Source organism: Lawsonella sp., from assembly GCF_011525565.1.
GTDB lineage: Bacteria > Actinomycetota > Actinomycetes > Mycobacteriales > Mycobacteriaceae > Lawsonella > Lawsonella clevelandensis_A.
In genome coordinates this window covers 137,867-195,189 of the sequence record NZ_WVRS01000003.1, presented here as the reverse complement: position 1 = coordinate 195,189, position 57,323 = coordinate 137,867, and the positions used below count along the sequence as shown (strand labels likewise).

49 protein-coding genes and 1 pseudogene are annotated in these 57,323 nt (G+C 50.9%); 6 read left to right on the top strand and 44 right to left on the bottom strand.

From position 1 onward, the window contains the following. Positions 1-145: 145 nt before the first annotated feature. The 14 genes from QZV76_RS03750 to nadA all read right to left on the bottom strand — a co-directional run bounded on the left by QZV76_RS03750 (position 146) and on the right by nadA (position 15,127). A complete protein-coding gene (locus tag QZV76_RS03750; protein WP_290598448.1) occupies positions 146-1,522 on the bottom strand; it encodes an ROK family protein in 1,377 nt (458 codons plus the stop codon). A gap of 427 nt (positions 1,523-1,949) precedes the next feature. Further along, complete coding sequence (gene pyk, locus QZV76_RS03745) at positions 1,950-3,368, bottom strand: pyruvate kinase (RefSeq protein WP_290598447.1); 1,419 nt, start codon at positions 3,366-3,368, stop codon at positions 1,950-1,952. Positions 3,369-3,465: 97 nt separating this feature from the next. Continuing rightward, complete coding sequence (lgt, locus tag QZV76_RS03740; protein ID WP_290598446.1) at positions 3,466-4,371, bottom strand: prolipoprotein diacylglyceryl transferase; 906 nt, start codon at positions 4,369-4,371, stop codon at positions 3,466-3,468. Between the two features lie 57 nt (positions 4,372-4,428). Then, positions 4,429-5,238, bottom strand: a complete 810-nt coding sequence (gene trpC / locus QZV76_RS03735) for an indole-3-glycerol phosphate synthase TrpC (RefSeq protein ID WP_290598445.1) — start codon at positions 5,236-5,238, stop codon at positions 4,429-4,431. A 145-nt stretch (positions 5,239-5,383) separates the two neighbouring features. Further along, on the bottom strand, positions 5,384-5,800 hold the full coding sequence (gene hisI, locus QZV76_RS03730; RefSeq protein ID WP_290598444.1) for a phosphoribosyl-AMP cyclohydrolase: 417 nt from the start codon (positions 5,798-5,800) through the stop codon (positions 5,384-5,386). Beyond that, on the bottom strand, positions 5,797-6,570 hold the full coding sequence (gene hisF, locus QZV76_RS03725; RefSeq protein WP_290598443.1) for an imidazole glycerol phosphate synthase subunit HisF: 774 nt from the start codon (positions 6,568-6,570) through the stop codon (positions 5,797-5,799). Before hisF ends, hisI begins: the two co-directional genes overlap by 4 nt. 57 nt (positions 6,571-6,627) lie before the next feature. After that, a complete protein-coding gene (priA, locus tag QZV76_RS03720) occupies positions 6,628-7,368 on the bottom strand; it encodes a bifunctional 1-(5-phosphoribosyl)-5-((5-phosphoribosylamino)methylideneamino)imidazole-4-carboxamide isomerase/phosphoribosylanthranilate isomerase PriA (RefSeq protein ID WP_290598456.1) in 741 nt (246 codons plus the stop codon). A 64-nt stretch (positions 7,369-7,432) separates the two neighbouring features. Beyond that, entirely contained in the window at positions 7,433-8,113 is a 681-nt protein-coding gene (gene hisH / locus QZV76_RS03715; protein ID WP_290598442.1) for an imidazole glycerol phosphate synthase subunit HisH, read from the bottom strand. Beyond that, entirely contained in the window at positions 8,110-8,724 is a 615-nt protein-coding gene (hisB, locus tag QZV76_RS03710; protein ID WP_290598441.1) for an imidazoleglycerol-phosphate dehydratase HisB, read from the bottom strand. Before hisB ends, hisH begins: the two co-directional genes overlap by 4 nt. Before the next feature lie 4 nt (positions 8,725-8,728). Beyond that, complete coding sequence (locus QZV76_RS03705; protein WP_290598440.1) at positions 8,729-9,862, bottom strand: histidinol-phosphate transaminase; 1,134 nt, start codon at positions 9,860-9,862, stop codon at positions 8,729-8,731. Between the two features lie 81 nt (positions 9,863-9,943). After that, positions 9,944-11,284: a histidinol dehydrogenase gene (gene hisD, locus QZV76_RS03700; protein ID WP_290598439.1), complete on the bottom strand. Its 1,341-nt coding sequence runs from the start codon at positions 11,282-11,284 to the stop codon at positions 9,944-9,946. A gap of 131 nt (positions 11,285-11,415) precedes the next feature. Then, the gene (gene nadC, locus QZV76_RS03695) at positions 11,416-12,315 is read right to left on the bottom strand and encodes a carboxylating nicotinate-nucleotide diphosphorylase (protein ID WP_290598438.1); all 900 of its coding nucleotides are present in this window, start codon (positions 12,313-12,315) and stop codon (positions 11,416-11,418) included. A 68-nt stretch (positions 12,316-12,383) separates the two neighbouring features. Continuing rightward, the gene (gene nadB, locus QZV76_RS03690) at positions 12,384-14,048 is read right to left on the bottom strand and encodes an L-aspartate oxidase (RefSeq protein WP_290598437.1); all 1,665 of its coding nucleotides are present in this window, start codon (positions 14,046-14,048) and stop codon (positions 12,384-12,386) included. Positions 14,049-14,068: 20 nt separating this feature from the next. Then, positions 14,069-15,127, bottom strand: a complete 1,059-nt coding sequence (gene nadA, locus QZV76_RS03685) for a quinolinate synthase NadA (protein WP_290598436.1) — start codon at positions 15,125-15,127, stop codon at positions 14,069-14,071. Positions 15,128-15,190: 63 nt separating this feature from the next. Here nadA and QZV76_RS03680 point away from each other — a divergent pair, with 63 nt between their 5' ends. Further along, the gene (locus QZV76_RS03680) at positions 15,191-15,946 is read left to right on the top strand and encodes an NUDIX domain-containing protein (RefSeq protein ID WP_290598435.1); all 756 of its coding nucleotides are present in this window, start codon (positions 15,191-15,193) and stop codon (positions 15,944-15,946) included. 22 nt (positions 15,947-15,968) lie between these two features. Here the strand turns inward: QZV76_RS03680 and QZV76_RS03675 are convergent, their stop codons facing one another. Together QZV76_RS03675 and bioB are read right to left on the bottom strand one after the other, a co-directional pair. Further along, positions 15,969-16,220, bottom strand: a complete 252-nt coding sequence (locus tag QZV76_RS03675) for a hypothetical protein (RefSeq protein ID WP_290598434.1) — start codon at positions 16,218-16,220, stop codon at positions 15,969-15,971. Further along, positions 16,220-17,314 carry a biotin synthase BioB gene (bioB, locus tag QZV76_RS03670; RefSeq protein ID WP_290598433.1) on the bottom strand — a complete coding sequence of 365 codons (1,095 nt, stop codon included), beginning with the start codon at positions 17,312-17,314 and terminating at the stop codon, positions 16,220-16,222. The genes QZV76_RS03675 and bioB overlap by 1 nt, the downstream gene beginning before the upstream one ends. A 53-nt stretch (positions 17,315-17,367) precedes the next feature. On the opposite strand from bioB, the gene QZV76_RS03665 reads away from it, so the two are divergent. Continuing rightward, positions 17,368-17,946, top strand: a complete 579-nt coding sequence (locus tag QZV76_RS03665; protein WP_290598432.1) for a TetR/AcrR family transcriptional regulator — start codon at positions 17,368-17,370, stop codon at positions 17,944-17,946. A gap of 88 nt (positions 17,947-18,034) precedes the next feature. On the opposite strand, the gene bioD is transcribed toward QZV76_RS03665, so the two are convergent. Beyond that, the gene (bioD, locus tag QZV76_RS03660) at positions 18,035-18,847 is read right to left on the bottom strand and encodes an ATP-dependent dethiobiotin synthetase BioD (RefSeq protein WP_290598431.1); all 813 of its coding nucleotides are present in this window, start codon (positions 18,845-18,847) and stop codon (positions 18,035-18,037) included. A 65-nt stretch (positions 18,848-18,912) separates the two neighbouring features. Then, positions 18,913-20,295, bottom strand: coding sequence for an adenosylmethionine--8-amino-7-oxononanoate transaminase (gene bioA, locus QZV76_RS03655; protein ID WP_290598430.1), 1,383 nt, complete (start codon positions 20,293-20,295; stop codon positions 18,913-18,915). A 243-nt stretch (positions 20,296-20,538) separates the two neighbouring features. Here bioA and QZV76_RS03650 point away from each other — a divergent pair, with 243 nt between their 5' ends. Continuing rightward, complete coding sequence (locus QZV76_RS03650) at positions 20,539-22,875, top strand: acyltransferase family protein (RefSeq protein WP_290598429.1); 2,337 nt, start codon at positions 20,539-20,541, stop codon at positions 22,873-22,875. 475 nt (positions 22,876-23,350) lie between these two features. Further along, a complete protein-coding gene (locus QZV76_RS03645) occupies positions 23,351-24,400 on the top strand; it encodes a hypothetical protein (protein WP_290598428.1) in 1,050 nt (349 codons plus the stop codon). Between the two features lie 80 nt (positions 24,401-24,480). Here QZV76_RS03645 and QZV76_RS03640 read toward each other — a convergent pair whose 3' ends face one another. From QZV76_RS03640 to QZV76_RS03615, 6 genes are all read right to left on the bottom strand, one after another. Continuing rightward, positions 24,481-25,272 carry a YigZ family protein gene (locus tag QZV76_RS03640; protein ID WP_290598427.1) on the bottom strand — a complete coding sequence of 264 codons (792 nt, stop codon included), beginning with the start codon at positions 25,270-25,272 and terminating at the stop codon, positions 24,481-24,483. Next, complete coding sequence (gene ilvA, locus QZV76_RS03635) at positions 25,272-26,525, bottom strand: threonine ammonia-lyase IlvA (RefSeq protein WP_290598455.1); 1,254 nt, start codon at positions 26,523-26,525, stop codon at positions 25,272-25,274. Before ilvA ends, QZV76_RS03640 begins: the two co-directional genes overlap by 1 nt. 51 nt (positions 26,526-26,576) lie before the next feature. Continuing rightward, on the bottom strand, positions 26,577-30,125 hold the full coding sequence (gene dnaE, locus QZV76_RS03630) for a DNA polymerase III subunit alpha (protein WP_290598426.1): 3,549 nt from the start codon (positions 30,123-30,125) through the stop codon (positions 26,577-26,579). Between the two features lie 144 nt (positions 30,126-30,269). Continuing rightward, a complete protein-coding gene (locus QZV76_RS03625) occupies positions 30,270-31,196 on the bottom strand; it encodes an RluA family pseudouridine synthase (RefSeq protein WP_290598425.1) in 927 nt (308 codons plus the stop codon). Continuing rightward, entirely contained in the window at positions 31,193-31,774 is a 582-nt protein-coding gene (gene lspA / locus QZV76_RS03620) for a signal peptidase II (protein WP_290598424.1), read from the bottom strand. Before lspA ends, QZV76_RS03625 begins: the two co-directional genes overlap by 4 nt. A gap of 60 nt (positions 31,775-31,834) precedes the next feature. Next, on the bottom strand, positions 31,835-32,332 hold the full coding sequence (locus tag QZV76_RS03615) for a hypothetical protein (protein WP_290598423.1): 498 nt from the start codon (positions 32,330-32,332) through the stop codon (positions 31,835-31,837). Positions 32,333-32,464: 132 nt separating this feature from the next. On the opposite strand from QZV76_RS03615, the gene QZV76_RS03610 reads away from it, so the two are divergent. After that, positions 32,465-33,490 (top strand): asparaginase domain-containing protein, encoded by a 1,026-nt coding sequence (locus tag QZV76_RS03610; protein WP_290598422.1) that lies wholly within the window; start codon positions 32,465-32,467, stop codon positions 33,488-33,490. Positions 33,491-33,525: 35 nt separating this feature from the next. Here QZV76_RS03610 and QZV76_RS03605 read toward each other — a convergent pair whose 3' ends face one another. After that, positions 33,526-34,980 (bottom strand): DNA polymerase IV, encoded by a 1,455-nt coding sequence (locus tag QZV76_RS03605; protein ID WP_290598454.1) that lies wholly within the window; start codon positions 34,978-34,980, stop codon positions 33,526-33,528. A 147-nt stretch (positions 34,981-35,127) separates the two neighbouring features. On the opposite strand from QZV76_RS03605, the gene QZV76_RS03600 reads away from it, so the two are divergent. Continuing rightward, complete coding sequence (locus tag QZV76_RS03600; RefSeq protein ID WP_290598421.1) at positions 35,128-35,700, top strand: DUF308 domain-containing protein; 573 nt, start codon at positions 35,128-35,130, stop codon at positions 35,698-35,700. Positions 35,701-35,829: 129 nt separating this feature from the next. Here QZV76_RS03600 and ileS read toward each other — a convergent pair whose 3' ends face one another. From ileS to QZV76_RS03505, 19 genes and pseudogenes are all read right to left on the bottom strand, one after another. Beyond that, entirely contained in the window at positions 35,830-39,048 is a 3,219-nt protein-coding gene (gene ileS, locus QZV76_RS03595) for an isoleucine--tRNA ligase (RefSeq protein ID WP_290598420.1), read from the bottom strand. Between the two features lie 339 nt (positions 39,049-39,387). Next, a complete protein-coding gene (locus tag QZV76_RS03590; protein ID WP_290598419.1) occupies positions 39,388-39,690 on the bottom strand; it encodes a hypothetical protein in 303 nt (100 codons plus the stop codon). A gap of 188 nt (positions 39,691-39,878) precedes the next feature. Beyond that, positions 39,879-40,586, bottom strand: coding sequence for a DivIVA domain-containing protein (locus tag QZV76_RS03585; protein WP_290598418.1), 708 nt, complete (start codon positions 40,584-40,586; stop codon positions 39,879-39,881). Between the two features lie 180 nt (positions 40,587-40,766). Next, on the bottom strand, positions 40,767-41,087 hold the full coding sequence (locus QZV76_RS03580; RefSeq protein WP_290598417.1) for a YggT family protein: 321 nt from the start codon (positions 41,085-41,087) through the stop codon (positions 40,767-40,769). Positions 41,088-41,198: 111 nt separating this feature from the next. Beyond that, entirely contained in the window at positions 41,199-41,771 is a 573-nt protein-coding gene (locus tag QZV76_RS03575; protein ID WP_290598416.1) for a cell division protein SepF, read from the bottom strand. Between the two features lie 20 nt (positions 41,772-41,791). Continuing rightward, positions 41,792-42,547: a YggS family pyridoxal phosphate-dependent enzyme gene (locus QZV76_RS03570; protein WP_290598415.1), complete on the bottom strand. Its 756-nt coding sequence runs from the start codon at positions 42,545-42,547 to the stop codon at positions 41,792-41,794. Beyond that, positions 42,540-43,325 carry a polyphenol oxidase family protein gene (locus tag QZV76_RS03565; RefSeq protein ID WP_290598414.1) on the bottom strand — a complete coding sequence of 262 codons (786 nt, stop codon included), beginning with the start codon at positions 43,323-43,325 and terminating at the stop codon, positions 42,540-42,542. The genes QZV76_RS03570 and QZV76_RS03565 overlap by 8 nt, the downstream gene beginning before the upstream one ends. Before the next feature lie 29 nt (positions 43,326-43,354). Beyond that, a complete protein-coding gene (gene ftsZ, locus QZV76_RS03560) occupies positions 43,355-44,452 on the bottom strand; it encodes a cell division protein FtsZ (protein WP_306558933.1) in 1,098 nt (365 codons plus the stop codon). Between the two features lie 139 nt (positions 44,453-44,591). Beyond that, positions 44,592-45,284 (bottom strand): FtsQ-type POTRA domain-containing protein, encoded by a 693-nt coding sequence (locus tag QZV76_RS03555; protein ID WP_290598413.1) that lies wholly within the window; start codon positions 45,282-45,284, stop codon positions 44,592-44,594. A gap of 4 nt (positions 45,285-45,288) precedes the next feature. Next, positions 45,289-46,746 (bottom strand): UDP-N-acetylmuramate--L-alanine ligase, encoded by a 1,458-nt coding sequence (gene murC / locus QZV76_RS03550; protein WP_290598412.1) that lies wholly within the window; start codon positions 46,744-46,746, stop codon positions 45,289-45,291. Between the two features lie 21 nt (positions 46,747-46,767). Beyond that, positions 46,768-47,958: a UDP-N-acetylglucosamine--N-acetylmuramyl-(pentapeptide) pyrophosphoryl-undecaprenol N-acetylglucosamine transferase gene (locus QZV76_RS03545; RefSeq protein WP_290598411.1), complete on the bottom strand. Its 1,191-nt coding sequence runs from the start codon at positions 47,956-47,958 to the stop codon at positions 46,768-46,770. A 33-nt stretch (positions 47,959-47,991) separates the two neighbouring features. Then, positions 47,992-49,650 (bottom strand): putative peptidoglycan glycosyltransferase FtsW, encoded by a 1,659-nt coding sequence (locus QZV76_RS03540; protein ID WP_290598410.1) that lies wholly within the window; start codon positions 49,648-49,650, stop codon positions 47,992-47,994. 40 nt (positions 49,651-49,690) lie between these two features. After that, entirely contained in the window at positions 49,691-51,115 is a 1,425-nt protein-coding gene (gene murD / locus QZV76_RS03535) for a UDP-N-acetylmuramoyl-L-alanine--D-glutamate ligase (protein ID WP_290598409.1), read from the bottom strand. Continuing rightward, positions 51,116-52,207, bottom strand: coding sequence for a phospho-N-acetylmuramoyl-pentapeptide-transferase (mraY, locus tag QZV76_RS03530; protein ID WP_290598408.1), 1,092 nt, complete (start codon positions 52,205-52,207; stop codon positions 51,116-51,118). Positions 52,208-52,219: 12 nt separating this feature from the next. Further along, on the bottom strand, positions 52,220-53,710 hold the full coding sequence (gene murF / locus QZV76_RS03525; protein WP_290598407.1) for a UDP-N-acetylmuramoyl-tripeptide--D-alanyl-D-alanine ligase: 1,491 nt from the start codon (positions 53,708-53,710) through the stop codon (positions 52,220-52,222). A 56-nt stretch (positions 53,711-53,766) separates the two neighbouring features. Continuing rightward, positions 53,767-55,287 (bottom strand): UDP-N-acetylmuramoyl-L-alanyl-D-glutamate--2,6-diaminopimelate ligase, encoded by a 1,521-nt coding sequence (locus QZV76_RS03520; RefSeq protein WP_290598406.1) that lies wholly within the window; start codon positions 55,285-55,287, stop codon positions 53,767-53,769. An 87-nt stretch (positions 55,288-55,374) separates the two neighbouring features. Next, positions 55,375-55,908 (bottom strand): annotated as a pseudogene (locus QZV76_RS03515) (penicillin-binding transpeptidase domain-containing protein); the annotation flags it as partial. After that, positions 55,853-56,737: a Mur ligase family protein gene (locus QZV76_RS03510; RefSeq protein ID WP_290598405.1), complete on the bottom strand. Its 885-nt coding sequence runs from the start codon at positions 56,735-56,737 to the stop codon at positions 55,853-55,855. The gene QZV76_RS03510 and the pseudogene QZV76_RS03515, both read right to left, overlap by 56 nt. Before the next feature lie 87 nt (positions 56,738-56,824). Further along, the coding region (locus QZV76_RS03505) for a penicillin-binding transpeptidase domain-containing protein (RefSeq protein ID WP_290598404.1) at positions 56,825-57,323 on the bottom strand (499 nt) is incomplete at its 5' end.

The window sequence follows — 57,323 nt, the reverse complement described above, 5'->3', positions numbered from 1 at the left end:
TGTGGGTTCGACTCCCACCGAGGGCACTTTTTCTTGTTCCTTTTCTTACTCTATCCGCAGATGACCACTGACTACTTGCTACGGGGAGTCACTACGTTCTTTCTGTATTCTTTCCCGTCCCTCACTATGCTCCTCGTTACGCTTCTTAGCGTGCTCCCTCTACCGCATGCAGTGGGTCGTAGGCGACGGCAGTAATTGCTACTGCTGCAGCTGCTTGTTGTTGAACCCGTTCACGTGCAGCTGTTACGCGAATATCCACATCTGTGCTGTTTTGGTGAATAAGTGACGCAATCAGATTAAGGGTGTCTGGATAGTCGGTAAAAGCCTGTCCCCCCAATACCACTCGAGTGGGGTTGAAAAGACCGACAAGGGAGCTAACAGCCTCCCCTAGAACGACAGCTCGTTCCCGCAGAATTGTTTTCGCCTCTGTTTGCGCTTTACTGTTACTATCCCCTGCTATCGCTACCAATTGCGGAACAGTCTCAACAGGAATTCCGGCAGCACGTGCTGCTGCGACTATCGCAGAATCTTTAACTGCACTTCCCACCGTGCCTTCACCTGTAGGATCAAGGAGTGTAGTGGGACCAGCTGTCAGGTGCTCAAACGTACCAGAACCCGTCGCACTGTGATGAACTTGGCTATTGTAAGTCTGGCCAATACCGAGCGTTTCTCGAGCATATATATAAAGGGTGGAGGATGCTACGTCGTCTACTGACGTATTCCATAATTCGGCGGCGCTCATTGCCTCCACATGGGATGCAAGCGAGATAGGTAATCCCAGACCAGCCGCAAAATACTGGCCTACGGCAATATCATGCCATCCAACACTGCTGTCATTTACGATACCGTCGTCGCTTACCACCGCTTCTGCTGCGACTCCCGCCCATATAACGGTACGGTTATCGCGGTATCCCAGTACATAGAGTGCCGCTTCCTCTAGATCCGATAGAAGTGATCCGGGAGCTTCCACAGTAGCGATTCCCTGATGGAGATATTTTCCGCCAAGAATTTTTCCATGCAAATCATGAAGTGTGACGGACGACGTCCACCGACCAATATAAATACCTAATACAGCGTACGTATCTGTCCGTACTGTGACGGGAAGAGCTGGCCGACCAACAGCTCCCAATTCTGTAAGATCTTCTCTCTCTTCTAGTAATTCTGCCTCTAGAAGAGAAATGACACTGCGATTAACAGTTGCTCGGCTTACACCAGTAAGTGCTGCGGCACGGTCACGCTGGAGTGGTTCTTCAGTGTGCGCAAGATGAAAAATACGGGCAGCGGTTCCCTCCCCCAGCTGGAGATGCGGACTGATGATGTAGCCAGCACTAGCAGGTACCCAAGGGCGAGGAGTAATCGAAGTACTCCGCGAAGTGCTCTGTGAAGTGTTCTGTCGGCGCAGGCCAGTAGAAGTTTTCCGTACAGCACTGCCAGATAGCGAACCAGAAGCAATAGTAGGAACAGTTGAAGTAGCCGGGGAACGTCGTGGAGAAATGGTGGAAGAAGATGCAGTATAAGACATTGTTGTGTAGGGCTTTCTTTAATAGGCTGCGCTAAAGCAGTGGTAAGGCAATGCTAAAGCAGTTGCGACAGAGCGATGTTCTTACAGAAAAGAACGGAAAAGAAAAAGAAAATGGCTACCGGTGTAGTGCAGTTACACAAAGAAAAGAATTTATAGCACTACATTCGTGACTGGCAGCCAGCCATACACATACACATGCACATGCTCCGCAACGCGTCATGAGCGGTGCTAGAGAAAATAACGTGTGCATTGATCATGCAGCTAGATTAACAAACATGCTTGTCCTATGCCACATAAATTTTTCTTGTGCACCGTATAGATGTTCCCACTGAGCTAAAAATAAGGAGATAAGCAGGATGTTCTCTGAAAGAAAATAAAGAGAGGACCCCGCTTATACAGGGTCCTCTCTACCAAAGAATAGTGCTAGTTAACGGTCTTCCTCACCGAGACGGTGCACGTGCACCATATTGGTGGCACCAGAATGTCCCGGAGGGGCACCTGCCACGATAACCACTTGGTCACCGTATTCATATCCCGGCATATCGAGCAGCATACGATCAACAGCACGAACCATACTGTCAGTATCAGAAAGACGCTCAACGTAGAAGGAGTCTGTACCCCACGCTAATGCCAATTGGTTCTTTACTGCCTCAGAATGCGTAAAAGCAACAAGGGGAATAGACGGATGTAGCCGCGCTACACGACGGACGGTATCTCCAGACGATGTGAAAGCTACTATCGCCTTGACACTAAGCCGTTCTGCAATGTCAACAGCAGCCTGGCAGATAACACCGCGACGGGTACGCGGACGGTGTTTAAGCGCAGGAACAGCCTCTGGATCTTCCTCGACTGCGCGGACAATACGGCTCATTGTCTTAACCGTATCCAAGGGGTACGCACCAATTGAGGTTTCCCCTGACAACATCACTGCATCTGTACCATCCAGTACAGCATTTGCCACATCGGAGGCTTCTGCACGCGTTGGGCGGGAATTCTCGATCATCGAATCAAGCATTTGTGTAGCAACGATAACCGGGCGAGAATTCTCACGGGCAATCTGAATAGCACGTTTTTGTACTAGTGGAACATCTTCAAGAGCAAGTTCAACACCCAAATCGCCACGTGCAACCATAATGGCATCGAAAGCCAACACAACAGCTTCCAAGTTGTCAATAGCTTCGGGTTTTTCCAACTTAGCAATGACGGGGACACGACGGCCCACTTCATCCATCACTTTATGGACAAGTTCCACATCCGAGGGGGAACGCACGAAGGAAAGGGCGATAAGGTCCACTCCAAGCTCAAGAGCAAAACGGAGATCATCGATATCCTTCTCCGACAGGGCCGGTACAGAAACATCCATACCGGGAAGAGAAACACCCTTGTTGTTGGAGACCGGGCCACCTTCAGTAACCAAGCAGACGACATCTGGTCCATCGATGTGATCGACAACAAGACCTACCTTGCCATCATCAACGAGGAGACGATCCCCAGGCTGGGCATCTGCAGAGAGTTGCTTGTAGGTAGTAGAGACACGGTCATGCGTACCTTCGCAATCCTCAACAGTAATGGTGACGGTTTCACCAGTAGCCCATACTGTGCGGTTATCCTTGAAGCGGCCCAAACGAATCTTTGGACCTTGCAAATCTGCAAGAATACCAACAGATTTACCAGTAGCCTTCGACGCCTCACGCACCCATTGATAATTCTGCGCATGGTCGGCATGCTCACCATGGGACATATTCATCCGCGCCACATTCATGCCGACATCTACAAGTTTGCGGATTGTTTCGGCAGATGCGACAGCGGGACCTAGAGTACATACAATTTTAGTTCGACGCTTCACACTACTAATGATAGTCTGTCCAGCTTAAGAAACTCTATTGTGTACGGTTTCTCTATCGAATTCATACACTATTTGAAATAGTGTGTCCGCCTCGCTCTTAGCTAGCCTTCTTCGACATTTTTTGATGCTGCTCGTCAGCTAGACGTTTCGCTTGGGAAAGAGCCGCAATATCACGCTTAGATATGCGTGGCCGTCTTTCCACAAAGGCGTACACCAAACCGGCAATAAACAAGATTCCGGATACCCACGTGTTAACCCGGAGACCCAAAATATGTGTTGCAGGATCATCACGAATAAGTTCTATCCAGAAACGTCCTAAACAATAAAGCGCCACATAGCTGGCAAAAAGACGCCCATGCCCCAATACCAGTTTTTTATCCAAAACAAGCAAGATAATAACGACAAGAACGTCCCACAGTAACTCATAGAGAAACGTAGGATGATACGTCCCAATAACGCGCCCAGTTGATACCCCTTGAGAACGCTCATAGATCTCTAGCGCCCACGGTACAGTAGTGGGTTTTCCATAGAGTTCCTGGTTGAACCAGTTCCCTACACGTCCGATAGCTTGCGCCATCACAATGCCCGGCGCGGCAGCATCAGCTATCTCGCTAAGCGGTAAACCGTGCTTGTGGCAGTACAAAGCTGCACCAATAACTCCGAAAAGGACGGCTCCCCATATTCCTAATCCGCCTTCCCATATTTTTAAAGCATCAACAGGACGATGTGGTGCGTCCGGTCCAAAGTACAATCGCCAATCAGTGATGACGTGGTAAAGGCGTGCTCCAATAATGCCGAGGGGGATGGCGATGATAAGGGCATCATAGACATCCGTACGAAGTCCTCCGCGTTTTTCCCAACGATATGCGGCTAGGACGCTTCCTGCAATAACCCCGATGATGATGCATAAAGCGTAGAAATGGATGGTTAATGAACCAATATGAAAATAGCCTCGTGAGGGACTGGGAATATATGCCATTAATTGGCTAGAAGGATCATTCATACTTATTCCTGTAACCCCTTGAGGATTGATCTCCCACACGAATTATCTCATCACGATTTAATCACGCCCAGGGCAGGCTGGGTGCATACCGGTAGTGACCAATGTGCTCACAATAGCAGCAGGATCATCTGCTGTGACGACACTTCCCCCTGCCAGAACGGCATCGATTCCAGCCCCTGCATACGCCAGCAGATCCTGTGATCCGCGTACTCCCGCCTCGCCAATGCGGAGAACTTCCGATGGTAAACCTGGCGCAATTTCTCCAAATAATGTGCGGTCAATGTAGTTAGTAGCAAGATTTCGGGCGTTAATAGCAATAACTTTAGCGCCCGCTTGTAAAGCCCGATTGGCTTCTTCTGGTGAATGCACTTCTAGCACAGCGTGCATTCCTAAAGATTCCACTCTGTCGAGAAAAGCGGCTAGTTGGTCTTGGGAAAGCAGTTCAACATTGAGTTGTACGAGATCTGCTCCGTGTGCACGAAGTTCATGGATTTGGTAGGGCGTAACAATGAAATCTTTAACCAGAATGGGAACATCAACGGCGCGGCGTACCTGGTCAAGGTCAAGAAGAGAACCGCGATAGTAGTGTCTTTCCGTCTGCACTGAGATAATACGTGCGCCGGCCTCCACAAAACGTTCCGATAAGGCAGCGGGATCGGGGATATCTGCGAGTGGGCCACGAGCGGGGCACGATCGAATGATTTCTGCAATGACAGATATGCCCGGCTCTAGTAATGCGGCACGGCCATCACGGGGAGGAGGGGCTTCCGCGGCCATGCGCTTGATGGTGGGGTAATCAATGTATTCTTCGCGTTGTGCTAAATCTAGCCGTACAAGCTCAAGCAGATCAGGGGGGTAACCCGGCATTATCCCTCCCTTTATCACTACAGCGTTGTTAGCATCAGCGTAACGATGAAAATACACAAACTGAAAACGCGATTTCCATAAACACTGAATCCTCGTGGCACCAACATAATCTCATCATTAAATAGGTGAGACCAAATAACGCAGGTCAGTGTTCACTGCTTGCTTCAATACTTGTCCCATACCGCAAATCGTTCCGGAGTGGGTGCTGTGAATCTGGGGTAAGAAGAGGACGCGCCGTAAAACATGTTTTTGTGTTGGTGTGGCATGCTGCCCCAGTTTGCTCTACGACATACAAGATAGTGTCGGCGTCGCAATCATGAAAAACAGCAACAACGTGTTGTACGTGCCCAGAGGTAAGACCTTTAGTCCACAATTCGGATCGGGACCGGGACCAGTAAGTGGCTTTCCGCGTTTCCAGTGTGTATTGCAGTGCTTCCTCATTAGCCCATGCCATCATGAGGACTTCACCCGTACTGTTGTCTTGGACAACAACCGGTATAAGGCCTTGCTCATTCCAACGCAGATCAGCCAGAGTAGTCACAGGATCAGTTTCGCTACTCATCGTACAGTGACTCCCTCTGCACGAAGAGCATCCTTCACTTCAGCAATAGTGACTTCACCAAAGTGGAAAATACTGGCAGCCAATAACGCATCAGCTCCAGCTTGTACCGCCGGTGCAAAATCACTAGCTTTACCGGCTCCGCCGGAAGCAATGACGGGAATGGAGACAGCCTTACGTACCGCTGCAATCATTGCCAGATCGAAACCATCCTTTGTCCCATCTGCATCCATGGAATTGAGAAGAATCTCGCCAGCACCCAGTTCTTCTCCTCGTCGAGCCCACTCCACTGCATCAATACCAGTTCCGCGTGAACCACCATGCGTCGTCACTTCCCAACCGGAGGGAGTAGGTTTCTCTCCTTCTGGAACAGTGCGCGCATCTACCGAAAGCACAACACATTGCGACCCGAATGTGCGTGCACCTTCAGTAAGAAGCTGCGGGCGGGTAATAGCCGCAGTATTAATGGAGACTTTATCCGCGCCGGCACGTAACATACGATCGATATCTTCCACAGTGCGGATACCGCCGCCTACTGTGAGGGGAATAAATACCTGTTCCGCAGTAGCCTGTACCACGTCAAACATCGTGGCACGCCCAGCCGTAGAGGCGGTGACGTCCAAAAATGTTAGTTCATCCGCCCCAGACATATTGTAGGTGCGGGCAAGCTCAACCGGATCGCCAGCGTCACACAGGTTATGGAAGTTCACACCCTTCACTACTCGTCCGTTGTCAACATCAAGACACGGAATAACACGGGTTGCGAGAGTCACAGCTTTTTCCTTCCATCCGGCATACTCAGACGATATACCAGGTTGAGCCCACAAAATTTAAGAAAGTTCACGTACTGCAGCAAGTGCCTCCGGGAGGGTAAATTGTCCCGAATAAAGGGCTTTCCCAGTAATGGCAGAATCGACACCGCGATCCTCCAAACCGGCAACAGCAACGACATCAGCAATGCTGGCAATACCACCCGAGGCAACAACTTTAGCGTCAGTCGCATCGGCTACCGCACCAAGCATGTCAAGGTTGGGACCAGACAACATGCCGTCTTTAGAGACATCGGTAACGACGTAGCGTGTACACCCGTCTTTGTTAAGGCGTTCTAGAACATCCCACAAGTTACCGCCATCGGAGACCCATCCCCTGCCGCGCAGGCGTGGTTCCCCATCAACGACACGCACATCGAGACCAATAGCGACGCGGTCACCATTTTCTGCGAGAACTCGTGCACACCATTCCGGATTTTCTAAAGCTGCCGTACCGATATTGATACGTCGACAGCCTGTCGATAATGCTCGCTGAAGTGACTCATCATCACGAATACCGCCAGTAAGCTCAACATTAACATCGAGCTCCCCCACTACCTCACACAGTATCTCATAGTTAGAGCCACGGCCAAAAGCTGCATCAAGGTCAACAAGATGGAGCCACTCAGCCCCCTCCTCCTGCCATTTAAGAGCAGCTTCTCGCGGTGTGCCGTAGACAGTTTCAGAACCGGCTTCGCCTTGCACCAAACGCACTGCCTGGCCGTCAACAACATCAACTGCGGGGAGGAGGGTAAAGCTCATCATCAACCTTCCTGGTATCGGTTCTAAGGTATCGGTCCTAAAGGGAAAAGAATGTTCGCAAATTTTAGCCGAGGCAACTCAACCAGTTTGCGAGAAGTTCGGCACCTGCATCGCCTGATTTCTCCGGATGGAACTGCGTAGCAGACAGCGGCCCGTTTTCAACAGCTGCCACAAAACGACAATTTTCATGCTGCGACCAACTGACGCGAGCTGGCAATATAAGGCCACTCGGATCTGGTTCCATCTCCCACTCCAACGCTGCATAAGAATGCACAAAGTAGAAGCGCGTATCAGCGTCCATCCCACGGAAAAGTACAGACCCCTCCGCTGCCTCAACTGTATTCCATCCCATGTGCGGCAGTACGCTGGCCTGCAGTTTCTTCACGACACCAGGCCACTCCCCCATGCCTTCTGTTCGCTGTATGTCCTCATCAGCTGTAGCAGGGTCCATCGCAGCGGGAAATTCTTCCCCAGCGTCAAACATCAACTGCATACCAATACAGATTCCAAAGACTGGCCGAGAACCAGCTAGCCGCTGGTCAATAATGCGATCGCCGTGCACACGCCGCAGGCCCTCCCAGCATGATCCAAAAGCGCCAACACCGGGAACTACTAAACCATCAGCATTAAGGGCGGTAGTGGGGTCATTGGTAATACATGTATCGGCCCCAACGTGAGCAAACGCTTTTTCAGCAGAGCGAAGATTACCGGATCCGATATCAAGGACAGCGACATGTGGTCTCATAGTGCCCCTTTTGTTGAGGGAATACCGGTTATACGGGGATCACGTTCAGTGGCTTCTCGGAGCGCCCGGGCTAATGCTTTAAATTCTGCCTCCGTAATGTGGTGCGGATCGCGACCGTCCAAAACTCGAATATGCAGGCAGATACCTGCATTCATGGCAAAACTTTCGAAAACATGCCGGTTCATCACCGTGTCATAGCTAGCTCCACCGTGCGAGGAGATAAGCGTATGACGCATAATGGCTGGTTCACCACGGTGCACGCAGTAGGGACGGCCGGAGACATCCACCACTACCCGGGCAAGACTTTCATCCAGGGGAATACAGGCTTCCCCGAAACGGCGAATACCGGCCTTATCCCCTAATGCCTCGCGGAAGGCCTGGCCAAGGCAGATAGCCGTATCTTCCACAGTGTGGTGGCCATCTACTTCTACATCACCATGTGCCTGGACAGTGAGATCAAAGGCACCGTGTTTACCAAGTGCCGTCAGCATGTGGTCATAGAAAGGAACGCCCATAGAAATATCAGTTGTTCCAGTTCCATCTAGATTGATTCCAACGATGATGGAGGACTCGCTGGTAACGCGTTCTACCCGCCCAATACGTGCAGTCATATTTCTACCTTGCCATGTTTATACCGGAAGCGGAATCTGCTATCACTGTTTCTGTAGCGCGCAAGAAATGATCATTTTCTTCACGCAGACCAATTGTGACACGCAAATAATGTGGAATACCCACATCACGAATAAGTACACCTTGCTCCAGGTAGCGCTGCCACACGCTGGCAGCATCAGAAAATTCTCCGAAGAGAAGGAAGTTCGAGGCGCTGGAGACAACAGTAAGCCCCTGTGTAGTCAAGGCGGCAGCAACTCTCTCCCGTTCAGCTACCAGTTTTGCCACGGATCCTAATGTTTCATCAGCGTGTCGTAGGGCCGCCAGTGCAGCAGCCTGACTCAACGTTGATAGATGGTACGGGAGACGCACCAGCATGACGGCGTCAATAAAAGCTGGAGCAGCCACAAAATAGCCGAGTCTTCCACCAGCAAAAGCAAAAGCCTTACTCATCGTCCGGGACACCACTAGCTTTATCGGATACTCGGCAAGTAGCTCACAGGCACTGGGTTCATCAGAGAATTCCCCATAGGCCTCGTCAAGAATGACGAGACTATCGGTTTCCTCAAGAATGCGACGTACATCTGCGTTGGGAAGAATCTGTCCCGTGGGATTATTCGGGCTAGTCAGGAAAACAATATCTGGTTTTTCTTTCCGAATAGCAGCAATAGCTGCGTCAACGTCCAGAGAAAAATCTGCCCGGCGCGGCTGTGGTAGCCATTCGGTGGTGGTTCCGGTTACCAGGATGGGGTGCATGGAGTAGGAGGGTACAAAACCCATTGCTTTTCTTCCTGGGCCACCAAAAGCTTGGAGGAGTTGTTGCAGGATTTCGTTTGATCCGTTGGCTACCCAAATGTTGTCGACGGTGACGTCAACTCCAGTTTGGCGGGTGACGTAGGCTGCGAGTTCTGTGCGGAGTGCGGTAGCGTCACGGTCGGGGTAGCGGTTGAGGGTGCGGGCTGCGGCCGCGATAGAGGCGGTAATGTCTTCTACTAGGGCGTCGCTGGGCGGGTATGGGTTCTCATTGGTGTTGAGTTGTGAAGGAACGGTAAGCTGTGGTGCCCCGTAGGGGGATTTGTTGCGTAGTGCGTTACGCAGTGGAAGATCAGACAGCTGTACATTGGCGCCGATAGGGCTCATCGAGTCTTTCTTTCCTGTGTGGGGATTAGTCAGGGGATTTTAGCGGAGGGTGTAGCAGTCGTAGCACTGTGCCGATATGTGTTAGGAATGGTGGCGTGCGGCGGCTGCTTGTTTCCGGACTTCTAGGCTAGTTCCGTGTGCGGGGAGAACTTCTTCGTTTGCCAGTGTTTGGATGGCATCGGCGATCCCCAGTAGGGCCTCTTCGTTGTAGTCGATGAGGTGTACTGGTTTGAGGAAGGTGTAGGTGGATAAGCCAGCACTGTAGCGGGCTGATCCGCAGGTGGGCAGGACGTGATTGGAGCCTGCTGCGTAGTCTCCTAGTGGTACGGGACTGTAGGGGCCTACGAAGATAGCGCCTGCTGCTGTTACTTTTTCTGCTGTTGCGGCGGCATCGGACGTGTGGATTTCTAGGTGTTCTGCCGCGTAGGCGTTAACAACCTGTAGTCCTTGTTCCATGTCATCAACGAGGATGATGCCGGATTGTGGTCCTGCTAGAGCTGTTTTAATACGTTCTGCAGTAACGTCTTTACTAGCTTGTGTGTCAATGTAGTCATCAACTGCGTCAGCTAATTCCACACTGTCGGTGATGAGGACGGAGGACGCCAGCGGATCGTGTTCCGCTTGGCTTACCATGTCTGCAGCAACAAAGGTGGGGTTGGCGGTGTTATCGGTGAGTACTGCAATTTCTGATGGTCCTGCTTCTGCGTCTATTCCTACTACGCCTCTTACGAGTCGTTTTGCGGCGGTGACGAAGACGTTGCCGGGCCCCGTGATGAGGTCGACTGGGTTAAGTATGGTGTGATTGTCTGTGTCTGTTCCGCCGTAGGCAAGCAGCGCAATGGCTTGGGCTCCGCCCACCGCCCAGACTTCATCGACGCCCAGTAGTGCGCATGCGGCTAGAACTGTGGGGTGTGGCCAGCCGTTATTATCGGCTTGCGGCGGTGAGGCTACGACGAGGCTTCCCACGCCGGCTTCTTGTGCAGGCACAACGTTCATGACGACGGACGATGGGTAGACGGCTTTGCCGCCAGGCACGTAGAGTCCTACTCGTTCAATGGGTATCCATTTTTCGGTGATGGTACCGCCGGGTACTACCGTGACACTGTGCCGGTCGGGGCGTTGTGCGGCATGAACCTTACGGATGCGCCGAATGGCCTCTTTTAACGCCTCTTTGACAGCCTCATCTGTAGCAGCGAGCGCGGCGGCGATAACGTCTGCGGGGACACGAACTGAGGTGGGGCGGATACCGTCGAATTTTTCTCCGTAGGACAGTGCGGCAGAGGCACCATGCTGGTGAATGTCCTCGACGAGGGTAGCTACTGTGTCCGTTACTGCACTGGGGTCGGAGCCGCCGCGTGGCATAGCCTGGCGGAGTTCAGCTGCAGTAAGGGTGCGGCCGCGCAAGTCAGTTCGTACTAGCATGGGCATCCTTCCGTCGAGTTATTTGCTCAAATAGGTTCGCTACCAGTATAGACCGCGTTTTATTGGACGAGCGAATAATATTTACCTCTAGTCCGGTTACTCACTGCCCCAGAGAAAACGCATCATTCTGGCTACATGTCCAACCCGAGATCAAGGACTTTCACGGAATGCGTCAGTCCGCCTACTGCCACATAATCCACTCCAGCATGGGCATAGTGAGATGCGTCGGATAGGGTAAGGCCGCCGGAAGATTCCAGTTTTGTCTGTGGTGCTTTCGTGTCTCGAAGGTGGACGGCTTTGCGGGTGGTTGGCAGATCCATATTGTCGAGGAGGACTAGGCTGACACCTTCTTCTAGCACAGCATCTAACTGTTCCAGTGAATCGACTTCTACTTCAGTGGGAATGTTCGGGAATTGTTGTTTAACAGCGCGGAGGGCTTCTGCTACGCCCCCGGCAGCGACCACGTGATTATCTTTAATAAGGGCAGCATCTCCCAGCGCCATACGATGGTTCACTCCGCCACCTACGCGGACCGCATATTTTTCTAGATCCCGTAGGCCTGGCAGTGTTTTCCGGGTGTCTCGAACGCGGCACTGGGTTCCTTCCATGACGTCAACCCACTGGCGAGTAATTGTGGAGATACCGGATAGGTGGGTGACGATATTGAGAAGGGTACGTTCTGCTGTGAGAAGTTCCCGTGTGGGGGCTTTAATGGTGAGGACAGTATCCCCGGGTTCGATGATGTCACCATCGTTGACAAACGTTTCGATGGTGTATTTTCCTTTTCCTATAACCTTGTCAAGAACAACTCTCACAACGGGAATACCGCAGATGACACCATGTTCACGCGTGCGGACATGCGCAACAGCCTGGGCGTCGGCGGGGACTGTAGCGATTGTAGTGACATCTGGCCCAAGTCGTAGGTCTTCTTCCAGCGCTGTCGTGACAACACGCTCCATATCCTGCGGATTGGGTGGAGTAATGGGGGCATGCTGTGCTGATGTGATCGGGGATTGAGAATTCATTGTCATGACGTGGTCCTTAATCTATATGGTCAGGTCGGAAAAGTTGGTGTCGTGGTGAGCGAGGTGAGATCTGATTAGCGAAGTTGGGGACGTGGATTCACACACGTTTCGTGATGAATCTTTCCGTCATCTCCCAGGGAAAACACTCTGCTGTAGCGCTGCTGTGGGTCCGGCTTGGGATAGTCCAGACGTGTATGGCCACCGCGTGTTTCAGTGCGCAGTAATGCTGCCTCGGTGATAATGCGGCACAGTTGGACAGTGTCATGCATGCGGCGGGATAGTGTCTCATACAGTGTTTCCAACTGTTGTGCGGCTTCTTGCAACAGTGCAGCATCGCGCGTCACTCCCACATTTCCGCTCATGAGTTGCTGCAATGCACGCCGTTCACGCCGCCTCTGTACTGGCGTATCGCCAAGTGGGAAGTCATGCTGGTGGGCTGCTGTGTCATTACGCCAGGCAGACTCAATAGCGTGGCGGCTAATAGTGCCTCTCGTCTGGCATCGTTGCACAGCCAGTGCCGGCACTCGACCACCGACAACTAAACCTTCTAGCAAACTGTTAGAGGCAAGACGATTAGCACCGTGTAGACCGGTACGGGCGCATTCCCCTGCAGCGAAGAGCCCAGGAACATCTGTCCGCCCATAAGCGTCAGTAACAATGCCGCCGCTTTGGTAGTGTGCTGCGGGAGCAATAGGAATGCGTTGTGTTTGCGGATCAATGCCAATTTCTTGGCATCCTTCTGTCACGGTGGGGAATCGTTCGTGGAAGTGGTCAATGTGGGTGGCGTCTAGCCAGGCACAGTTCTCCCCGGTTTCCCGCATGTGCAATGCAATGGAGCGGGCAACAATATCGCGTGGTGCAAGCTCGCAGCGGGGATCTATGCCTACCATGAAGCGGTTTCCAGAAGCATCGTAGAGGAGTGCCCCCTCACCGCGGACAGCCTCAGAAATAAGTGGGCGGCGACCCGTGCGCTGTGTATCAAAGAGAACTGTGGGGTGGAATTGTGTGAATTCCAGGTCGGCCACCCGAGCTCCGGCACGCAGAGCAAGTGAAAGACCCTCACCACGTACCCCCTCTGGGCTAGTGGTGACGTTAAACAGTTGCCCATTTCCGCCAGTAGCGAGGAGAACGCAGGGGGCAGCAATATAGCCGGGGCCGCGCGGATCGCGAACACCGACCCCCACTACCCCATCGTCATCTGTAAAAATACTGGTGACACGTGCATTCTGTAGACACGGTATGCCCGCAGAGGCCACTTCTAACGCTCGTTGTACTTCGGCACCAGTGGCATCTCCGCCTGCGTGAATAATACGGCGAACAGAATGCCCACCCTCCCGGGTTCGTTTTAATGGTCCTTCCGGGGTGGCGTCGAAGTGGGCGCCTGCATCGATGAGTTTCTGTACGGCTTCTGCGCCCCCGCCGATAATGGAGGTGACGGCCTCTTTGTCGCAGAGCCCGGCGCCAGCGTCGAGAGTGTCGGCGACGTGTAGGCCGAGGGCTTCGTCAAGACTGGTGTCGAGTTCAATGTCGGAAAGCCCGGTGACGGCTATTCCGCCTTGCGCGATTTTAGTGGCGGCATTGGGGTAGCGGGGAATAGTGCGGGCGCCTTCCTGCCATCGTCCTTTATCGACGATAACGGTGGTGAGGCCGTGGTCACGGGCGGCGACGGCGGCGGAAAGGCCTGCTACTCCTGCTCCGACGATGACGAGGTCGCAGTGCATAGTCCACGGTGTGTCCATAGGGTGTCTCTTTTCGAGAGTTAGCGTGCTGCGGGGGTGTGTCCAATGGAGATCATGCGTTCCACGGGGCGGTAGGCCGCATCGATGGTGTCTTTATCGAGGTGGATTTCGTCTTCTCCGAGGGTGAGGCAGCGGAGGAGGGCGGCGGGGGTGATCATTTTCATGAATGGGCAGGCCGCATGGGGGTTGATGGGGGTGAAGGTGACGTCGGGTGCGGCTGCTTTGAGTTGATGCAGCATACCGATTTCGGTTGCTACTAGGACGTTTTCTTGGTCTCCGCGTTTTTCTGCTTCTTCGGCTTCTTCCAGCATGCCGCCGGTGGAGAGGATTTTGACGTGTTTTTGCGGTACTACGCCTTCCTGGGCGAGGTAGAGCGCCGAGGTGGTGCAGCCACATTCGGGGTGGATGTAAAGGTCGGAGTCGGGGTGTTGCCGGGCAGTTGCGGCAAGAACGTCTCCGTTGATGCCGGCGTGGATGTGGCATTCTCCCATCCAGATGTGGATGTTGTCCCGCCCGGTTTCGCGTTTGACGTGTGCACCGAGGAATTGGTCGGGGCAGAAAAGTATTTCTTGGTCGGCGGGGATGGATTTCACTACGTCGACTGCGTTGCTGGAGGTGCAGCAGATATCTGTGAGGGCTTTTACTACGGCGGTGGTGTTGACGTAGCTGACGACGATGGCGTCTGGGTAGTCAGCTTTCCAGGCGGCTAGTTCTTCGGCGGTGATGGAGTTTGCTAGCGAGCAGCCGGCGCGCGCGTCGGGGATGAGGACGCGTTTATCTGGTGAGAGGATTTTGGCGGTTTCTGCCATGAAGTGCACACCACAGAACACGATGGTGGAGTGTGGGTCTTTTGCGGCAATGCGGGAAAGCGCGAGGGAGTCCCCTGTGTAGTCGGCTATGTCTTGGATTTCGGGAAGTTCGTAGTTGTGGGCGAGGATGACGGCGTCGCGGGCAGCGGCGAGTCGTCGTATTTCTGTGGCCCATTCTTTGTTTCCGGTGATGCCGTTGTAGAGGCCGGTGGCATCTTTGTGTATGTGGGCAAGTAGTGGGGAATCGAGTTGTGTGAGTTTTTCAGTCATTATGCGCGCTCCTGAGCTGGAAGTAGTATTCCCAAGGAGGTTTTCGACTTATAATCGAAAACTATGTGGAATGTTACCAGCCGGATGGAAGTACGGGTAGCTGTCTTTCAAGTACGGCGACGCAGCAGTGACGATGCCCAGGAACTCTGTGTCCTTCTGTGGCAGCAAGCACGCGCATTCACTGCTCTCCACTCCCCTACAAATCCTCATCCTGTTACTGAAATAGTCTGGTCGCTGCCCGGCGGATGGCTACGCGACGATGAAGACATTACCCAATCCATTACGCGCCAACTGGCCGAAAAAGTTGATGTGCATACCCTTTCCCACCTTGAACAATTAAAAGTCTTTTCCCACCCGGAGCGTCGTCGCGACGGGCGTGTTATTGCCGCAACTTTTCTGGGAATTGTCCCCACTACGGCATGCCCGCAGCTACCATCGGACACTGCATGGATCCCGGTTGCACAGTTGCCTCGTACAACAGCGGATCATGCAGAGATTATTGCTGCTGCGGAACACCGCTTAGTGAGCAAATTGGGATATACCAACTTAGGCTTCGCGCTTTCTCCGGAAGAATTTACTATCTCGGAACTGCGCGCCATCTACGAGGCTGCACTCCACTACCGTGTCGATGCGACAAACCTGCAGCGTACTTTACAGCGTCGACACGTTATTGAACCCACCGGGGAAACGACCACACCAGGTGCAGAGGGTGGACGCCCTGCGCGTCTTTTTCGCTTTGTCCATAATCATTGTGAAATTACAGATGCCAGTGCAATTCTGCGTCCTCCTTCCGCTAAAGACACAGAATTACCCTGCTGACGTTATTTGTTTGTGCGTATATCTAGTGTTCGAAAAGGTAGGACGATATTTCTCCGTGCCGTGAGCAGCGCGCAGTCCACCCACTGGGCATCACTTGTGTCACCATTCGTCTGCCGCAGATGGGACAGTATCGAAACGGCTCTAGCCCTAATTCCGCGGCTTTAAAGGGACGTGGAGAATCTTTCGATAAATCTGTACCACGGTAGGGGTCAAAGCGGAAGGGTTCCCCTCGCAGCATCATGTCCCGTAAGTCAGTGCTAGTGACATTCCGCATTACTGGACGTCTTTCTTCTCACGGATGGGGATATGAAGTTCAGAGAGCATATCAAGATCGTTTTCCGCGCTACACCCCAACGTTGTGAGGTAATTCCCAGCAATAAATCCGTTAATGCCCCCGGTGAGACCATCGCGCATACCTTCATCACCGAGAGTGATTTCTCGGCCGCCAGCGAAACGAATAGTCGATTTGGGAAGCGCGAAACGAAATGCCGCGACGGTGCGTAGTGCGTCCTCCATACTCACCAGTGGGAGGTTTTCAAAAGGTGTCCCGGGGCGCGGGTTGAGGAAGTTAATGGGCACTTCGGTAGGCCCAAGTTCTGCGAGCTGGGTGGCGAACTCAGCACGTTGTTCAATACTTTCTCCCAGCCCAATAATGCCACCGCAGCATAATTTGATGCCGCGGCTGCGAACACGTTCAAGAGTTGCTCGGCGTACTTCCCACGTATGTGAAGTTACGACATTGAGGAAATAGGAGCGCGCTGTTTCCAAGTTATGGTTGTACCGGTGGATTCCCATAGCGGCTAGTTCATCTGCTTGTTCATCAGTGAGCATACCGAGCGAACAGGCAATATGTATATCCACTTCGGCACGGATAGCTTCCACTGCAGCTTTGAGTTGGCTCATCAGTTTCTTATCCGGCCCACGCACTGCAGCGACAAGGCAGAATTCTGCTGCGCCAGTTTTCGCAGTGTGCTTTGCCGATTCAACAACTGCAGGGATATCAATCCAAGCGCTGCGGACGGGAGACTCGAACACCCCAGATTGAGCACAGAAATGACAGTCTTCTGGACATCCGCCAGTTTTAAGACTGACAATTCCTTCTAGCTCGACCTCTTTGCCACACCATTTTTCGCGAATCTCTTGGGCAAGATCGAGGGCTTCCCGAATACGTTCGGGGGGAAGTGTGAAAACCTGGACAAGATCTTCTTCGGGAAGTGCGATACCGAGGTCATACGCATAGACGCGTGCACGTGCCAGAATATCGTCTGGTAGTTCAGACGTTTTCGGCAGAGTGGGTGTGTTTGTTCCATTTGCTGTTGCAACATCGGTGCTTAATCCCGCTGCTGCCGTAGAATTACCATAAGACATAGCTTTATTGAACACTGTTTAAGAGATAATTTCTACTTCCACGAAGGATAACCATGACGCAGCTCTCCCGTGAATGTATCATTCATGCTGCTGCCGACATTTTGCAGACTTATGGCCTACAAGACCTCTCCATCCGAAAAGTAGCTAGCCAACTAGGCGTACAGCCCGGCGCCCTCTACTGGCATTTCCCCAATAAACAGGCACTCCTCGGCGCCGTATGCACCCATATTCTCTCGTGTGACCTCCCCACTCGCGATAATTCACTCCCCCCGCTACACGTAACGACCCCTCACACATGGGCGCAAGAAATAGTGACAGTAGCGGAAGATCTCCGGAATAGGGCCCTCTTCTTTAGAGACGGAAGTGAATTAATGAGCACCTCACTCGCTTCACAAACCTCACCATTCCCCCAGCTCGATGCCCTAACAACTATTCTTCACACAGTAAGCCCCACCCCCGAACTCCATGCCCGCGTATTACTCCTCTTTATTTTGGGTGCGCTCGTTGATGAGCAAAGCCGTCTCCAACTTGCTGAGCTCACAGAAACACAGACCCCTACTTCTCCTTCCTTCGAGACGCTTGAAGGAGGACTTAACACCCTCATTAAGGGACTCACCGTAAGTTCCTTATAGCGTTCTATAACAGCCTCACAGTGACCCATGTCAGCCCTGTAGCACATACTTTTATGAATTTACGCCGAGAGTAGTGCTGACTGTTGAGCTACTTACACCAGGGCAATACTGTCCACCACTGTTCACTTGTGCACGCCACACTGCCACACTGCATAGTTTTATTCTGCTCACTATCAATCTGCCCCACCCCACTCGGTATTTTCCCAATGACGGGAACACCTGTTATCCGTTCTACTTCTGCAGCATTTAACCGCATGGGCAGATCAGGATCCGTAGGCCATGTCCCAAACACTATCCCACACATGGTGAGGCCTGCTCGGTTTAATTCTCGCCACGTCAGTGCACACTGGTTCAGCATTCCCAGATCAGGCTGCGACACAAGTAGAAAACTCACGCTCATACCGGCGTATGCGCGAACTTCTTGAGCAATTTCTATAAGAGTGGTCGGTGAACCATCCGCTTCTTCTCCTAAACCAACAAGGAGTCCCCCCGCACCTTCTACGAAAAGCACATCTACTTCCCGCGCTGCAGACACGATAATTTCGGCAAACTGAGCTGCGGTAAGAAGGCTTTGCTGTGCCCGACGCGCCGCCATATCGGGGGCAAGCGGCTCAGGATAGCGAACCCCCTCCCACACCCGTAGGGGTTGCACATCATGTTGTGCAGAATCATGATGCGGGGCTCCCAGAAGTTGACGCACCACTGCCACATCACCATGGTCACCATGGTGATACGAGCCGAGATCGCTGGCCGGAATGGGTGGTTCACCAGTTTGTGCTGGCTTTATGAGTCCTATTCGTAGGTGCGGAGCCTGGTGGTGGGTTGCTGCAATTGCGCTTGCTGTTGTAACGGTTTTTCCAACATCAGTGTTGGTTCCAGTAACGAAAATAATGGTGGTCATAGAAGCGTCCTTTAACACTCAGAAACCTGGTCTGTAGAGAAACAAATGGAATGGTGAAACGGTTTTTAGCGGACCGCTGTTTGTGCGGCTGCAACCATGCCGCGGCCTATTGTGGCGATCTGCGTGTCTGTACAGATGAAGGGCGGCATGCAGTAGATGAGGTCGCGGAAGGGACGCAGCCAGACTCCTTCCCGCAGTGCGGCTGCAGTTGCTGCGTCCACATTGAGCATCGCTGGATCCGTCAGTTGGATAACCCCAATAGCTCCTTTTACTCTTACGTCAGCAACGCCGGGAAGTCCCACGGCCGGGGACAGTCCGCGACGTAACTTACGCTCAATACGTAGGACTTCTCCCTGTTCATGAGCATGTTGCGCCAGCTGGCAGGCAGTCGTGGCGATAGCACATGCCAGCGGATTGGCCATGAATGTAGGGCCATGCATGAAAGCCCCTGTTCCCTTCGAGATCACAGTAGCTATTTCAGGCTGTGCTAGTACCGCCGCAGAGGTTAGATAGCCTCCTGTTAATGCTTTACCGACGCACATAATATCGGGCGTGCAATGGCATGCGTCCGCTGCAAATAGTGTGCCTGTTCTACCAAAACCGGTAGCGATCTCATCAAAAATGACGAGTACGTTGTAGCGTTGGCATAGTTCAACTAGCCCACGTACCAGAGCTGGTTTGTGGAACTTCATTCCGCCTGCGCCCTGTACAACCGGCTCAATGATGCAGGCGGCTACTGTATCCGCATTCTCGTGTAGGACATGTTCTGCGTGTTCTAAATACTCTTCCACGCTTGTGTCTTCTACTGCTGGGCGCAGACTTGTCTCTGTATCTGGTGGCGGAGTGGGAAGAAATATTTGTGGCTGCACAATTCCTTGCCAGAGAGTATGCATGCCATTATCGGGATCGCACACACTCATTGGTGTGAAAGTGTCTCCGTGGTATCCACCTCGCCACGTCAGCAGTTTTGTTTTGCGATGAAGTGCGGTATCTGTATGGGAACGCCAGTACTGCAATGCCATTTTGACGGCGACTTCCACAGACACTGACCCAGAATCGCAGAAGAAAACGGTATCTAGGCCCTCTGGCACCATTGCTAAGAGTGTATCGGTGAGCAGTGCCGCAGGTGCATGTGTCAATCCACCGAACATGACGTGGCTGAACTCGTCGATTTGTTGGTGTGCAGCAGCGTCCAGATCGGGGTGACGGTATCCATAGGCAGCCGCCCACCAGGAACTCATGCCGTCGAGAACTTTGCACGTTACCCTTTTGCCTGAATCATCGTTGTTTGCTGCGCTTTTTTCAGAGAGAAAATTAGCAGCAACATCGAGCGTCAGATATGGACCCTTGGCGGCTTTCACAACATGTTGTGGCGGCCCAGGTAGAGGACTGTAGGGGTGCCAGATGTGATGGCGATCCGTTTGTAGTATGTCGTTAATACAAGGCATAAATAGTAGGTCCTTCACCAATAATTGAACACTGTTCTATTATGCCTTTTTACTGTATCTGCTTGTAAAAGCTCCATGTCAACCGCGTAGAGAACGCTCCCAATGCAGGCTTTAGAGGTGAGGAACGGTAGGATGTGAATGACGGTCGCGTTTATACAACGTCATTCCCTATAGCATATTGAGCAGGCGTACTTCCTTTCTGGGGAGTACGCACATGACACTAAAGACCTGATTAAGACAGATATGGCACGAAAAGACAACACTTCTTCTGCACAAACAGCGAGTCCCGCAACGCGCCCCCCTATCCCCCAACATCGTCATACCTATCGCTATGACCTTGATGGGTTACGCGGTCTTTCTATCGCACTGGTGGTTATCTTCCACATCTGGTTTGGTCGCGTGTCCGGTGGCGTAGACGTGTTTCTCACTCTCTCTGGTTTCTTCTTCATCGGTTCCCAGATGCGCAATGTTGACCGCTACGGCAGCCTCAACCCGCTCCGGTCCATTTGGAAAACCATCCGTCGCTTGCTCCCCACTATGGTGGTTGTTCTCGCTACCGTTGGAATTGGCGTTATTCTCGTATTCCCCCGTACACGCTGGGCCAACGTTAATGATCAGATGTTGGCTTCACTGCTCTACTACCAGAACTGGAAACTGGCAGCACAGTCCGAAGACTATGCTCAAGCAGGCACTGCGGTAAGCCCGCTACAGCACCTCTGGTCGATGTCTGTACAGGGTCAGTTCTACCTCATGATCATTCTGCTCTGCTGCGGTCTGGGGTGGCTACTACACCGTTTCTGGCCAGGTAAATCCATCTTTACCCCCATGGCGGTTATTCTCGGCATTGGGACTGTCCTCAGCTTTGTGTACGCAATCTATCTCCACCGCGAAAACCAGATGCTCAACTACTATGACACCTGGTCTCGTCTTTGGGAACTTTTCCTCGGTGGTCTCCTTGCCACAGTGATACACAAAATTGAAGTCCGTAATCACTGGGTACGCTGGTTCCTCACAGTCATTGGTCTTTTCGCCATATTTACATGTGGCCTTATCTTTAACGGCGTTGATGAGTTCCCCGGACCGTGGACTCTTTATGTCCTTATTGCCACAGTGTTCCTTATCATTGCGGGCCAAGCTCCCGAAGGTGAAGAACTGACGTGGCGGAATGCCCCCTTCACCGCATTTCTTGCGTCTAAACCACTGCGCGAATTAGGCCGTCTTGCCTATGCCCTTTATATGTGGCACTGGCCGTTGCTCATTCTTGCCTGTACACATCTCAAACGTCCACAACCTTCCAATAAGATCGGTATCTTCGTCCTCGTTGTCAGTTTGGTCTTAGCATGGTTCACACACCACTACATTGAAGAACCACTGCGGCTAAAAAAGAAGCAACCTACTGCTGCCCAGGATGGCGTAGTAGAAAAGCCTGCGTTCAAAGAACGCCTTCTTGCTGCATTACGCCCCAAACGAAGCTGGCTCACATGGAAGAGCATTGCCGGTACTCTCGTTGTTGTCTTAACATTCTGCCTAGTAGGCTTCCATATTTCTTGGAAACGCTATATCAACAGCCTTGATGGACAAATGACGCTCGTCCTCACTGCCGATTATCCGGGTGCCCGTGCCATTACGGAAAACATGCCCATCCCGAATAACGTTGACTACCAGCCACGCCCTATTGACGCTAGCCGTACTCTCCCGCGATCATCTTTTGATGGGTGTATTTCTAACTTCGATGATGCTGATATCCACGAGAAGAAGATATGGCGCGAAGAAAAAGGACACCCCTGTATTTATGGAGATGTCCACGCCAAACGTGCCATTGCTCTAGTGGGTGGATCACACGCCGAACACTGGCTGACAGCCCTCGATATCCTGGGACGTCGCCAAAACTTCCGTGTTGATGTTTATCTCAAGATGGGTTGCCCGTTCATGATCAGCGGCATGATCAACAATCCTCTTACTAATAAGCCTTACTACAACTGCCTAGAGTGGAATAAGAAAGTCTATAACCGCGTTCTCCAGAAGAAATATGATTATGTCTTCACTACTGCCACTCGTCCCGCACAACTTACTGGTGTAGGACCCGACGTCGTCCCAGATTACTATGCTGACTTGTGGCGATCCTTCAATAAAGAGAACGTTCAGATGATTCTCGTCCGTGACACTCCCTGGTCTACGCGGGAAGATAGACCCGCCAAAGTTCCCGACTGCCTAGAAGAAGGTGGAGATGCCACGAGCTGTGGCATACCACGTGATCTTGCAATGTCCCCCGTGAATCCTGCTATTGAAGCGTCGCGAGGACTTTCCAATGTCCATCTTATGGATTTCACGGATGCACTGTGCCCTGGCACTGTTTGCCCCGCTGTAATTGGCAATGTCATGGTGTACCGGGATATGCACCACATGACACATTCCTTCGTACAGTCTCTTATTCCGGAATTTGCCCGCCAATTCAATGCCATTACTCATTGGGGTCCGGTGACCAAGCGCGGACAGGATCTCAACACTACGTCCTACCCAGGAACGGAAATCCTTCCCCCCGCAACCACGACATCAAAAGGTGATCGTCGCTCTCGATAATGGCTTCAGTAATAACGGAATAGTGTAGACAAATTCAGTATCAGTAACGTCAATAGTTGTGTGGGGCTCTCATGTATCGAGAGCCCCACACAACTATAAAACGACTATACGATGGACACGGTGCATGAACACCGATACTTTTCTACACATCACGCGCTCTATAGACATAAGCCTTAAAAGACCACTGTCAGCTAATAGTTGAGCAATCATTTTTATCAAGGGTGTATTTACTCCCATAAATTTTGACAACTACGACAACTGGTCAATTGTTCACATAATTTCAAAAACAATGCCCTATCAGCAAAAAAGAGAAATCTAACAAAAATGCATACAAAAAGTATCTGCAAGATGAAGGCAACTACCTTGCAGCTCTGTTTTTAGCGTCATAGATTAACTCTCAGAGCCGGATTGACCCGCTTGAACGTGAGCCAATCCCCTCCTATCTCCCCATATATACTGTCAATAGGAGCTTTCCATGACCACTCTCAGTCGCCGCTTCACTGCTGCACTTTGCGCCTCCGCAATGGCGCTCAGTGCCACTCCCGCTTTGGCGAACGCTAGCACGGACGTCCCCGGTTACCCTCGCGATGAATTCGGCGGTATTCGTAACAAGACTTCTGATGAGTGGGGTATGCCGAACCAGGGTGTCGGCCCCATTCAAAACAACTTCCCTGCTGCTTCTAAGTACTCCAAGGAGCACAACGGAACTGCTCCCACGGGCGTGAACGATTTCTCTTGCAAGCCCAAGTACAAGCACGCTCTACCGATCATTCTGATCCCCGGTACCAGTGAAGATGCTTACGCAACGTGGGCATACTACGGTCCTATGCTGGCCAAGGCCGGACTGTGCGCCTACACCTTCAACTACAACCCGGGCCCGGATGTCATGAAGGCACTCATTCATCCTAATGACATCAACGAAGCTATGCCGTTCAACGGTGATATCAAGGCTTCCGCTCAGTTCCTCGGCGTTTTCGTGAAGTACGTCATGAAGCGCACTGGCGCCAAGAAAGTCGACTTCGTTGGTCACTCCCAGGGTGGCGGCGCTCTCCCGAACGCCTACATCAAGTGGTACGGCGGCGATAAGACTGTTCGCCACACCATCGGCCTAGTTGCTTCTAACCACGGCTCCACCCTCTACGGTGTTGGTTCTCTCATCAAGGCTGCTGGCCTCAACGACAAGTGGCAGAAGATGTGGGATTACGCCAACGTCACCGCTGATGGTCAGCAGACTGTTGGTTCTGACTTCGTGAAGGAACTCGAAGCCGGCGGCATCACCAAGCCTGGCGTTAAGTACACCGTTATCACCACCCGGTACGACGATGTTGTTACCCCCTACACCCACGATATGATCGAGGAACCGGGCGTCAACAACGTCATCATCCAGGACCTCTGCAAGAAGGACTTCACTGACCACTTCGGCATGACCTACGACCCGGTTACCTACCAGGTTGTTGAGAACATGCTCACTGGCCGTGACTACAAGCAGGTCGACTGCAAGTTCGTACCTCCTTACTACCAGTAAGACTCAAGAGATAGACGATAATTCCTTAATTGTTGTTTGTCTCTATCCACAAAAACACTGATGTAAAACATTAAGATGTTTTACATCAGTTGAGATTCATACATCATCCGCCCTGTTCGGTAAGGTTTTTGAGAACCCGCCGACAGGGCGGATGTGTGTTCACAGAACACTGCAGCATCAGCAGGTTTCATTACAGCCACCACTATTACGGAAGCCATAGGATCAGGATGCCGTGCCGCTTCCACGTCATCAGCGATCGCTGAACTAGTTTGTGCAGACTCTCCAGAGCGTGCAGTGTCTACTGCGTCTACGGGGAGTAAACCTTCACCATAAAAGACATCAACTACTTCAAGACCTCTCCCCCGTAAATCGGCTTCCCACCGTCCCACATCAATAATGGGGGCCTGTACCGACCACAGATCTACTAGTCGGCAAACGGCAAGACGTTTCGACTGGCGTGCCGCAGTAATCCCCTTATTTACAGCATCGGTGTAGGCACGCACCAATCCCCCCGTGCCCAACAAAATACCGCCGAAATAGCGCACCACAACAGCACACACATTAACAAGATCTGCACCACGCAAAGCGGCAAGCATCGGTTTACCAGCAGTCCCGGAGGGCTCTCTATCATCACTCGAACGCTCTTGTACGTCACCACTTCCACCACCTAACCGAAAAGCCGTGCAATGGTGGCGGGCTGTCGGGTGCAGACGCCGAATCTCCTCGATAAAAGCACGGGCATCCTGCTCATTTTCTACACGTTGCAGATAACAAATAAACTGCGACCGCTTAATCTCAATTTCTGCGGTAACCGAAGATCCAGTACTTAGACTACAAAACTGAGGGATGTCTACAGACAACTTTTCAACCACTACGTCAGGTATTCATACGCTGGAGTACCTGGGAGTAATCGCTCACACTCGATACCGCTTTCTTCCATACGATGGAGCAGAGCATGCAACCCAGTAGCGGTTCCTAATTGGATACCAACCAATGCGGCACCAGTTTCACGATTGTTCCGCTTCACATACTCGAACAGGGTGATATCGTCATCCGGGCCAAGCACGCGGTCGAGAAACTCACGTAGTTGACCTGGTTTCTGCGTAAAGTTGACTAAGAAATAATGCTTAAGACCTCGGTCAACTAAAGAACGTTCAATAATCTCGCTATAGCGAGAAACATCATTGTTACCGCCGGAGATAATACACACAACTGAGCTTCCTGGAGCAAAACGCAACTGTTGCAGGGCCGTCACAGAAAGAGCACCAGCTGGTTCGGCGATAATCCCCTCATTTTGGTAAAGATCCAACATCTCTGTGCAGACAGAGCCTTCGGAGACAGTGAGAAGATCAATCATCTTACGATGGGCATCAAGTATTGCATAGGTAACATCGCCACAACGCTTGACGGCTGCCCCATCCACAAACGGGTCAGTATCCCCCAGAGTAACAGGACCTCCCATATCCAGAGCTGCCGCTACAGATGCCGCTCCCGCCGGCTCCACTCCAATGACTTCTGTCTCGGGACTCGTCTCGGCAAGATAGGTGACAACGCCAGAAAGGAGACCACCACCCCCCACTGGAACAATAACCATACTGGGTTGCTCCCCAATATCAGCAAGTTGCTCAACGATTTCTCGGGCAACAGTCCCCTGTCCTGCAATAGTGCTGGGATTATCAAACGGTGCCACCCATGTAGCCCCCGAGTCCTGCGCATTCTGCATAGCGGCGGCAGCGGCGTCGTCAAAAGAATTACCTGTTACTACCAGCTCTATTGCATCTCCACCGTGATACATAATGCGATCACGCTTTTGTTTAGGAGTATTAGAGGGAACATAAATACGTCCCTGTACTCCCAAGGTGCGACACGCGTACGCTACCCCCTGCGCATGGTTACCAGCAGATGCCGCTACAACGCCGGCCCTACGCTGTTCGTCGTTAAGCTGCGCAATAACGTTATAGGCACCACGAATCTTGTATGAGCGGACACCTTGCAAATCCTCTCGCTTCAGGTAAATCTTAGCGCCCGTCATTTCCGAAAGACGTGGAGAGTAATACAGCGGAGTACGCTCCACAACTCCACTAATAATTTCCGCAGCTTTTTCAACATCGGCAGCTGTGGGCATAATAACCTGGGGTTCTAGAGGATTTTTATTCACAGTATTTATACTAGCCCACTACACACAGTGACTGTTGAAACTAGCTTTTAGATCAGAGATCAACTCACTGCTTTGTCTCACTCGGAGAGCCTCCGACAAAGCAAGTCGTTCCACTCTTCCCTCTGCTTCCAGTGTTACTACAACAGGCGATGGTCCTGCATGCCGTTGCAGAATATCACGTAGCTTAGCTAGCCTCTCGGGCGTACACATTTGTGTCTTAAGCCGTAAATTAAAGACTGGTGCAATACCATCCTGGCTAAAATCAGGCACAGTAAGATCGTCACCAAAGATACTCATGCGGTCATCGCGGATATTGACATGCGCTCGGACAATAACAACTGCATCTTCGATAATGTGCATACCGATCTTTTGGTAAAGACGCGGGAAGAAGAGCACCTCCACTCCACCTTGCAGATCCTCGATGCGAACAATGGCCCACGGCTCACCCTTCTTGTTGACGCGTCGATCAACTGCCGCGATGATGCCACCGATGACGACCGTTTTACCGTTGGGAAGTTCGCCCTCCAGAATAGTGGTAATGGACGTATCTGTACGTTCTTGTAACGCTGTTTCCAAACCATCCAGTGGATGTCCAGAAACATAGAGTCCCAACATTTCTCGTTCTAAAGTAAGACGTTGTTTTTTATCCCATTCATCATCCGGCACCTGCACTTCAAAAGCGTTACTCACAGAGTTATCTTCTTCTGCTCCGAAGCCTGCAAAAAGGTCGAACTGTCCAGCTGCAGCGGCTTTCTTCGTCCCCATAACGGCATCAATAGCATCTGAATGCACCTCGAAAAGTCCTTTTCGAGAATGTCCCAGAGAGTCGAAAGCTCCTGCCTTAATAAGAGATTCCGTAACCTTCTTCGTACAAGCTGTCTGCCCTATCTTGTTGAGATAGTCAGTGAAGTTTGTAAATGCGCCCTGTACAGTACGCGCATCAACAATCTCATCCACGGCCTGTTCACCAACATTACGTACAGCGCCCAAACCGAAACGAATATCTTGTCCCACTGGTGCAAAGTTCCAAATAGATTCGTTCACATCCGGTTGTAGGACTTGAATACCCATACGGCGACAATCCGACAAATACAGTGCTGTCTTATCTTTATCATCACCCACAGAAGTGAGCAGTGCTGCCATATATTCAGCCGGGTAATTTGCCTTCAAATAGGCAGTCCAGTAGCTGACCAGTCCATATCCTGCCGCGTGCGACTTGTTGAACGCGTATCCGGCGAAGGGCAGAATCGTCTCCCACAAAACTTTGATAGCCTCGTCAGAATAGTTACGCTCGCGCATACCGGCCTGGAAGTTGTCGAACTCTTTCGCCAATACTTCCGGCTTCTTTTTACCCATGGCACGACGGAGCAAATCTGCTTGGCCAAGAGAATAGCCCGCTACCTTCTGAGCAATTTGCATAATCTGCTCTTGGTAAACAATAAGGCCGTATGTTTCCGCGAGAATATCTTTCAGCGGCTCATCAAGCTCGGGATGAATGGGCTCTACCGGGGCACGCCCATTCTTACGATCCGCATACGCCCAGTGTGCACCCACCCCCATCGGCCCTGGTCGGTACAGTGCCAGCGAGGCAACAATATCGTTGAAGCCTGTTGGCTCCATCTTTTTCAGCAACTCACGCATACCGCCACTATCAAGCTGGAAAACGCCCAGCGTATCCCCGTGGCGGAGTAACTCATACGATTTTTCATCCGTTAGCTGAAGACGATCAAGATCAAGTATTTCCCCATCGCGATTGCGCTTAATGTTTTCCAGCGCATCGCCAATAACAGTGAGGTTTCGTAGCCCTAGGAAGTCCATCTTCAACAGGCCAATAGCCTCACACGAAGGATAGTCCCATCCGGTAATAAGAGCACCGTCTTGGGTACGCTTCCACATAGGGATACAGTCCAACAGTGGCTCACTGGACATAATGACAGCACACGCGTGTACACCCGCCTGGCGAACCATACCTTCCAGACCACGGGCTGTTTCATAAATACGCTGTACGTCCGGGTCGGTTTCGATGAGGGCGCGAATCTCGGAAGCCTCACCATACCGGGGATGGTTAGGATCCATAATGCCGGAAAGTGGAATATCCTTCGCACCTTGCGCTGGCGGCAGTGCCTTCGTCATACGATCTGCGATCGCATACCCAGGCTGCCCGAATTGGACACGTGCCGAGTCTTTAATAGCAGCCTTAGTTTTAATAGTGCCGAAGGTAATAACCTGTGCTACTTTATCTGCACCCCATCGCTCAGATGCGTAGCGGATCATTTCCCCGCGACGACGATCATCGAAGTCCATATCGATATCAGGAGCGGAAGGACGTTCTGGGTTAAGGAAGCGCTCGAACAGAAGACCGTGCTTGACCGGGTCGATATTAGTAATACCCAAGGCGTAGGCAATAAGAGCGCCTGCGGCGGAGCCACGCCCCGGACCAACTTTAATGCCGACTTCACGTGCATGGCTGACCAGGTCGGCCACCACCAGGAAGTAGGTTGGGTACCCCTTCTGGATAATAACGTCAATCTCGTAATTGGCACGTTCAATATAGTTTTGCGGCACTCCATCAGGGAAACGCCATTCAAGGCCTTCCTTCACTTCATGACGAAGCCAGGCTTCTGCATCGTAGCCCGGTGGAGTATCGAAGTTGGGCATCCGGTCATGATATTTCCACACGTTGGAATAGTCGCCAACGCGCTCAGCTATCCATAGTGTGGTATCACATGCCCCTGGAACTTCCTTATCCCAGCGAGCACGAATTTCTTCTGGTGGAATAAGGTAATAGCCGTCACCATCAAATTTAAAGCGTGAGGGATCAGAGAGCGTTTTTCCCGTCTGCACACATAACATAGCTTCGTGTGCCTTCGCCTGATCTTGTGTGACGTAGTGACAGTCATTGGTAATGACGGGACGCATGCCAAGATCTTTTCCCAATTTGAGAAGATCTTCACGGACTCGCCGTTCAATATCAATGCCATGGTCCATAAGCTCCAGCAAGAAATTTTCTTTGCCGAAAATACTCTGCCACTTCTCCGCGGACTCGTAGGCTTCCTTTATCTGGCCAAGGCGTAAACGAGTCTGAATTTCGCCGGAGGGGCAACCAGAAGAAGCAATGACACCTTTTGAATATTGAGAGATAAGGTCAGCATCCATACGAGGCCATTTACCCAATTGTCCTTCATAGGATGCAAGGGAGGACAGGCGGAAGAGATTATGCAATCCCTCTTCATTTTCTGACCACAATGTCATGTGGGTATAGGCGCCTGAACCGGAAACATCATCGCCGCGTTGCGACGGATCACCCCAACGCTGGCGGGTCTTATCAAAACGGGATCCGGGGGCAATATATGCTTCCACACCGATAATGGGTTTTACACCTGCAGCGATTGCTGCTTTATAAAAATCGGATGCCCCATACATATTGCCGTGGTCGGTCATTCCCACTGCTGGCATACCTAGACGATTGCACTCTTCCATGAGCTTATCGATCTTTGCCATACCGTCCAGCATGGAAAACTCAGTATGGTTATGGAGATGGACAAATGATGACTTGCCCACTGCCATCCCCTCTCTCTATCTAGGATTTAACAGCTAACTACATATTTACTGGCAACTACCGTTGTAAGAATGCTATTACTCTGTCAGTACGTGACTAGTTTAGTAGACGTGTCCAACATCGCCAGTACCCGGGTGGACGAGCTAACGCTTTTAGCTTTCTTCTCGAAGAATGGACAGGGCGCGCGCTAAATCAGCTGGATAATCACTCTCAAATTCCACCCATCGGCCATCTGCAGGATGGACAAAACCTAGCTTTTTAGCATGCAGCCATTGTCGCTCAAGGCCTAACCGTGCAGACAATGTGGGGTCTGCACCATAGGTAGGGTCCCCCACACAAGAATGATGAAGAGCTGAAAAGTGAACACGTATTTGGTGGGTACGCCCCGTTTCTAGATGCACGTCAAGAAGTGTTGCCCGCCGGAAAACTTCCACGGTGTCATAGTGAGTGATGGAGGGTTTCCCATCTGGGCGTACACAAAAACGCCAATCATTACCGGTGTGTCGGCCAATAGGAGCATCAATTGTTCCTGACAACGGATCCGGGTACCCCTGCACGATGGCATGATAGGTTTTTTCCACAGTCCGGTCTCTAAAAGCCTGCTTCAGCACGCTATAGGCGTGTTCTGACGTAGCCACCACCATAAGACCTGAGGTACCCGCATCAAGACGGTGCACAATGCCTTTTCGCTCCGGCGGTCCAGAAGTAGTAACCCGGTATCCGGCAGCGGCAAGACCTCCCACAACAGTGGGGCCAGTCCACCCCAAAGAAGGATGGGCAGCTACGCCAGCTGGTTTGTCCACGACCACAATATCGTTATCAGCATAAACAACATGCATCCCGGGAACTGGTTCCGCCACAACAGTAAGAGGCTGTGGCGGATCTGGCAATGTCACTTCCAGAAACCCCTCCACCATTTTGAATGACTTGCCAATAGCAACCCCATCGAGCATCACATGGCCTTCTTCTGCAAGATTTGCAGCAGCACTCCGCGATACACCCAAAAGACGGGACAATGCGACATCGGCACGAAGATTAACTAAGCCGTCGGGCACTGACATTGCGCGATAATCACTCATAAGTGAGACACCTGCGACGACGCATCGGTTTTCTCTGCAGCCGGGGACACTGTTAACTTTTTACCCACCAATAAGCAGATAAGAACAATAACGACACCAATAGTGACGGCACTGTCAGCAACATTAAAAACAGGGAATTTTCCCACTGAAATAAAGTCAATGACGTGCCCAGAAAATGCTGCAGGTGGACGGAAAAGCCGATCATAGAGATTCCCAAAAGCCCCACCTAGTATTAATGCCAGCCCAGTAGCCCACGCATTACTTGTGGTACGCCACAGCGCAGAAGCAACAGCAGAGATAATCACCATGCTGAAAATAGTGATGAAAACTGTGAACTTTTCCCCTAATCCAAATGCCGCACCGGAATTCAGTACATGCGTAATCCGAATATTTCCCCAGGATGCATGTGTTTCCCCTACCGGGATAGTCACTACTACCCATGCTTTTGTGAGGTAATCAATAACCAGAATAATGCCAGCGAGAGCAAAGAAAAGAGTGCGCCGCTTATATGCAGCCCGACGTGCAGCAATAGCAGCGGACGCATCGTATGACGACTGTTTTTTCTGTGGTACGGGCACTCTTCGCTAGATCTCCTTACAGGGCATTATTGAGGCTATTGGCGGGGTGACGGAATGATATTACGTGTTGCACACTGCCGGCACGCTATCTGGCATGAGCAAAGAAATGGTGTTGCACATGTACGACTTAGAGATTTTCCACTTCTTCTTGTCGTAGATAAACTTCACTTCACTGCCCTGGGGAGGCTGGCCGGGAATAGACATCTCAACATGCACAGTGCGAGTAGTGGGGTCAGTGGGGATAATCTGTCCAGAAAGTTTAATAGTGGCGTTGGACTCTTGCTTGGCCTGCGTAATTTTCTCGAAAAGCTCTGGTGATTTTTCACCATCTTCAACAGTGTCAAGTTTGTCTTTTGTTGGTACTTTCGGATCAAGAGCACGGTCCAACAGTGCTTGTAGCTGCTGCAAGGTAGGCTCGGGGATCGCCGGCCGTTTTAATGAGCTCATAGCAGCACTACGGCTTGCCTCTACTTCAGGTGGTACTGAGGTAGTACATGCAGTTAACGCCATTACCGCTGTAACAGCGATAAGGGTCGCACCGATGCGTCGTGCAGTCATAGGGCTCCTAGAAGGTCAACTAGTGTTCTACAGTCACACTACTCGTTTTTAAGTCATCTCTCCGCATGGAGTGTTGTCACTTGCCGGCACGTCGCTATTGACCTTTACTCCCAAAACCCACACTCTTAAAGGGTGACTACCGCGAATATTGTTGTGCTAGCTACTGGTGGAACGATCTCCAGTACTGCTTCTACTACTTCTCACGAACATACGAATAATGGTCTCTCGCCATCTCTTAGCGGCGAGGATTTGTTACGAACGCTGCCCTCCGACCATCCCTTCGTTGTACAGAAAAACGCCACTATTCACGTGAATAACGTCTATCACAAAGACTCCTCCCAGCTTCTCCCCACAGATATTGACCGTTTGACCGATGCGGTCCTTACAGCTTTAGACGCTGGTGCAACGGGTATCGTGGTGGTACATGGCACCGACACACTAGAATCGACAGCGCTCTGGCTACAGCTTGTATGTCCACTGGCGCACTATCATTGTCCACTCGCCATAACTGGGGCTACTTTTGCCGCAGATAGCAGCACTCCAGATGGCCCTCAGAATCTTGCTGATGCACTGAGTTACGTCACTAATCCACAGGCAGAGTCAACTGTAAAAATAGTATTTGGCGGCGCTATCCTTCCTGCGTGGGGAGCGTTAAAACTAGCGACAGACCAGCGCACCGCATTTGCCTCCGTCTGCCCGGCAAACGCGACAAGCACTGGGTTAACTGAGTTGCTCGTTGACATGCCTATACATCCGATCCCTCGTCTTTCCGTCAATACTCCCCTTGTGCGTATTGTGACAGTCGATTTCGGGGATGATGGGTCCCTCTTACGTCTTGCGTGTGAACCATCCGGTGCTGTTCCTGTACGCGCCATCATTATTGAAGCGTTGGGCAGCGGTAATCTTCCCGCTGCCACTGCTACCGTTCTTCATGAGTTACGCACAACGTATCCTGAGATTATTTTCGTGGTGACCTCCCGGGTACCGTTAGGGCCAGTATCAGCACTGTACGGCTGCACTGGCGGTGGTGCGGATTTGGCCGCAGCAGGTATCCCCTTAATCAAAAATTTACGGGCTCCACAGTGCCGCATACTTTTGCTTGCACTACTCCAAGCGGGCTACTCCACTGCGCAAATTAAGAACATTCTCCACGCATAAAACATGCCTAGAACCCGCATAGAACCAGTGCATAATTAATCTGCATGTAGTCGGTGTAATTCTTCTTCTGGCCAGTCGAGGCAGAGTAGTGGATCTGCCGGAGTAAGGTCGGCAGTTTCCTCTGTAAACGTTATCACTCGCCCCGGGCCACTAGTACGCGTTTCAAATCGGACGGATACTTTCCCCTGGCCCGCCCCCTGTATCCAGCCAAACCCATACGTAGGATGCATAACGTCCATGCCGGATTGCCAGCGTGGGCAGTCCGGCATGTGTAATAAGGCACGCTCAGAGCCATATACTCCCTGTCCCGTTGTACCGGGGATAGTTACTGTTTGAGCGTCACTATTGTCGCGTTCTTCCTCAATATTGACTTCCCAGTCCAGTCCAGGGAAAAGAGATTCCTGCTGAACAGTAGTAAGCCCAGAAAACCCAACTCCCACAAGACGACATGCTCCCACCGTGGCAGGATCAAGGGCAAGCCGGTGTGCGAGGGCCAGTAAAGTCCGTATATCGGTAGTGGCATAGGGCAATGTTGCGGACCGTGAGATGATGGTCATATCTGACAGTTTTTGTTTAACCGTAACGGTTCTGGCGGCACGCCCATCGTGGAGAAGACGCCGGTGGGCATCGTCACCATTATCGTCAATAGCCGCTATAATGCCGGCCTTATCAGTAATATCTGTCCGATAAGTAGACTCGGAACTGATTTGTTTAGCGATGGCCCGCTCGCATACTGGGCGATTATCAAAGCCACGTGCTAGCCCTTGTAATTGTCGGCCCACTGCAGACCCTAGTAATGCTTTCGCGTCCTTCTCTGAGAGATCTGCTAGATCACCAATGGTAAGAATGTTTTCTTTCTGCAGCTTTTTTTCGCTGACGGGGCCCACTCCCCACAATTTTCGTACTGACAGCGGACGCAGAATTTTATTCATAAGGGATGCTGGAATAATCTGCACACCATCCGGTTTCGCCATTCCTGACCCAATTTTGGCGTATTGCTTCCCACTTCCCGCCCCAAAAGAAAGAGATAACCCAATCTCTTCTCGCACAACGCTGCGCAGCATTTCACAATACTCAAGAACGTCAGCCCCCGTGCACCCATGTAATTCTGCGGGTTCGAGGAATGCTTCATCGACGGAAAGCTGTTCTATAACCGGGACATACGTTCGTAGTAGCCGGAATATACGGCGGCTGACAGTGCGGTACACCACTCCACGAGTTGGTACAACAACACCACGTGGTTCAATAAGCCGGGCTGCCTGATGCATAGGCATAGCCGAATGACATCCCAATGCACGTGCTTCATACGATGCCCCCGCTACTACCCCACGACCTGAACGTCCCCCTACTAGGACAGGACGCCCCTGCAAGGTAGGGCGGGTGAGCTGCTCAACAGAGCTAAAGAAGGCATCCATGTCACAGTGCAATACCCATCTATTCTGGCGACACGCCAGATCCTTAGAAGAAAGATGGTATGCACTGCTGTCCACAGTGCCAGTGTATGTCACACTCTGCCCATAAAGAGAAAGAAGAAGTGGCGAAGGATATTCGAGGACAGCAGGAATACTGACCGATATGCTGGAAGCAGAGAGTTAGGTACTTTTGTGCCGCACCGACCACCATAGCTTGGAGAAGAAATGGAATTCATGGAAAAGGCAGCCCGCGATTTGTGGCGTACATGGCTAATAGTAGGTGTTTTTGCCCTCCTGATTGGAATTGTTGCAGTGGCGTGGCCCGATAGTACCGTCAAGGTTGTCACTATTATCTGCGCTGTGGGAATTATTGTTGGTTCTCTTGCACTTGGTGCATTGTCCGTCTCAACAAAAGAAATTTCCCCACTCTGGGGTCTGGGGGTCTTTTTCTCAGTAGTGGGCATTATCGTCGGCATTGCGGCAGCAATTAACCCGGACACCTTCAGTGTTGTTCTCGCCTTGATCTTCGGTATTGTTGCTCTTGTTTCTGGTATTGGCAATATTGGTGCCGGCAGCGTCACTGCAGTAGCAGGTGTTGGCTGGCCAGTTATTACCAGTGGTGTTGCACAAGTAATTATTGGCTTATTACTTATCATTTCTCCCTTCACCTCACTCATCGGTATTGCGTGGGCGCTGGGAGTCATGGCCATTCTGCTGGGTATTTCTATGCTGGTATCCGCTATTGTTATCCGCCAAACTCTTGCAAAGAATGGCGAAAACGTCTCCTTCATGGGTTAATAGCCTGATGGGCTAGCCCTACGACTATTACTATCTACAAACGGTAGATAAAAGGCTCCTCCCCCACTCACCTCATTCTGTGAGCTATGGGAAGGAGCCTTCGATTATTCTCTACTGCCTCTACTGTTTCTACTGTGCAACTTTATGAAGACTGCCTGTTACACCATCACCCAGATCGAGCTCTCCACCCTGTTCTGGAGTAGTAATAGTAAGGTCAACTGCCAGGACTTCACCAGAGATAAGATCGCGGTGCCGCTCCGCCCAGGTACGTAGTTTCTCGGGCACACCCATGGTAAGGCTGATGCGGTCGGAGACTTCCAGTCCAGCCGCGCGCCGAGCATCCTGTATTTCACGAATGCGGTCCTTGGCCCATCCTTCAGACTCCAGATCATCATTAAGAGTCATATCCAAGATGACGAGTCCCTTACCGTCTGGAAGAGCAGCGGTGGAATCGGGATTCTGCGCGACTAGACGCTGCGTATACTCTGTATCCTTCAACTCAATACCGCCTACTGTGGCAGTACCGTCTGCATGAACCTCATAGTCGCCAGCCTTAGCGGCTTTAATAGCCTTCTGGACATCCCCACGCAGACGTGGCGCCGCAACCTTAGCGTTCACTTGTAGTTGGAATTCACCGTAGGACGCAACGTCATCGGTAAGTTTTACCTCCCGCAAATTCATTTCTTCCGCAATGATGTCGGTGAAAGGTGCTAGTGCATCCACGTGCGGGGCCGCGACAGTCGCCGACAGTAGTGGCAAGCGAACGCGTAGCTTATGCGCTTTACGAATAGAGGAGATTGTAGAGCACACTACCCGCACACGGTCCATCGCAGCTACCAGCTCCGCATCATGCGGCAGGAGATCAGACTCTGGCCAATCCGTAAGGTGTACTGATTCACCACCAGTAAGGCCCCGCCAGATAACCTCCGACGCGAACGGTAGCAGTGGCGCAGCCAATCGGCACGTTACCTCGAGCACCGTGTAGAGAGTATCGAAGGCGTCTTTAGCATCCTGACTAGACTCCTCCCCCTCCCAGAAACGAGCACGGGACCGACGCACATACCAGTTCGTAAGAGCGTCGATGAAAAGACGAAGCGTTTCACAGGCATTGGCGATGTCCGTTGTCATCATCTGCTCAGTGAGAACATCACGTGTTTCCGCCAACTTGGCGAGAATGTAGCGGTCAAGAACATTTGCACTATCAGTGCGGAATGTTGCTTCCTCAGACGCATACATTTGGAAGAAACTGTACGTATTCCACAGTGGTAGAAGTGCCTGCCGCACACCGTCACGAATGCCCTGCTCTGTTACGACCAAGTTGCCGCCGCGCAGAATTGGGGAAGACATGAGGAACCACCGCATGGCGTCGGATCCATCACGATCGAAAACCTCGTTGACGTTAGGATAGTTGCCCTTCGACTTGGACATCTTGAGGCCATCATTGCCCAACACAATACCGTGCGCGACAACCGCTTTGTAGGAAGGCTTATCAAAAAGTGCCGTCGCTAAAACATGCAGGGTATAGAACCATCCACGAGTTTGCCCAATGTATTCAACAATGAAATCGCCCGGGTAGTGGGACTCGAACCATTCCTTATTCTCAAACGGATAATGTACTTGCGCATAGGGCATGGAACCTGACTCAAACCAGCAGTCCAATACTTCGGGGACGCGGCGCATCATTGATTTACCCGTCGGATCATCCGGGTTAGGACGTACCAGCTGGTCAATATCGGGGCGATGCAGGTTGGTGGGACGCACACCAAAATCGCGTTCTAGTTCATCGAGAGAACCGTAAACGTCCGTACGCGGATAATTCGGATCATCAGACTCCCACACAGGAATAGGAGCACCCCAGTAGCGGTTACGGCTGATATTCCAGTCACGCGCATTAGAGAGCCACTTCCCGAATTGTCCGTCGCGAATATGGCTGGGAATCCACGTAATGTCATCGTGGTTGAGCTCCACCATACGGTCTCGGAATTTCGTGACAGCCACAAACCAGCTCGGCAATGCCATATAGATAAGAGGCTCTCCCGAACGCCACGAGTGCGGATAGGAATGGTCAATAGTTTCCTGCCGGAAAACTCGCCCCAATCCCTTAATGTCCTTAATGATGCGAGGATTGGCGTCAAAGACTAAAAGCCCCTCATACTCTGGTACTTCAGAAATGAATTTACCGTCCATATCAACGGGAATAACCAGCGGAATATCGTACTTATTGCACGTATTCATATCGTCTTCGCCGAAAGCAGGAGCCTGGTGGACAACACCAGTACCAGAATCCATTGTGACGTAATCAGCAAGCAGAATCTGGAAAGAATTGGCGTTATCGGCAAAGTAGTTGAAAACCGGAGTGTAGGAAAGCCCCGCCAATTCGCTACCGGTAACCCGTGCCATAACCTTTGGCTTTTTACCGAGCTCACGAGAATAAGCAGATAGACGTGCTTCCGCAAGAACAACTCGGCTTCCCGCAAACTGTGCTGGTGCCTTCTCCCCTGCTACTTCCACCACCACATAAGTCTCATTGGGATGCACGGCGATAGCCAGGTTAGAGGGAAGCGTCCACGGCGTCGTCGTCCAGATGAGGGCAGCTGCACCATCAAAGGGTGTACCAGACAGAGGATGATCTGCGGGGATACAAAGCGGCATAGCTACTGTTAGCGCAGGATCCTGCCGCATCTTGTAGGAATCATCCAGGTGAGTTTCCTGGTTAGATAGTGGTGTGTGTTCCGCCCAGGAGTACGGCAGTACCCGGAATCCTTTATAGATAAGTCCCTTATCATAAAGAGTTTTAAAGGCCCACAGCACAGACTCCATATAACCGATATCAAGAGTCTTATAACCATTGTCGAAATCTACCCAGCGTCCCTGCCGCGTGACGTAGTCTTTCCACTCCTGTGTGTATTTCAGAACAGACTTTTTGCAGTAGGCATTAAACTCTGCCAGACCCATGTCATCGATCTCGGCACGGTTCTTAATACCCAACTGTTTTTCTGCTTCTAGTTCTGCAGGCAAACCGTGTGTATCCCACCCAAAGCGACGATCAACTTTGTAGCCCATCATCGTTCGGAACCGCGGCACAATGTCCTTGACGTACCCCGTCAACAAGTGACCGTAGTGCGGAAGACCGTTAGCAAACGGAGGACCATCATAGAAGACGTATTCTTCCGCATCCTCACGCTGCGCAACAGATTTTTTAAACGTCTCATGTTCTTCCCAGTACTTCAGAACTTCTTGCTCTAATTCTGGGAAAGAGGGACTAGTAGTGCCGCGCCCATTCGTCATATCGCTTTTTGGGTAGGCGGCACCAACACTGGTTTTAGTACTGTGAGAATCGGTACTCATATGGGCGAAACTCCTCGTGCCTAACATCAATATGTGTTGGTCACGGGGACGAGGCATGTGCTTCGCGGTACCACCCCGCTTGATTGCAGAATCCGCAATCCGCTTCATTAGAGCTATATCGGGCTCTCCCGTCCGGTTCTACTGAGTTACCAAATAGTGCAGAAGTAGTTCTTCATGCAGCTTTTATATCAATAACTGTTCTTCCGAAGGCTCCCCGCTGATAACGGATCAATGCCAGATTTTTATTGTAACGATTGTTCTTGTTACAGCAACAATTGTCACAATAATAAACCGCGGTAATAAAACTGTAACAAAGATATAGCGTGATGTGACGTAGTTTTAAGAGTTTGTACTGTTTCCTACAGTGCCTGCAGTGGCTTCTGCATCACCGGAGGTACTAAACCCACTAGAGTTACTAGAGTTATCGGTGCCATCGATACTGTCGGCAGGTGCATCAGCATCAGAGAGTTCTTTTTTGTTGTCTTTTTTCTGATGATTTTTCGCAATATCAATGATGAGAAAGATGAATCCCAGAACACAGACACCGATACACACCCATGCAAGAGACAGCATGCCTGTGGCAAGAGCAGCTATGAGCAGAGCAAGTCCAATAACAGTGCATACAAGAGCCGAAATAAGCATGATGTTCCCTTGAAATCTAAGCAGATACGGTGACGACTCAATCCTACCCTAAGAAGAAATACAGAAGCGGGTGAGCCCCCCACGTATCCCACACCACGTGACGCTAAATGGGAGATTGTAGACGTCACTGCTGCTGTTAAGCTGTGACTCACGCTTTCTTCAAAGTTTCTTCAGAGGGGAAGACTAAACTACTTGCTGGAGAAGCTATCTCCAATATTAGAACCGCGTAGGTCGGCTAGCTGTCCTTCGAGTAGATCCTGCAAGCGGGTACGGTACTGACGCTCGAAAGTACGCAACTGATCAATACGGCCTTCCAGAACAGAACGCTGCTGATTGATAGTAGCCATCATCTCGGTGTGCTTACGCTCAGCTTCTGCTTCCATCTCTGCAATAGCTGACTCGGTTTCATGCATACGACGATCTGCAGTGTCATTGGCCTCGGTTACCATACGATCAGCTTCAGAACGAGCAGAGGACACCATTTCGTCAGCTTCACGACGTGCATCGCTAGTGAGACGATCAGCCATATCCTGAGCCATACCCAAAATATGAGCAGCCTTGAGATTAGTTTCCGACTCGTTAGCAACCGGTGCTGGTGCAGCCTGCTGGACAACGACAGGCTCAGCTGCAGCTGCCTCACGTGCATTCTGGGCTTCGCTACGCGCAGAATCTGCTTCCTTCTGCGCAACCTCTACAGAATCCTGAGCCTCACTCAATTCGGTAGTGAGCTCATCGATGCGCTGCTGCAGATTTGAATTTTCCTCAATCAGACGGCTTAACTCGTCCTCAATAAGGTCGAGGAACTGATCAACTTCTTCCTCGTTGTAACCACGCTTACCAATCGGCGGACGGCTAAAGGCTACATTGTGAACATCTGCTGGAGTCAGCGTAGGCATGGGAACTCTCCCTCTCTTGTCTCTCACGAGTCACATGAGTTTACATACATAATACTGCCATAGCGGCCGTATTCTCTACGAAAAACCGCAGTTCATGGAAAAGCCTAGCGGACTTTTCCTTTTAACTCCTATTCCTCGTAGGAAATATCCTTATTTTAAAAGTATCAAAACCTAGTTTTATTAGGGCACAAGGCTTCCCAAAGTAACTGGTGTTGCCCCTAGGGTAAAGGTAATAGACACCAAGATACTAACGATGAAGAACACGATAATGGGGGAAAAATCAATTCCCACTCCCCCCATTCTTACCGGGTGCATCACTTTTCTCAGCGGCAGAAGACACCAATCAGTAGCACGGAAAACAATCTCTAACACTGCTGCTAATCGAGATCCAGGAGACCACGAACGACCGAAAGAATGGATCATCTCCACCGTTATACACACGATAAGAAGCAACCACAGAATGCGTAACAGGTAATACAACACGGTTGCGAAAATTGTCACAGGCCTACCCTACCAAGATTTTTTACTCTCACCCTATGGATGAAAACACCACTGTGCTACTGGTGAAATACTACTAAACTACTGAAAAAGCTCCCTGTACGGTACTTAACCTTACACACCATAATTGTGCTCTAGGCGACGCCGCTCACTAGCATCAACAGTTGTCTCAGCTGGAGAAAGAAGAAAAACTTTCTTCGCGATACGCTCTACAGTACCGTTTAAGGCAAAAACGAGACCCGAAGCGAAATCTACAAGACGCTGTCCGAGGTCACTATCCAGTTTCGAAAGGTCCATGACGACGGGGTTTCCCTCACGGAAGCGCTGACCAATAAGTTCAGCTTCCGCATAATTTTTAGGACTTACCGTCGTAATCTGGGTAGACCGTCGAGGAGATGTGTAGCGATCTTCCCCAGAACGTCGATCCCCGTAACGACCACGATCTAGTGGAGGTAGTGGCGTACTACCGGGGTGGGCAGAAGCGTCATAGTCATCCTGGTAAGAATCACCATAACCATAGCTGTCATTATGTTTGTCGCTAAAGTCCTCAGACTCAACATAGTCCTCGGCATAATCAGGTTGCTCCGTTGGCGAAGCCATACCGAAGAACTCTTTCGCATTTTGAATGAAGCCCATGGCTGCCTCCAAATCGTAGGTTTTATCAGGTATTACAGTCTTTATATCCAATATTTAAGTATAAAGAATATCTATTGCGTTGGGTGCGTTAGATGCGTTGGTCGCGGACCTAGAATAGCAGTCCCAATACGCACACACGTGGAACCATGCGCAATAGCTTTTTCCATATCGCCACTCATCCCTGCCGAAATTTCTGCTGCATGAGGATGATCTACTTGAAGCTTCTGGCTTAGGTTATACAACTGGGAAAAAGCCCAATCTGCGTCTGAGTGAAGCGGTGGAACAGCCATAAGACCGCGCAAAAGTAAATGATCTGCATCATCTACATAGTCTGCCAAAGAGAAAATCTCTTCCTCCTTAGCACCTCCACGGGCAGTATCTCCATCCAAACTGACCTGAAGAAAAACACCTAGTGTTTCCTCCACCCGTTCGCCTTCATCGAGAGCTCGCTGCATCCCTCGAGACAACCCAGTGACAAGACGCGCTGAATCAACTGAATGAACGCTACTTGCCCACCGCGCCACAGAATTACACTTATTGCGTTGCAGTTGGCCAATCATAGACCATTCCGCAGGAATACCACTTAATATGTTCTCTTCAGCATCGCGGTGGTGAAGATCATGTATTTTCTGTCGGGCTTCTTGCTCACGATTCTCCCCAAAGTTACGTACTCCAAGACGCACTAATTCAAGAACATCACTGAGGGGATGAAATTTAGTGACCACCATGAGTGTGACATCATCGCAGGAACGGCCAGCTTTCTTGCATGCAGCAGCAATACGATCACATGTTTCCTGATAACGACTTGCAATACTATTTTCAGTCATTACTCCTCCAGATCACGCCTGCTTGACAGCCAGTTTTTCCTTCTCTATATGTACTGAAGAATGCGGGATCTTCAATGGTACAGCGAGGATCTATAGTGACACCGGCCAGACCTGCTTGTACCAGCTGATAAGCAATACCACGACGTAAATCCACAGAAGGCTGCCCTTGTGGCGTTTTCGATCGTGTATGCGGAACTCTGTTTTCCATATCCGCTGCTACAGCTTCCGATACTCGCATGTTTCTACCAGTTGCAGAGGGGCCAAGAAGAGCATGCATGCGATGCGGATCGGCATCCAGCTGTTGCATGGCATCCACTGTATTGGCAATAAGTCCAGCACGAATACCGAAAGGGGAACCATGCAACGCTGCTATAACGCCAGCTTCATCATCACCTAATAGAACTGGAACGGCATCAGCAGTAAGTACTACAAGAGCTAACTCTGGAGCAGTAGTGACTACTGCATCTGTAGCTGGAATAGGGGCAGTAAAACGAGTATCTGCAGTTGCCTCGATAACACTGACATGAGGGCTCTGTAATTGCTCCATATAAACAAAGCGTTCCAGAGGAAGGTGGAGTTTTTCGGCAAGCCTCTCCCTATTGTGGGCAACAGTGACGGGATTATCGCCCACGTCCAAGGAAAGATTTAACCCATGGTAACGGCCCGTCGAGAATCCTCCCGCACGAGTAGTAATGACGCGCCTCACCCGCAGAGAACGTGATCCCACCACTGCAGCGGAATTATCAGTAGTCTGCGAGTGCACAGCTTTCGTCGTCATACCAGTCACTCCGTACAAAAACCTGTACGTTAACGCATAAATGGAGGAATATCGATGTCATCCTCATCAGAAACTCGAGTAGTGCGCTGACGAATACTCATAGCAGAGCTTTTCTCTGCGACTTCCTCGATATCCTCTTCAGATGCGTCAGTCTCATTCTCAAAGACGCGTGCCGGCGGTTCTCCACCTTCAAAACCTGCTGCCACCACGGTGACGCGAACTTCGTCACCAAGTGAATCATCAATCACCGTACCAAAAATAATGTTGGCATCTGGATGAGCCTTCTCACGAACAATACTGGCGGCCTCATTAGCTTCAAAAAGGCCAAGATCTGATCCACCAGCAATGGAGAGCAGTACACCTTTGGCGCCTTCCATGCTGTATTCCAGCAGAGGAGAGTTAATGGCGGCATCCGTAGCTTTACTAGCACGATCGTTACCAGAAGCTCGCCCAATACCCATTAGTGCAGCACCAGAGTCAGCCAATACTGACTTCACATCGGCAAAGTCAACGTTAATGAGTCCCGGAGTGGAGATGAGGTCGGTAATGCCTTGTACGCCATTGAAAAGAACCTCATCGGCTTTAGAGAAGGCCTCATTAATGGAGATAGTCTTATCTTCCTGTTGTAGAAGCCGATCGTTGGGAATAGTGATGAGAGTGTCACACGCATCCCGTAGCTTCTCAATACCATGCTCCGCATTGTCGGCACGACGTTTGCCCTCAAAGGAGAAAGGCTTGGTAACAACAGCAACCGTAAGCGCACCTAAACCACGGGCGATCCCCGCAACAATAGGAGCTCCACCAGTTCCGGTTCCGCCGCCTTCACCAGCAGTAACAAAAACCATATCGGCGCCCGTAAGAACATCCTCAATATCCTGCGAATTGTCCCGGGCAGCACGCTCACCTACTGCGGGATCAGCTCCCGCACCCAAGCCGCGTGTTGTGGACTGGCCAATATCAAGTTTGGTGGGGGCATCGCAGTCCAGCAGATCTTGTTCATCAGTATTAAGTGCAATGAAATCGACGCCGGTCATGCCCTCGCCGATCATTCGTTTGATAGCGTTGGTACCGCCGCCACCAATACCGACTACTTTGATTACAGCCAGATTATGTTGTGGCGTAGTCATTGGAATAGCCTCTCCCGTCTAAAGCTGAGGTTGAAGGTTTAGAGAGTCCTTCAGTGCGGATAAAGAATAAAGACCGTCACAGAGTGCCCAAAATAGACACACCGGAAGAACCAAAATTAATGAGGGACTCTATCTTTTACTAGCGCCTAGTGGGAAGTTCTGGGTTAGAAACATTCCAGGTAGCGCCCGGCTGCGTAAGCACAATACGCATCGATTCCACTTTTTCATCTAACCGCGTGGGAGACCCTAGCTCCACAGTTCTCCCACTACGCATCCGCAAAACGACCATTGCTGCAGAATCTACAGTAATTGTCCGCACTCGTGTAAGAATGTCCTTGGGCAAATGCTGGGCAGTTGTTAACGCAGCCTCCCGCTGCAACGTATTGTGAAGCGGCTGAGGCACCACAATCTCAGGAATGCGACGCGTAGGGCGCCGCACATGCATCGCTACTCCACTCGCGTCCAACTCGTACATCTTCCCCTCAAACTCGCAATAAACAAGAGGGGTACGCTCCGTCACTTCCACCGTAACAAGATGCGGATAGCTCTTTTCCACACGCACATGTTTTACTCGCGGAAGCTCCGCAATTCGCACAGCAACATCATGAGTATCCAACTCAGCCATACGCGTATTCATAGGAATTTGAGCCTGCTGCAGAACTTGCTCCTTTGTAAGGACCCGAATTCCCTCCACTGACGTATCTGTGACAAGGAAAAGAGGTGTCGCAAAGAGCACAACAGCAGCTGCGAGAATAGCAACAATAACAACACCGAGCACTGTCTGTAGTCCTATCCGCACAGAAGAAGACACAGCACGGCGTTCTTCAGCCACAGTCCTAGCCTTTCAAGAGAGCGATGACGGCATCGGCTTCCATAGTAACGTTGCCGGCACCCATCGTCAGGACAATATCTCCTGGCTCCGCAATGGCAGCAACATCGTAAGGCACTTTAGAAAAGTCCGGTTGATACTTATGCGGGATGGTGAGCTGAGTAGTAATAAGTTCGCTTGTGACACCCGGGATAGGCTTCTCCCTCGCCCCATAAATATCCAGGACAATAGCATAATCGGCAAGGTCAAGGGCCTTCGCGAATTCTTCTGCGAACTGCTCTGTACGGGAGAACAAATGCGGCTGGAAACAGACAATGACACGCCCTGGATGACCTAGGCCTTGTGCGTCCGCGTCAGCTACTTCACGTGCCGCAGTAAGTACTGCCCGTGCCTCCGTAGGATGATGGGCGTAATCGTCATAAACACGAATTCCCCCTACATGGCCGTGATACTGAAAACGTCGATTCACTCCCCCAAAATGGGTAAGCGCCTCCAAGGCTTCACTGACATCTCCGCCATAGTCACGAACAGCGATCAAGGCGGCAAGCGCATTCAACGCCATGTGCTCTCCGGGAACGGGAAGTACTAGTTCACGTGGACTATCGTCTCCTGCAAGATGAATACGAGCCACTAGCCCATCTAAAGTAGGCTCCCACGCCTCCAACACCCCCGCCATGGGAATTCCATCGCGTTGTGCCTGTGCTGCCGCAGCTGCTGTTCCATATCCAAGGACCCGAATTCCCTTTTGTACAGCATAAAGCGCTAATGTGTGCGATCCTGGATCATCCACGCACACAATTAATGAGCCCGCAGGATCAATACAATCGAGAAAATCTGCAAAGACCTGACAGTAGGCTTCTGGGGTACCGAAGAAATTAAGATGGTCCGGTTCTACGTTTGTGACAATTGCCATGCTCGCGCGATACTGCAGCAACGATGCATCAGATTCATCAGCCTCCGCGATAAAAAGATCCCCCGAACCATGATGGGCGTTAGTTCCGGTTTCGTGGAGGGCACCACCGACAGCAAAAGACGGATCACAGCCTAAAGATTGGAAGGAAACAACCGCCATTGATGTCGTAGAGGTTTTGCCGTGAGTACCTGCCACTAGCAGAGTCTTGTATCCCTGCATCAACTGGGCAAGAACCTGCGACCGAGTACGGATAGGAATACCGAGACGGCGCGCTTCACGCAATTCTGGATTAGTGTCCGGGATTGCTGCATACGAGACAATAACGCAGGAAGGCTGTTCGGAGAGCAATTCAAGATTCTTAATGTCATGCCCAACTGCCACTTTTGCTCCCCGCGCGCTAAGTGATACGAGTGCGCGAGAATCGCGGACATCAGACCCACTTACTTCTCCTCCACGGGCAAGCAGAATACGCGCAACACCGGACATTCCCGCGCCACCAATACCAATCATGTGAACGCGTTGGAGTTCTGGGGGAAGAGTAGCCGTTATCATGCTGTTTTCTCCTAGTAGTGTCTAGTGTTGTGACGCGGGAAGCGAATAACCAACAAGATCACAAGCGGCGCGTGCTACATCTTCTGCAGCATTACGAGAGCCAGAGCGTAACGCCCCAGCAACGGCCGTCTGATATTTCCCAGGGGTAGTAAGAAGATTCTCTGCCCAGTCTATAACCTGCTGACCTGTAAGATCATGGTCGTTAATAAGAGTTCCCCCACCTGCTTCTATAACTGGCTGCGCATTAAGTGCCTGTTCGCCATTACCGATAGGAAGTGGAACATATAAAGCGGGAAGTCCCACAGCGGAAATCTCCGCGACTGTCATTGCTCCAGAACGACAGATAACACAATCAGCAGCAGCATATGCCAAGTTCATAGTGTTAATATAGGGAACTTGTATCTGGGCTGGTGCATAGTCTGGGGCAACATTTCGAGCAGTAATTCCCGATGGCAGTGAAAGATCCTTCGCACCAGCAGGTGCACCCCCGCGTGTAGGATCACCACAATCATAATTTTTGGGTCCTACCGCTTGCAGAACACCAATGTTTTTTTCAGCCAACCCAGAAACTGCTTCATTCATCACTCGGTTAAGAGACTGCGCCCCTTGTGAACCACCAAATTCCAAAAGAACGGGAGCCTGGGGATCAAGTCCAAAAAATTCACGTGCTTCTGCACGCAATGCAGAGCGATCCAGTTGGCTAATAGTGGGACGTACAGGGATTCCCACAACGTCAATGGGGAAACCGCACCCAGGTACTGCTCCAAGAACTCGACATGCGTGTCGAGCTCCAATTTTATTGGCAATCCCAGCTCGCGCATTAGCCTCATGCACAATGTAGGGAATATGTCGAGAACCTTTTCGAGCTGCTAAGTAGGCAGACATGGATACATACCCGCCAAAACCAATAAGGACATCCGCTGCGACATCATCCATAACATCACGAGCCTGTTTCACCGAGGTGTGTAACCGTCCCGGAACACGAAACAGTTCTTTCGTAAGATGACGCGGCAATGGTACTGCCTCAATCATGCGGAGGTCATACCCACGCGCGGGTACAAGATCTTTTTCTAAACCACGTTCAGTTCCTAGCGCTGTCACACGAATTGAGGGGTCGAGGTGCGTTAATGCATCAGCTACCGCCATTGCTGGTTCAATATGCCCCGCAGTACCTCCGCCAGCAAGTACTACGGAAAGAGATTTTCTCGTCATCTGTTATGTCCTCATTAGTGTGGATTAGCTCAATTAGCGTCGTGATCTTGGCCCATTGGGGCCAAAGTTATCGCCATAGCTTCCGCGTGGTGGAGGATTCCACCGACGGCCTTGTGGACGATCAAGCGGAGGAAGCGTGCGCGAACCAGTAGAATTTCCGCGTGAAGTAGGGGCTTTTCGTCTTCCCCCGGCGGATGATGATTGTCCAGGACGCGGCTTTGGTCGTTGCTGCTGCGCTCTAGGCGGTCCTGGGCGCGGATCTGCGCGACGAGGATCTGTACTGCGAGAGGCTTTTACAGAAACAGGGGTCTTTCCGACCATCCATTGTGCAATCCCTGTATATCGACCGAAATTAAGAACGTCATCTGGAGAATAAACATGCGGGGTGGAAAGATGCAGCGCTTTACCAATGCGTCCGCTTCCCGTACTAATAGCTGCTACAGCGGCTCTCTCATGACGTGCGGTACTGGTAATAAGCCCCAATAGGAAAAGTGTTGTTACCGTAGCGGAACCACCTGCGGAAATAAGAGGAAGCTGCAGACCTGTTACCGGAAGAGCGCCCGCAACATAGCCCATGTTAATAAACGCTTGAACCACTATTGACGTTGTTCCAACACTAGCGATAAGACGCATAGAAGGATCTAGCACGCGCCGTGCTATACGCAGACCTATCAGACCTAATGCGGTGTATAGCAATGTCACAATCACAGAACCAATAAGCCCAAGTTCTTCTCCAATAATGGCAAAAACGAAGTCGTTAGGAGCTTCTGGAAGATAAAAATACTTCGCCCGTGACTGCCCTAATCCAACTCCGCTAAAACCACCATCAGCCAGCGCCAACCGTGATTGATAAGACTGATAACCTGCCCCCTGCGCATCATATGTGCCACCTTTAAGTTGATGCCAGTAGGCAATAAGACGATCAGTACGGAATCCAGTAGTGAGCGTGAGAATAAGGAAGAGAGCGACAGCACCACCAATAGTTATCCAAATAACTTTGTTGGGGAGTCTACTAAAAAAGAGAAAGGCAACGAGAACAACACCAAACGTAACTGCCATACCCAAATCTCGTTGCACAATAACTAACGCAATAATGGGAATAAAAAGGCCAATGGGGCGAAGAGTATCGCCAATCTTTGACATTGGCGTTAATTGTCCCAGATAAAGCGCCACCACCACAATGATGATAACTTTGGCAAGTTCCGAAGGTTGGAATGCTACCGGTCCAAAAACGAACCATGAACGCGCACCATTACGTTCCTGTCCAACGCCAGGAATCGCCACAAGAATAAGTAAGAGGAAGGAGAATATATAGAGGGGGAAGGCTAATTTACGCAATGCTGAAAAAGGTATTCGCAAAGCGACGTAAAAGCCTAGCCACCCAATAAGCATGAAGATACATTGACGGATGAATACTGTGTAATAGTTTCCGTAATCTCGCAACGAGGCCGGGCCTGATGCATCGAGCACCATCACCACGCCAAGAATTGAGAGAATAATGCAGATTGTCACTATAAGGTGAACATCAGCGAGAGGACCGGTGTAGTAATTCCGGAAACCTGCCACAAACTTCTGCAGTTCTGCTTTAACAGGACTACCGATCTTCTGCTTTTTACTGGTATCTTCGTGGTTCGTCTCCGTAGCGTGAGTGGATGCAGCATTACCGACGTTCTTGATAGACTCAGTCGCCATACTGTCCTCCCTTCTCCCGTGACGGAGTGGTGTTGTCCTCTTAATGCTTCAGTATGGTCGTGGCGAAAAGATCACCGCGTTGTCCATATCCAGTAAACATGTCATAGCTAGCAGCGGCAGGTGCTAAAAGTACCGTGTCGCCAGATTGTGCCATTTCTTGTGCAGCAGCGACAGCTTCTACCATAGCCTGCTCTGTCTCTTCTGCTGGCGGTGGCGTATCTGTTCCATCATCACCAGTGCGAATACGAACTACTGGTATCTCAGGACGTGCTGTGTGGAGAGCATTGACAATAAGATCCCCATCTTTTCCGATAATGACAGCGCCACGTAGACGGGCACCTACCTCATCAATAAGTGGAGTAATATCAGCTCCCTTGAGCTGTCCACCGGCGATCCACACAATAGAGCTATAGCCCAGCATAGAGCTACGTGCGGCATGCGGATTCGTGGCTTTTGAATCATCAACATAGGTGATGCCGTCAATAGTAGTAACGACAGCATTACGATGTGGGGCCACAACAAAATCTTTAAGTGCATCGTTGACGTCCTGCGGCATCGCTCCTGCTGCCATTGCAAGTGCTGCGGCTGCCCCTGCATCGAGAACACCAGCGGGACCTGCTGGGTGAATATCGGCGCACTCTATAAGAAAACGAGCTGCGTCATTAGGCCCAAATGCATTATCGAAAAGTCCATTTTCGTGGACTCCAATCTGGCCACGTACTGGTTCTCCGGCACGGAACCCAATAACAAACTGTGCAGAACACTCATCGCCAGCTGCGGCAGCACGCGGGTCATCAAGACCCACAATGGCATAGAGACCATTCAACACTCGCGCCTTATCCGCTGCGTATGCCTCTACTGAGCCATGCCAATCGAGATGGTCTTCATCAATGTTTAGTAATGCTCCGGCCAGCGGTTTCACACTGGGAGCCCAATGCAGTTGGAAACTAGAGAGTTCACAGACAAGAACATCGGGGTGATTCGGATCCAGAAGGGCTTCTTCAATGGGGTAGCCGATATTACCGCAGGCTACCGCGGACATTCCCGCTTGTTGGCAGATGGCAGTCGTCATACCCACTGTGGTGGTTTTACCATTCGTCCCGGTAACGGCGAGCCATACACGAGAAGGTCCACACAAACTAGCCTTATCGACGTGCCAGCATAGTTCTACATCCCCCCATACCGGCACATTAGCTGCGGTAGTAGCAGTAAAAAAAGGATGATGCGGAGGGATACCTGGGCTTGTCACAACAAGTGCGGCCTCACTGAGGGCATCTTCTGCTTCTGCCATTGTGAGAACACTGTCGGCTATGTCGCTGGCTTTGGCACGCGCAGCATCCTCATCCTCCACCACAATGGGGATAGCCCCAATATGACGCAGTAGACGCGCCGCCGCGAGGCCAGAGACTCCTGCACCCAAAACAAATACTTTTTGATCAGTAAGATCTATGGGCATTGCAGGCATTTATACCACCACCTTTGATAGCCAGTCTGCATAGAAAACGGCCATACCGAGTCCTGCAGACAATCCAGCAATCAGCCAGAATCGTACAATAACAGTCGTTTCTTTCCATCCACCCAACTCAAAGTGATGATGGAAAGGTGCCATACGCAGAATACGTCGTCCTGTCGCTTTAAAGAACCCTACCTGCAGTACAACAGAGAAAATTTCAATAACGAAAAGAGCACCAATAACAACCATGAGGAGCTCTGTTCTACTCACAATAGAGATACCCGCAACTAAACCACCCAACGCTAGCGAGCCAGTGTCACCCATAAATATTTTGGCGGGGTTACAGTTCCACCAGAGAAAACCTATACACGCACCTAGTGCAGCCGCACACAAGATAGAGATATCTAGTGGGTCTCTTACCTGATAGCATCCCACTGCATTACCAGTAGTTGAGCATGCATTGCGGAATTGCCAGAAAGTAATAATGGTGTAGGCACCCATGACTAACGCCATAGAACCAGCAGCTAAGCCATCCAGACCATCAGTGATATTGACAGCATTGGACCAAGCGGTAATAACAAAATAGGCAAATATGATGAAGACGATGCCACCGCCTGCTGCCATACTCATTACCGGAATATCGCGAGTTATGGAGAAAAATTTCGATGCTGGTGTCAGACCATGCTCATTGGGGAAGAAAATAGCAAGAACAGCAAAGAGAATAGCGGCAACAAACTGTCCTAGGAATTTCGCCTTTGGGGTAAGCCCCAGGTTACGTTTCTTGAAAACTTTAATCGCATCATCTGCGAAACCGACTAGTCCAAGGCACGTCGTCAGCATGAGGACAAGGAGTCCAGATGCAGCTGGCCCTCCCCCATCTGTTAAGGCACCCACTAGGACGCCGGAAAAGTACCCCGCCCAAATACCAGCAAGGATTGCCAAACCACCCATGGTGGGTGTTCCGGCCTTCACTAAGTGAGTTTGCGGTCCATCTTCACGAATCTCTTGACGAATATCGCGTTGTCGAAATTTTTTAATGAGCACTGGTGTCAGCAGTATGGAAACTAACACTGATACACACAGTGCAACAATAATTTGAGCCACTAGTTTGATCCTTTACTCAGCTGCTCCATTAGCGGCAGAGATAATGGTGTCCGCAATAGTCCAGAGTCCGACGGCTTGCGATGCCTTCACCAAGATCACATCACCCGGGTGATAATGCTCAGAGAGGTATGCGGCAGCGTCCTCCTTATTATCTATGCTCACTGCTGAAACTCCCATTTCATGTGCAGCGTCACAAAGAGAATTCATCTCCGGGTTACTACCCACAGTAAGGACATGATCAATTCCGCAGTCGGCGAGAGTCTTCGCAAGAGCAACATGCTGGGAGATGGACTCTTTCCCCAGCTCTCCCATTAAACCTAGGATTGCCCAACTTTCTCTCTTCATTTCTGTAGAGGTACGCGCCATATTACTTAGCGCAGCAATAGCTGCTCGCATAGAGTCCGGATTGGCGTTATAGGAATCGTTAATAACGATGGTGCTGTTGGAAAGTTTCTTCACATCCATCCGCCGACCAGAGACAATAGTTGCTTGACTCAAGGCTGTAATTGCTTGTTGCAGAGGAATATCACACGCGTGTGCCACAATTAATGCCGCAAGTGAGTTCAGTACATTATGCTCGCCAGAAACAGCTAGTTGGACAGGGTATTCATGCCCTAACGCCGATAATGTATAGCTTGCACGTGACAATCTGTCCATGCGGATATCTACTGCAGTGAAATCTGCACTGGGGCGAGTTCCGAAGGTAATAACACGCGCTTTTGTACGCTGCGACATTTGCGAAACACGATCATCATCAGCATTGAGGATAGCAATGCCTCCATAGGCTGCTGCAGGAAGTGCTTCTACTAATTCCCCTTTTGCTTGGGCAATAGCTTCCTGTGAACCAAATTCACCCAAATGCGCATGTCCTACATTAAGAACGACACCTATTGTTGGGGCAACAATCTCGGTGAGATCGTGAATATGACCAATTCCTCGGGCAGACATTTCCAGTACTAAGAAACGTGTATTTCGGTCAGCGCGGAGAGCGGTCCAGGGGAAACCTAATTCATTGTTGAACGATCCAGGTGGAGATACTACTGCACCTGCTGTGGACAATACTTGTGTGACAAGATCCTTTGTTGTGGTTTTCCCGGAAGAACCGGTAATACCGACAACAGTTAATGACTCTTCATCGATCAGCGTTTTCACCACATAGCGAGCCAATTTAGCGAGTGCCTGTAGAATAGCTGCAGTGCAACCATTCTCATCATTCTCTAGAGCTGTAGCGCGAGAATCTACTTTCCCCAGAGGCTGCACCATAATAGCGGGCACCTCAACAGGACGAGTTGCTATTACTGCCACTGCCCCATCAGCAATAGCTGCCGCAGCAAAATCATGCCCATCGACTCGTGCCCCTGGGATACATAGAAAAAGCCCCCCTGGAGTCACCTTACGACTATCAAACTCGACAGTACCGTTCACAACAGTATGAGGATCGGCAGCCTCGTTAAGGGTGCCACCAACAATCGTGGCAATTTGATCCAATGAGAGAGGGATCACTCGTTTCCTTCTTCCGCTTTAGCTTTCTTCTCTTCGCTATCGCTGAAATAACCTGTTCAAAGACTACCAGTCCGGCGCTCCTGTAGAGCAGCGCGAACCTCTTCCCGATCATCAAAATGGTGGATGACCCCATTCACATTCTGGCCTGTCTCATGCCCTTTGCCAGCAACGAGAACTGCATCTCCTGGTTCTGCCCATGCAATAGCAGCACGAATAGCAGCTGCTCGATCGCCTATATTACGTACTTCCCCACGCTCTTCTGTGGGAAGTTCATAAGCCCCAGCCTCTACAGCTGCACGAATTACTGCTGGATCCTCCGAACGAGGATTGTCATCGGTAACAATAAATAAGTCAGATCCACGTGCTGCCTCCCGACCCATAATGGCACGCTTACTAGCATCACGATCCCCACCAGCGCCGAGAACAACACATAGCCTTCCCTTAATCTCACTACGAAGAGTAGCGATAACAGCAGCTACCGCGGCAGGCTTATGCGCGTAATCAACAATTGCTAAATAATCCTGACCTTCATCAATACGCTGTAAACGGCCCGGAACGACAACATGAGCAATACCAGCAAGAGCATCCTCAATGGGTAGCCCAGCAAGTTCCGAAACAGCAAGAGCAACAAGCGCATTAGCAACATTAAAACGCCCCGGCATAGGTAAAACAAGCTTGTGCTCATTCCCCTGCGGATCAGTGATAACACACTGTTGCGTACCATCATCAGCAATACTAGAAGGACCTGCACTGTAATCAGCATTACCGGTAGTAGACACCGTGACCGGAGTACATCCAGAAGCCTCCGCTATATCGCGCATGCGAAGACCCCAGCTATCATCTATACAAATGACGGCACGATCACAACAAGTTCCTGAGTCCTTCGTAAATAGCCGTGCTTTAGCCTGGAAGTACTCCTCCATAGTGTGATGAAAGTCCAGATGATCCTGCGAAAGGTTGAGAAACGCACCAATACGGAATCGCGTACCGCCCACTCGTCCCAGCAGTAACGAATGGCTAGAGACCTCCATGACAATACGGTGCACACCGTCATCCCTCATGGTAGCGAAAAGACGTTGCAGATCCGGTGCTTCCGGAGTAGTCAGCGAACTGGGAACACGTACACCATTAATACGCGAACCAGTAGTACCAATCATGCCAACAGAATGGCCCGCAGTACGAAAAGCCGATTCAATCAGATAGGACGTTGTCGTTTTCCCGGAGGTACCAGTAATACCAATAACCGGAACATCGTAAGAAGGATTCCCATAGATCGCTGCGCTAACTCTGCCAAGTACAGCGCGAATATCATCAACGACCAGTAGAGGTATGTTATTCACTCCGGTGGAAGCGACAATACGGGCTCCCTCTGGATCAGTCAGAACGGCAGAAGCACCGCGCTGACAGGCATCCTCAACAAAATGAGCTCCATGAACATGCAATCCTGGCAAAGCCGCAAACATGTCCCCCGGCTGTACTGCAGCGGATTGAAGCGTGATTCCAGAAATCTCGGTACTACCATCCTTGCTGGTACACGTGCTAGTACACAAGACAGCAAGGTCTTTAAGAGTCTGCATAATGAGTAGTTCTTTCCAACGATGTTAGTAGAAGATGCTAATAGTAATTCCAGTAGTTTAATGCCAGCGCTTACCAGACTACCGGTTTCAGCCAGCCTGCAGAATCAAGCGTGGAGCAGGTGGGGAAAGTGGCACGTTATCACGGGTAAGAAGCCACTGCGCAATATCGTGGAAAAGTGGAGCAGCCGACTGACCACCTTCCCCATGCACGCCACGTACGGGGTTATCCAGCATGATGGCAATAACATAACGGGGATTATCCGCGGGAGCTATACCAGCAAAGGTAATCCAATACATACTGTTGGAGTAGCAATTACACCCGGGATCTACTTGCTGCGCCGTTCCCGTCTTTCCAGAAATCTGGTAGCCCTCAACTGCAGCTTGCGGACCCGTACCTTGTTGATAGCCCGTATCGTCCTGAACTACTGCGCGAAACATATTACGCACTGTACGGGCTGTTTCAGTAGAAACAACACGCACAGCGGAAGGCTCATCCTGGTGAATAACCTGCCCATTAGATTTCGTTATTGAGGCAATAATGCGCGGCGGGATACGCACACCATCATTAGCGATGGTCTGATACACCTTGCGTACCATCATCAGCAATACTAGAAGGACCTGCACTGTAATCAGCATTACCGGTAGTAGACACCGTGACCGGAGTACATCCAGAAGCCTCCGCTATATCGCGCATGCGAAGACCCCAGCTATCATCTATACAAATGACGGCACGATCACAACAAGTTCCTGAGTCCTTCGTAAATAGCCGTGCTTTAGCCTGGAAGTACTCCTCCATAGTGTGATGAAAGTCCAGATGATCCTGCGAAAGGTTGAGAAACGCACCAATACGGAATCGCGTACCGCCCACTCGTCCCAGCAGTAACGAATGGCTAGAGACCTCCATGACAATACGGTGCACACCGTCATCCCTCATGGTAGCGAAAAGACGTTGCAGATCCGGTGCTTCCGGAGTAGTCAGCGAACTGGGAACACGTACACCATTAATACGCGAACCAGTAGTACCAATCATGCCAACAGAATGGCCCGCAGTACGAAAAGCCGATTCAATCAGATAGGACGTTGTCGTTTTCCCGGAGGTACCAGTAATACCAATAACCGGAACATCGTAAGAAGGATTCCCATAGATCGCTGCGCTAACTCTGCCAAGTACAGCGCGAATATCATCAACGACCAGTAGAGGTATGTTATTCACTCCGGTGGAAGCGACAATACGGGCTCCCTCTGGATCAGTCAGAACGGCAGAAGCACCGCGCTGACAGGCATCCTCAACAAAATGAGCTCCATGAACATGCAATCCTGGCAAAGCCGCAAACATGTCCCCCGGCTGTACTGCAGCGGATTGAAGCGTGATTCCAGAAATCTCGGTACTACCATCCTTGCTGGTACACGTGCTAGTACACAAGACAGCAAGGTCTTTAAGAGTCTGCATAATGAGTAGTTCTTTCCAACGATGTTAGTAGAAGATGCTAATAGTAATTCCAGTAGTTTAATGCCAGCGCTTACCAGACTACCGGTTTCAGCCAGCCTGCAGAATCAAGCGTGGAGCAGGTGGGGAAAGTGGCACGTTATCACGGGTAAGAAGCCACTGCGCAATATCGTGGAAAAGTGGAGCAGCCGACTGACCACCTTCCCCATGCACGCCACGTACGGGGTTATCCAGCATGATGGCAATAACATAACGGGGATTATCCGCGGGAGCTATACCAGCAAAGGTAATCCAATACATACTGTTGGAGTAGCAATTACACCCGGGATCTACTTGCTGCGCCGTTCCCGTCTTTCCAGAAATCTGGTAGCCCTCAACTGCAGCTTGCGGACCCGTACCTTGTTGATAGCCCGTATCGTCCTGAACTACTGCGCGAAACATATTACGCACTGTACGGGCTGTTTCAGTAGAAACAACACGCACAGCGGAAGGCTCATCCTGGTGAATAACCTGCCCATTAGATTTCGTTATTGAGGCAATAATGCGCGGCGGGATACGCACACCATCATTAGCGATGGTCTGATACACC

Coding starts and splice junctions, on each gene's coding strand:
- nadB (WP_290598437.1), bottom strand. CDS start 14,048: ATGGACACACCGTGGACTATGCACTGCGACCTCGTCATCGTCGGAGCA.
- dnaE (WP_290598426.1), bottom strand. CDS start 30,125: ATGGCAGTGGGCAAGTCATCATTTGTCCATCTCCATAACCATACTGAG.
- QZV76_RS03570 (WP_290598415.1), bottom strand. CDS start 42,547: ATGACTGAAAATAGTATTGCAAGTCGTTATCAGGAAACATGTGATCGT.
- QZV76_RS03585 (WP_290598418.1), bottom strand. CDS start 40,586: ATGCCTACGCTGACTCCAGCAGATGTTCACAATGTAGCCTTTAGCCGT.
- QZV76_RS03625 (WP_290598425.1), bottom strand. CDS start 31,196: ATGAGTGATTATCGCGCAATGTCAGTGCCCGACGGCTTAGTTAATCTT.
- QZV76_RS03650 (WP_290598429.1), top strand. CDS start 20,539: ATGGCACGAAAAGACAACACTTCTTCTGCACAAACAGCGAGTCCCGCA.
- bioD (WP_290598431.1), bottom strand. CDS start 18,847: ATGACCACCATTATTTTCGTTACTGGAACCAACACTGATGTTGGAAAA.
- QZV76_RS03680 (WP_290598435.1), top strand. CDS start 15,191: ATGTGGAATGTTACCAGCCGGATGGAAGTACGGGTAGCTGTCTTTCAA.
- nadA (WP_290598436.1), bottom strand. CDS start 15,127: ATGACTGAAAAACTCACACAACTCGATTCCCCACTACTTGCCCACATA.
- trpC (WP_290598445.1), bottom strand. CDS start 5,238: ATGCCGGGTTACCCCCCTGATCTGCTTGAGCTTGTACGGCTAGATTTA.
- ilvA (WP_290598455.1), bottom strand. CDS start 26,525: ATGCCCACAGCTGCCGATGTTGAAAAAGCTGCGGAAATTATTAGTGGA.
- priA (WP_290598456.1), bottom strand. CDS start 7,368: ATGAGCTTTACCCTCCTCCCCGCAGTTGATGTTGTTGACGGCCAGGCA.
- QZV76_RS03750 (WP_290598448.1), bottom strand. CDS start 1,522: ATGTCTTATACTGCATCTTCTTCCACCATTTCTCCACGACGTTCCCCG.
- QZV76_RS03520 (WP_290598406.1), bottom strand. CDS start 55,287: ATGCAGACTCTTAAAGACCTTGCTGTCTTGTGTACTAGCACGTGTACC.
- QZV76_RS03665 (WP_290598432.1), top strand. CDS start 17,368: ATGACGCAGCTCTCCCGTGAATGTATCATTCATGCTGCTGCCGACATT.
- nadC (WP_290598438.1), bottom strand. CDS start 12,315: ATGACAATGAATTCTCAATCCCCGATCACATCAGCACAGCATGCCCCC.
- QZV76_RS03675 (WP_290598434.1), bottom strand. CDS start 16,220: ATGCGGAATGTCACTAGCACTGACTTACGGGACATGATGCTGCGAGGG.
- hisD (WP_290598439.1), bottom strand. CDS start 11,284: ATGCTAGTACGAACTGACTTGCGCGGCCGCACCCTTACTGCAGCTGAA.
- lgt (WP_290598446.1), bottom strand. CDS start 4,371: ATGAATGATCCTTCTAGCCAATTAATGGCATATATTCCCAGTCCCTCA.
- QZV76_RS03540 (WP_290598410.1), bottom strand. CDS start 49,650: ATGGCGACTGAGTCTATCAAGAACGTCGGTAATGCTGCATCCACTCAC.
- hisI (WP_290598444.1), bottom strand. CDS start 5,800: ATGAGTAGCGAAACTGATCCTGTGACTACTCTGGCTGATCTGCGTTGG.
- QZV76_RS03600 (WP_290598421.1), top strand. CDS start 35,128: ATGGAATTCATGGAAAAGGCAGCCCGCGATTTGTGGCGTACATGGCTA.
- QZV76_RS03565 (WP_290598414.1), bottom strand. CDS start 43,325: ATGACGACGAAAGCTGTGCACTCGCAGACTACTGATAATTCCGCTGCA.
- QZV76_RS03645 (WP_290598428.1), top strand. CDS start 23,351: ATGACCACTCTCAGTCGCCGCTTCACTGCTGCACTTTGCGCCTCCGCA.
- ileS (WP_290598420.1), bottom strand. CDS start 39,048: ATGAGTACCGATTCTCACAGTACTAAAACCAGTGTTGGTGCCGCCTAC.
- QZV76_RS03705 (WP_290598440.1), bottom strand. CDS start 9,862: ATGAGCCCTATCGGCGCCAATGTACAGCTGTCTGATCTTCCACTGCGT.
- bioB (WP_290598433.1), bottom strand. CDS start 17,314: ATGTCTTATGGTAATTCTACGGCAGCAGCGGGATTAAGCACCGATGTT.
- hisB (WP_290598441.1), bottom strand. CDS start 8,724: ATGACTGCACGTATTGGGCGGGTAGAACGCGTTACCAGCGAGTCCTCC.
- QZV76_RS03510 (WP_290598405.1), bottom strand. CDS start 56,737: ATGCAGACTCTTAAAGACCTTGCTGTCTTGTGTACTAGCACGTGTACC.
- QZV76_RS03590 (WP_290598419.1), bottom strand. CDS start 39,690: ATGCTTATTTCGGCTCTTGTATGCACTGTTATTGGACTTGCTCTGCTC.
- hisH (WP_290598442.1), bottom strand. CDS start 8,113: ATGAGACCACATGTCGCTGTCCTTGATATCGGATCCGGTAATCTTCGC.
- QZV76_RS03545 (WP_290598411.1), bottom strand. CDS start 47,958: ATGACGAGAAAATCTCTTTCCGTAGTACTTGCTGGCGGAGGTACTGCG.
- murC (WP_290598412.1), bottom strand. CDS start 46,746: ATGATAACGGCTACTCTTCCCCCAGAACTCCAACGCGTTCACATGATT.
- bioA (WP_290598430.1), bottom strand. CDS start 20,295: ATGCCTTGTATTAACGACATACTACAAACGGATCGCCATCACATCTGG.
- murD (WP_290598409.1), bottom strand. CDS start 51,115: ATGCCTGCAATGCCCATAGATCTTACTGATCAAAAAGTATTTGTTTTG.
- QZV76_RS03615 (WP_290598423.1), bottom strand. CDS start 32,332: ATGACTGCACGACGCATCGGTGCGACCCTTATCGCTGTTACAGCGGTA.
- ftsZ (WP_306558933.1), bottom strand. CDS start 44,452: ATGACTACGCCACAACATAATCTGGCTGTAATCAAAGTAGTCGGTATT.